Here is a 54,876-nt window from a genome sequence, read left to right on the forward strand (position 1 = left end):
GCGGTCAGGGCGACCAGCAGGGCGGGCGAGCCGGGCGCGGCGGCCACCTGGCGGGGCGCGGCGGTCAGGCCGCGCCTGGCCCAGTAGCCGCAGGCCGCCTCCAGCAGGGCCGGCCCGCCGCCGACCGGCTCCTCCGTGGCGCGGGACGCGGCGGCGGCGAGCACCTCGGCGGCCTCGGGCAGCACCGGCAGTCCGTCGCCGGGCAGCGGCGGCCCGAAGCGGACGGGGCCGTGGCCCTCGGTGGCCGTCCGCGACATCCGTACCTCCGTGGTGGGCGGCATCGCGTACGCCGATGCCGGTGGGCGTGGCCTTCCCGGCGCCGGACGCAGCGGTGCGGGTCGAGTGCGATCGGGGGGCCCAGGGCCCGCCGCCGGGCGTACGGAGCGGTGTGTGGGCTCGGGGTTCTGAGTACCCACCGGGGTGGGGTCCCATGGGGGGTGGGGGGAGTCGTGGGGATCACACTGGCGGGGCGGGGGGCGGGGGTTTACCGGTCGCGGGGTCGGCGGGGCCGCTTTGCGCGTCGCGGGGCGGGCGTGGGCCGGCAGGCGCGAAGCCCACCCGCGGCGAATGGCCCCGGCCACCGCCCCCCTCTCCGGAAGCCCACCCCTCCCTACGGCAGGCGGCGGTGCCGCCGGCCTCCGGGCGCCGAGGGCCGCAGGCCTCCCGGTCCACCGCCGTATCGGGGCCTCCCCGGCCGACGGCCGCGTGCCTTCCCGCTCCGCGTGGCGCGGGGAGGCACGTGGCCCGTCCCTCACGCCTCGCGCGCCGGCCTCTTGCGGCGCAGTCGGTACACCGCGCCGCCCACGGCCGCCGCGATGAACACGCCTCCGGCGGCCAGCGCCGGGACGGAGTCCGTGAAGGCGCCGCCCCCGCCGGCCCGTACGCCCCGCTGGATCACGGCGCCGCCGCAGGGCTTGGCGTGGTGCTCCGGGCAGGGACGGCTGCTGGGCGGTGCCGTGGAGGCGCCGCCGCCGAGCGTCACGGTGAACGTGGCGCTCCACTGCTTGCCCTCCGCGCCGGGCGGCGCCGGGCAGGTGCCGTCGACGGTCCACGCGGAGTCCGGGCCGCCCCCGGTGGGGCCGGCGTCGAGTTCGGCGGCGGACGCGATGCGGGCGGTGCCGCGGTAGGCGGACCCGGTGACGTCGTCGTCGTTGCCGGGTACGAGGCGCAGTTCGGCCACCCCGTCCGCGAAGGCGTCCGAGGTGGCTTCTAGGGTCTGCGGGGCGGGGCCCTCACCGGGGTCGCAGGAGACGGAGACCGTGACGCTGCCGCCCGGCTGGACGGTGGCGGGGCTGACCTCCGCGGCCGGGTCCGCCCGGACGACCGCGGTGGGGCCGCCGAGGGCGACGCCGGTCAGGACGGCGACGGACAGGGCGCGGGCGGTGCGGCGCATGGGGCGGGCTCCTTCGAGCGGCGGCTGCGGGGCGCGGTGTCACGCCTCCGCTGCCATCACAGCCCGCGGCACGCCACGCCGCGCGCGGCCGGACCCCATTGGCGGAACGGACACGCCCGAGCGGGTGACGGCCGCCGGGGGTCGCGTCGGCGCCCGCCGCTCACGCGCCCCGGTGACACGACGGTCCGACGTGCGGAAGCCGCCCGCGCTCGGCCGAGCGGACCACCGCCGCGGTCCCAGCGCGGCGACCGTCGCCCGCTACTCGCCGTCCGCGTCCCGCAGCACCTGCTCCCGTACCCGGCCGCAGCAGCGGCTGATCAGGCGGGAGACGTGCATCTGGGAGATGCCCAGCTGCTCGGCGATCCGGCTCTGGGTCATGTCGTCGAAGAACCGCATGTACAGGATGGCCCGCTCGCGTTCCGGCAGGGCGGCCAGGCGCGGCTTGACGGCCTCGCGGTCCACGACCGTGTCCAGCGCCGGGTCGGGCGAGCCGAGGGCGTCGCTCAGGCTGTAACCGTCCGCGCTGCCGGGCAGTTCGGCGTCCAGGGACAGCGCGGTGAAGCTCTCCAGCGCCTCCAGGCCGACCTTGACGTCCTCCTCGCTGAGGTTCGTGTGCTCGGCGAGCTCGGCGATGGTGGGCCTGCGGCCGGAGAGGTTCGCGGACAGGTCCTGGGAGGCGAACCGGACGCGGTTGCGCAGGTCCTGCACCCGGCGCGGCACGTGCAGGGTCCACATGTGGTCGCGGAAGTGCCGCTTGATCTCGCCGGTGATGGTCGGCACCGCGTAGCTCTCGAAGGCGTTGCCGCGCTCGGGGTCGTACCGGTCGACGGCCTTGACCAGGCCGAGGGCGGCGACCTGGCGCAGGTCGTCCATGCTTTCGCCGCGGCTGCGGAACCGCCCGGCGAGGCGTTCGGCCATCGGCAGCCAGGCCTCGACGATCCGGTCCCGGAGGGCGTCGCGCTCGGGCCCGGCGGGGAGCGTGACGAGCGTGCGGAAGTCGTCCGCGGTGTCGGGGGCGTCGTCGTGCGGGTGCTTCGCGCTGACTCGTGTCGCCATGATGCGTCGCAACTCCCTTGCGGGTGCTTTGGGTTGGACGGTCACCGCGGGAGCGCCGACGTGCCGGACGGCGCACCGGGGGGCTGAGCCGCTCCCACGGGCGTGCCTCCTGTCCGAAGCACTGTGACTGTGCGCCTGCCCCCGCCCCCGGACCGCAAACACCGGCTCAGGTTTCCGGGCGGCGCGTGCGGTGACTCGGTCCCGCGGAGAGCCGCTGCCCGAGTCCTGTCCCGCCCCACGCCTTCACACCCGAGCCCTTGCGTCCCACGTCTCACGTCCGGGAGGTCCCCCAATGAGCACCACGGTCTCCGACCACGTCCTGCAGCGCCTGCGCGAGTGGGGCGTGGAGCACGTCTTCGGCTATCCCGGGGACGGCATCAACGGCCTGCTCGCCGCGTGGGGCAGGGCCGAGAACCGGCCCCGGTTCGTGCAGTCCCGGCACGAGGAGATGTCCGCGCTCCAGGCGGTCGGCTATGCGAAGTTCAGCGGGCGGCTCGGGGTGTGCGTGGCGACCTCGGGGCCGGGCGCCATCCACCTGCTCAACGGCCTGTACGACGCGAAGCTCGACCATGTGCCGGTGCTGGCGATCGTCGGGCAGACGCACCGCACCGCGATGGGCGGCTCGTACCAGCAGGAGGTGGACCTGCATTCGCTGTACAAGGACGTCGCCTCGGACTTCGTGGAGACGGTGACGGTCCCGGAGCAGCTGCCGAACGTGCTGGACCGGGCGATCCGGACCGCGTACGCGCGCCGCTGCCCCACGGCGGTCATCATCCCGGGCGACGTGCAGGACCTCGACTACGCGGCGCCGACGCACGAGTTCAAGATGGTGCCCTCCAGCCTGGACAGCAGCGGCTGGACGTCGGTCCCGTCGGAGGAGTCGCTGCGGCGGGCGGCGGACGTCCTCAACGCCGGTGACAAGGTGGCGATCCTGGTCGGCCAGGGCGCGGCCGGGGCGCGGGCCGAGGTGGAGGCGATCGCCGGCCTGCTGGGCGCGGGGGTCGCCAAGGCGCTGCTCGGCAAGGACGCGCTGAGCGACGAACTGCCGTACGTCACCGGCTCCATCGGGCTGCTGGGCACGCGGCCGTCGTACGAGCTGATGCGGGACTGCGACACGCTGCTGACGATCGGTTCGTCGTTCCCGTACACGCAGTTCCTGCCGGAGTTCGGCGCGGCGCGCGGGGTGCAGATCGACATCGACCCGCACATGGTGGGGATGCGGTACCCGTACGAGGTGAATCTCGTCGGGGACGCGAAGGAGACCCTGCAACGGCTGGTCCCGCTGATCGAGTCCGGCCGGGGCCGCGAGTGGTTCGACACGGTGTGCGCGAACGTGACGCGCTGGCGGGACGTCATGGCGCGGCGCGCGGAGCTGTCGGCCGACCCGATCAACCCGGAGTACGTGGCGCACGCCCTTGACCCGCTGCTGCCCTCCGACGCGATCGTCACGTCGGACTCGGGCTCGGTGGCGAACTGGTACGCGCGGCACCTGACCCTGCGGGACGGCATGCGCGGTTCGCTGTCCGGCACGCTCGCCACGATGGGCTGCGGGGTGCCGTACGCGATCGGCGCGAAGTTCGCCCACCCGGACCGGCCGGCGATCGCGCTGGTCGGGGACGGCGCGATGCAGATGAACGGCCTGGCGGAGATGGTGACGGCGGCGAAGTACCGGGATCAGTGGGAGGACCCCCGGCTGGTGGTGGCCGTGTGGAACAACCGCGATCTCAACCAGGTGACCTGGGAGCTGCGGGCCATGGGGGGCGCCCCCTCGTTCGTGCCGTCGCAGGAACTCCCGGACGTGCAGTACGCGGCGTTCGCGCGCTCGCTGGGGCTGACGGGGATCCGGGTGGAGAAGCCGGAGGACGTGACGGCGGGCTGGCGTGCCGCTCTGGAGGCCGACGGTCCGGCCGTGATCGAGTTCCTGACCGATCCGGCGGTGCCGCCGATCCCGCCGCACTCCACCTGGGAGCAGATGGAGGCGACGGCCGCCTCGATTCTGAAGGGCGACGCGGACCGGGGTGCGATGGTGAAGCAGGGCCTCAAGGCGAAGGTGCAGGAGTTCCTGCCGCACCGCGAGAAGAAATAGGCCGCGTGCCGGCCGGTTCGACGTTGACGGGGTCCTGGTCGCCCGGCAGCAGGAAGTCCTCGTACCTGCCCAGGGCCAGCACCACGCCGAGCATCAGGACCGGGATGAACACAGCGAGGATCGCCATGGCGGGTCCTTCCCCGGAGTTTCCGGCGTGGGGGGCCACGGCCGGGTCTCCCTCCCCGTGGGGGGCAAACCCCGGCGGCGTCCGGGGCGGCGGGCGGTCCGCCCCCAGCGGTGTGCGGTCCGAGGCGCGCGGCGAAGCGGACCAGGCGGCTCCGCGGAAGGCAACCGGAAGGTCCCGGTCGCGTTCGGCCGGTTTCGCGCGGGTTCGGACCGGGCTGTGTCGGCTCCCCGGGTTCGGGTACGCGGGGAGCGCCCCCGAAGGACTGGAGGGAGACATGCAGCGAGGCAGCGACCGGTTGAGCCGCCACCGCGACGAGGAGATGAAGCACGAACTGCAGGGCCTGCTCAGGTCCGGACACCCCACGCGCACCGAGGAGTGGCACGACCCCGAGCCGGCCGCCGAGGACGATCCGGAGGTCGCGGCCGGTCCCGTGACGCCGAGCCGCGCACCGAGTTCCCTGGAGTCGGTCCGGCTGGAGCTGGCCCGGACCCTGAGCCGCGGGGCGTTCCCCGCGCACCCGCCCGAGCTGTCCCGGGCCCTGCGCCGCAGCCACGCCCCCGACGCGCTGGTCGAGCAGGTGGAACGGCTGCCGCGCGGCGAACGCTACGGCACCGTGCAGCAGCTCGCCGAGGCGCTGACGGGCAGCGGCCGGCAGGACCGGGCATAGAGACAGGCCGGAACGGGGGTGTGCCGCGCCGCGGCACACCCCGCCGACCGCAGACACAGACCCAGGAGGGGCTCGAGTGATGGCTGAGCTGGTCAGGGACGTGATGACACCGGGCGTGGTCGCCGTCCGCCCGGACGCGTCCGTCGTGGAGGCGGCGCTGCTGATGCGCACGCAGAACATCGGCGACGTGGTGGTGGCCGACGGCCAGCGGGTCGTCGGGATGCTCACCGACCGTGACATCACCGTCCGTGCCGTCGCGGGCGGCAGCGACCCGCAGACGGTGAGCGCGCACGCCGTGTGCACGCCCGATCCGCTGGTCGTCGCCCCGGACGACCCGGTGTCGACGGCGGTCGCGCTGATGCGGGAGCACGCGGTACGGCGGCTGCCGGTGGTGGAGGACGGCATGCCCGTCGGCATGGTCAGCCTCGGCGACCTCGCGGAGAGCGAGGACCCGGACTCGGCGCTGGCCGACATCAGCCGCGCCGAGCCGGACAGCCGGGGCGGCGTGACCCAGTGACGTCGCCGAACGACACGGGGGCCGCCGAGGGCCACCCGCACGCCACGAAAGGAATGTGAGGCATCATGCGTATCGCGTTTCTGACCGCTCCCGAGGGCGTCGAGCAGGTCGAGCTGACCGATCCCTGGCAGGCGGCCGTCGACGCGGGGCACGAGCCGGTGCTCGTGTCGACGCAGTCCGGTGAGATCCAGGCGTTCCACCACCTCGACAAGGCGGACACCTTCCCCGTGCACGAGGTCGTGGGCGAGACGTCCGCGGACTCCTTCGGCGGGCTCGTCCTGCCGGGTGGCGTGGCCAACCCGGACGTCCTGCGCATGGACGACAAGGCCGTGGCGTTCGTACGGGACTTCTTCGAGCAGGGCCGTCCGGTCGCCGCGATCTGCCACGCCCCGTGGACGCTGGTCGAGGCGGACGTGGTACGCGGGCGCGTGCTGACGTCCTGGCCGAGCCTGCGGACCGACATCCGCAACGCGGGCGGCACGTGGGTGGACGAGCAGGTCAAGGTGTGCGACCACGGACCGAACAAGCTGGTCACCAGCCGCAAGCCGGACGATCTGAAGGCGTTCTGCGAGACGTACCTGGACGTGTTCGCCGCCGAGCAGGACGCCTGACGGAGGGCGTTGCGGACGCCGTCACGGACAGCCGGAATTCCGGGGCTCCGAGGATTCTCGGGGCCCCGGTTCGCGTGGTCGGGGGACGGTCGTCCGGTCCGCGTTCCGGTCAGGTGGCCGAGGTGCCCGGGGTCGCGCCCTCGCCGCCCGTGCGTTCCCTGGCGCCCTCGCGCGTACGGCCCGCGGCGACGGGGCGGTTCGGGTTGCGGCGCAGGTACTCGCCCTCCAGTTGCGCCATGCGCTCGTTGTGGGCCCGCAGCGCGTCGTTCGAGCCGTACAGCAGCGTGTCGTGACGCGTGCGGTGAATGGTCTCCAGCTCCTTCATCAGCTGCTGCTCGTCGAGCCGGCTCGGGTCGACTCCGGTCGCGGTGATGTCCCGCTCGTCGTGTTCGTTCATGTGGTCCGGGTACCCGCCCGCTGAGCACTACTCCCGAGCGGCATCCGGAGGGAGCCATGGATCTCGCTTTTCTGCACCCCCTCTACGAACGTCCGGGGCCTTGGGCGTCGGTGTACGTCGACACCTCCCGCCATACGGAGGACACCCCCCACGAGCGGGAACTGACCGCCCGGGCGATGGCCCGGGACCTCGCCGAACAAGGCGCCGACGAGGCGACGTGCCGTGCCGTGCAGAGCGCCATAGAGGATCTGCGGCACTCGTCCGAACCGCACGGCCGCGCCCTGTTCGCCCGGGGCGGCGAGGTCGTCCTCGACCCGCCGCTGGCGCGGGCCCCGCAGCGCGACTGGGCCGAGTGGGCACCCCTGCCGCGGGCCACACCGCTGCTGGAACTCGCCGGCGAGGACCCCGTCTGCATCGTCGCGTACGTCGACCGCAAGGGCGCCGACTTCGAGCTGCGCAGCGGGCTCGGCAGCGAGGACGCGGGCGGCGTCACCGGGCGCCAGTGGCCCCTGCACCGCACCAGCACCGTCGACTGGTCCGAGCGGCACTTCCAGCTCCGGGTGGAGAACACCTGGGAGCACAACGCCGCCGAGATCGCCGACGCGCTCGCCGTGTGCCAGGAGGAGACCCGCGCCGACCTGCTGATCCTCGTCGGGGACGACCGGGAGCGGCGGTCCGTGCACGAGCGGCTGCCGCAGCGGCTGCACGGCCTGGTCGTCGAGGCGCCGCACGGCACCGGCAGCAGGCTGCTCGACGACGACGTCGAGAAGGCCCGCGCCGAGCACGTACGGCTGCGCGCCGCGGCGGAACTGGACCGGTTCCTCGCCGCGCGCACCCCGGACGCCGAGGGGCACGCCGGGGCCGTCGAGGGCGTGCCCGCGCTGGTCGAGGCCGCCCGTGAGCACCGCATCGACGAGCTGCTCATCCGGCCCGACGGGCCCGACGCGCACCGTGAGGTGTGGATCGGCGAGGACCCGGACCAGCTGGCGGTGCGCCGGACCGAGCTGAAGGCGCTCGGCGAACAGCACTCCTGGGCGGCCCGCGCCGACGACGCGCTGATCCGCTCGGCCGTCGCCACGGACGCCTCCGCACTGTCGGTCACGCCCGCGCCGGCGAGGGAGCGGGAGGCACCGGTGGGCGGCCTGGGGGCGCTGCTGCGGTGGGCTTGACGGTCTGCGGGCAGGTCTGCGGAGCGGTCCGGGGCCGGGCTCCGGGCCGGGGCTGCGTGCAGCCCCGGCTCAGGGCCCGGCCCCGCTCCGGTGAGGCGTTCACGACCTCTGCGGCGTCACGGGGAGGTTGCCGACGCCCGGGTGGCGGCACGCCTGGACACCGGACGGGTCTGGGACGTTTTCATGGCGGCGCTCACCGCGCTGGGCCGACCCGTTGACCCGGGAAGGCTGACCGACCGTGCCTGTTTCTCCCGTTTCGACGTCGGGTGCCCGGTCACTGACGGCATGGGCCGGAGGCACAGCTGCTGTACGGGGCGAGCTTCGGAGCCGGGTTCTGCCTCGTCACCGGCGCTGCTCCTCCTCGCGTCCTAGCGGGTGCGTTCCACGCGGCGTTCGTCCCATACCGGGGCCGGGGTCTCCCGGATCCGGCCGTCGCTGCCGAAGACCAGGTAGCGGTCGAAGGAGCGGGCGAACCAGCGGTCGTGCGTGACCGCGAGGACCGTCCCCTCGAATGCCTCCAGGCCCTCCTGGAGCGCCTCCGCCGACTCCAGGTCCAGGTTGTCCGTCGGCTCGTCCAGCAGCAGCGCCGTCGCGCCCTCCAGCTCCAGCAGCAGGATCTGGAACCGGGCCTGCTGCCCGCCCGACAGTCGTTCGAACGTCTGCTCGGCCTGGCCCGTCAGCTCGTAGCGGCGCAGCCGGGACATGGCGGCGCCGCGGTCCTGTGAGTGCTCGCGCCACAGGATGTCCAGGAGCGTGCGGCCCCGGAGCCCGGGGTGTGCGTGCGTCTGCGCGAAGTGGCCGGGGACCACGCGCGCGCCCAGCTTCCACCGGCCCGTGTGCGCCACGTCGTCGCCGGCCAGCAGGCGCAGGAAGTGGGACTTGCCGGAGCCGTTCGAACCGAGGACCGCGACGCGTTCCCCGTAGTGCACCTCCAGGTCGAACGGCTTCATCAGGCCCGTGAGCTCCAGGCCCTCGCAGCTGAGGGCACGCACCCCGGTGCGGCCTCCCTTGAGCCGCATGCGGATGTCCTGCTCGCGCGGCGGCTCCGGCGGCGGGCCCGCCTCCTCGAACTTGCGCAGCCTCGTCTGCGCCGCCTGGTAGCGGGACGCCAGCTCGTGGCTGACGGAGGCGGCCTGGCGGAGGCTCAGCACCAGCTTCTTCAGCTGGGCGTGCTTCTCGTCCCAGCGGCGGCGCAGTTCCTCGAAGCGGGCGAAGCGCTCGCGGCGGGCCTCGTGGTACGTGGCGAATCCGGCGCCGTGCACCCAGGCGTCGGCGCCGGCGGGGCCGGGTTCGAGGGAGACGATGCGCTGCGCCGCGCGGGCGAGCAGTTCCCGGTCGTGGGAGACGAACAGGACGGTCTTGCGGGTTTCCGCGAGGCGTTCCTCCAGCCAGCGCTTGCCGGGGACGTCGAGGTAGTTGTCCGGCTCGTCGAGGAGGAGGACCTCGTCGGTGCCGCGCAGCAGGGCCTCCAGCACGAGACGTTTCTGCTCGCCGCCGGAGAGCGTGCGGACCTGGCGCCACTGCGCCTTGTCGTACGGGATGCCGAGGGCGGCGGTCGTGCACATGTCCCAGACGGTCTCGGCCTCGTAGCCCTGGGCCTCCGCCCAGTCGGCGAGAGCCTGGGCGTAGCGCATCTGGGCGGCCTCGTCGTCGACGGTCATGATGGCGTGCTCGGCGGTGTCGACGGCGCGGGCCGCTTCGCGGATGCGGGGTGGGGCGACGGAGACGAGGAGGTCGCGGACGGTCGTCCCGTCCCGCACGGAGCCGACGAACTGGCGCATGACGCCGAGGCCGCCGCTGGCGGTCACGGTGCCGCCGTGCGGCTTCAGCTCACCGGCGAGCAGCCGGAGCAGGGTGGTCTTGCCGGCCCCGTTGGGCCCGACGAGCGCCACGACGGCCCCGTCCCCCACCCGAAAGGAGACATCACCGAGCAGCGCCCTCCCGTCGGGAAGGCAGTACTCCAGATGCGCGGCTTCGAGATGACCCATGGGGGCGATTGTGTGGGCCGCAGGGGGCAGGGGCAAACACCTTTCTCCCGCTGGGGCCGACTGAGGGGGCCGGCCCGGCCCCGCGCAACCCCCCGGCGGTCACCGCAACTCCCGCGCCACTGAACCGGCGCCCACCCACCGCCGCTCCCGCCCCGCGCCGGCGCCCCGCAGGATTCCGCCCCGCCAGGGTACCCGCCCTCCATGACCCCGGACGTTGACCTCACCGCCCCGAAGCCCGGACACCACGTACTGCGGGACCGGCTCCTCGCGCTGGACTGCCGCCTGTTCGAGGCCGCCGCCGCCCGGCACTGGCCCGGCGCCGAGCCGGTCCTCCCCCGGCTGAGCCTCAGCGCCAACCACGGCGTGCTCTGGTTCGCCGCGGCCGCCGCGCTCGCCGCGTCCCGCACCCCCCGCGCCCGCCGCGCGGCGGCCCGCGGGCTGGCCTCCCTGAGCCTGGCGTCCCTGACGATCAACACCCTCGGCAAGCGCACCGTGCGCCGCCCGCGCCCCGCGCTGGACCCGGTACCGACGGTCCGGCAGCTGAAGCGGCAGCCGATCACCACGTCGTTCCCGTCCGGCCACGCCGCGTCGGCCGCCGCCTTCGCGGCCGGCGTCGCCCTGGAGTCCCCGGCGTGGGGCGCGGCCGTCGCCCCGGTGGCCGCGTCGGTCGCCCTGTCCCGCGTCTACACCGGCGTCCACTTCCCGAGCGACGTCCTCGCCGGTGCCGCCCTCGGCGTGGGCGCCGCGTTCGCCGTACGCGGCATGGTTCCGACCCGCGCCCAGCTGACCCCGTCGGCCCGCCTGCGCGCCGACGCCCCGGCGTTGCCGGAGGGCGACGGTCTGGTGCTCGTCGCCAACACCGCCGCGGGCAGCGCGGACCGGGTCCGCTCGCTGCGCGACGCCCTGCCGCGCGCCGAGATCGTCGAGTGCGAGCCGGCCGACGTGCGGGCCGAGCTGGAGAAGGCGGCCGGCCGCGCCGCGGTGCTCGGCGTGTGCGGCGGCGACGGCACGGTCAACTCCGCCGCCGGGATCGCCCTGCGGCACGGCCTTCCCCTCGCGGTGCTGCCCGGCGGCACCCTCAACCACTTCGCCTACGACCTCGGCGTCGAGGACGCCCGCGACCTGGCCCCCGCCCTGGAGCGCGGCGACGCCGTACGGGTCGACATCGGCCGGTTCACCTCCGGTGCCAAGCAGGGCGTCTTCGTGAACACGTGCAGCCTGGGCGTCTACCCCGAGCTGGTCCGGGAGCGGGACCGGTGGTCGCACCGCATCGGCAGCTGGCCCGCCGGCGTGCTCGCGGCGCTGCGGGTACTGCGCGGCGGGCGGCACCCGCTGGAGGTCGAGGTGCAGGGCCGGACCCGGCCGCTGTGGCTGCTGTTCGCCGGGAACGGCACCTACCACCGCATGGGCCTCGCGCCCGGGCGGCGTCTCGACATGGCGGACGGGCAGCTGGACGTGCGCGTGGTGCACGGCGGCCGCAATCCCGCCGCCCGGCTGCTCGCCGCCGCCCTGGCCGGGCCCCTGACCCGCTCCCCCGCGCACGCCGCCGTCCAGGTGGGCCGCCTGCACCTCGACGGCGTCGCGCCCGGCACGCTCCTCGCCTACGACGGGGAGGTCACCGAGGTCGAGGGGCGCGTGACGCTGGAGAAGCTGCCCGAGGCGCTCGTCGTCTACCGGCCTCTGCACGGGCATCACTGACGAGGCAGCACTGACGGCAGGGCACCGCTGACACACCGTCAGCCCAGAATGTAAAACAGTCATCTCAACATGCGGTTCGCGGCCCTATCGTTGCGGACACCTCGGCGGGAGCGGACATCCCGTCCCGCCGTGCTGTCCGAAGGGGAGCCGTCATGCCGGAAACGCGGGAGACCGCCGTCTACACGCACGGACACCACGAGTCCGTGCTGCGCTCGCACACCTGGCGCACCGCCGCCAACTCGGCGGCGTATCTGCTCGGCTCGCTCCGGCCCCACATGAAGATCCTGGACGTCGGCTGCGGGCCGGGCACGATCACCGCCGACCTGGCGGCGCTGGTCCCCGACGGGCACGTCACGGGCCTCGACCGGGAGCCCGGCATCCTGGAGCAGGCCCGGGCCACCGCCGCCGCGCGGGGGCGGGCGAACACCGAATTCGCCGTCGGGGACGTGCACGCGCTTGCGTACCCGGACGACACGTTCTGCGTCGTCCACGCCCATCAGGTGCTCCAGCACGTCGGCGACCCGGTGGCGGCACTGCGCGAGATGCGGCGGGTGACGAGACCCGGCGGCCACGTCGCCGTACGGGACGCCGACTACGCGGCGATGACCTGGTACCCCGAGGTTCCGGGCCTGGACGACTGGCTGGACCTGTACCGCCGGGTCGCGCGCGCCAACGGCGGGGAGCCGGACGCCGGGCGGCGGCTGCGGTCCTGGGCGCTGCGGGCCGGGTTCACCGACGTCACCGCCACCTCCGGCACCTGGACCTACGCGACGCCCGAGGAGCGCCGGTGGTGGAGCGGACTGTGGGCGGACCGCACCGTGGCCTCCGCGTACGCGGCGCGGGCGGTCGAGGGCGGCCATGCCACCGAGGAGCGGTTGCGGCGCGTCGCGGAATCGTGGCGGGAATGGGGAACGCGGGAGGACGGCTGGTTCGCCGTTCTGCACGGAGAAATCCTTTGCCGGAAACAGGCCTGATTCCCGCTTTTGGGGACACACGGAGAGCAGGAGGTATCACACTATGGTTCCACTTCTGCTCGTCCTGCTTCTGGCAGTGATTCTTTTCGGTGCCGGATTCGCTGTCGAGATCCTCTGGTGGATCGCGATAGCAGTGCTCGTGCTGTGGCTGCTCGGATTCCTGGTGCGTGGCACCACGGCAGCCGGCGGCAGGGGCCGATGGTACCGGTGGTGAGTGTCCCCGGGCGTTAGTCCCGGGGCAGTAGCGGTCCGAGCGGCCCGAGGTCCAGATTCAGGTCCTCGGGCCGCAGCCCGTAGCGCTCCCGCAGTTCCGTCATGCGCTCGTCGAGCAGCATGAGCGTGAGACCGATGCGCTCCTCCTGCTCCTCGCTCAGATCGCCCGTGTCGAAGCGGCGCACCGCCTGCCTCTCCATGAGCTGACGGAGCAGTTCCACGACGGTCAGGACGAGTTTGACCAGGTCCCGCTCCACGGTGTCGGGCTCGAGGTCCAGCCGGTTGCGGCGGGTCGTCACGTCAACTCCTCCCACGGCGACGGAACGTTGTCGTTCACGGAGCTGATCAGGGCGTTCAGGTCGATGCGGACGAGGTCGACGTCCGCGATGCGCAGCGTGATGTCACCCTTGATGACCACCCCGCCGGCCAGCAGCCGGTCGAGGAGGTCGACGAGGGCGATTTCACGGCGTTCTACGACGGTCACGCCTCCTCCTGGACGAACGAATAGGCCGCCCATGGGCCGGTGAGTTCCACACGCATTCCCGGTACGTCATCCTTCGTACGGTCGACCAGTTCCACGAATTCCTCGGACTCGGCGCGCGGCACCAGATAGGCGGCGTTGAGTACATTCCGTCCGGCCGCGCCGGAAAGAACCGCGTTCTGCGGATTGTGCAGCCGGGAATCCTCGGCGTGGGCGGACAGCCTTTCGTGCAGCCGGGTCGCGAACGATTCGGCCCGCTGCCACATCTCCTCGCTCGCCCGGGCACGTTGCCGCCGCTGCATGAGGTAGTCCCGGCCCGACGCCGGGCGCCGCGGGGTCTCCTCCGCCCGCGCCTCCGGCTCCGGTTCGGGCTCGGCGTACACCTTCACGCCCCATTCCACCCGGCCGTCGAGCCGTTCCAGGGTGCGCCGGAACTCCTCCTCGCGCTCCTCCAGCATCACGCGTACGCCGCTGTCGTCGCGGAACACGGTGCCCAGGCGCAGCGGCAGCGGAGTGGTGACCGTGGTGAGCGCGTCGATGACGCCCTGGTGGGCGCGGGCGGTCTCGGTCAGCCAGTCGAGGTCCTCAAGGTGCTGCCGGAGCGGTTCCTCGGCGAAGTCCCGCTCCGGCACGGTGCTGACGACGGCGACCAGGCCGTGGTGCGTCAGCAGCCCCGGGGGCGCCCCGGCGACGCCGACGATCTGCGACTGCAGAGCGGCGCCGAAGGGGCGGCAGACGGCGTAGACGTAGCGCAGTCCGGTCGTCATGGCGCATTCCTCTCCGTCCGGCCGGGCTCAAGGCTTCCCGCCCGGTCATGGCCGGGGTCGTCCGCCCGGCCGGACTCCACGCTTCCGGCCCGTTCGGGGTCCAGGGCGGCGAGGCGTTCGCGCAGCTCCGCGTTCTCGCGGGCGAGTTCGTCACGCCTGGCGCGCGAGGACAGCGCCGGGTCGCTCTCCCACCAGTCGATGCCCATTTCCTTGGCCTTGTCGACGGACGCGACGATGAGCCGCAGCTTCACCGTCAGCAGCTCGATGTCCAACAGGTTGATGCGGATGTCGCCCGCGATGACCACGCCCTTGTCGAGCACCCGCTCAAGGATGTCGGCGAGGTTGGCGCCGGAGTCGCGGCCGTAGGGGTCGGGCAGTCGGCCGGCTGTCGTCATCGACGGCTCCCGTCCTCGGCGTACTCGTCGTCCTCGTACGCCTCCTCGTCGTCGTACTCACCCTCGTACTCGCCCTCGGCGGGCTGCTCCTCGGCCTCTTCGCCCGCCACTTCCCCGGCTTCCTCGGGTGCCTCTTCCTCCTCCAGGTCGCCCTCCGCCCCGGCGGCGTCCGCGGGCTCCTGGTCCTCGTCCTCGTAGGCGTCCTCCGCCGTCTCGTCCTGCCCGGAGGACTCCTCCTCGGCCACCGCGTCCTCGTGGTCGCGTACGACCTCGCCGTCGCGGATCTCGCCGCGCCAGCCGTCCTCGGCCTCGCCCTTGATGGTGATGAAGCGGGCGAAGTTCTTCAGGTCGAGCCGGGTGCGGCGGCCCTGGGCACGCCAGAGGTTGCCGGTCTTCTCGAGCAGCCCGGACGGGTAGTACTCGATCACCAGCATGACCCGCGTGAGGTTGTCGGCGAGCCGGTGGAAGGACACGACACCCTTGGTGGTGCCCTTGGCGCCCTCGGACGACCACGCGATGCGGTCGTCCGGCACCTGCTCGGTGGTCTTCGCCTTCCAGCTGCGGTTGGACCACCAGACCTTGGCCTGCCAGTCGGTGTGCGTGTCGTCGTCCCGGCTCGCGCTCTTGACGCCCTTGGCGAAGGTGCTGAAGTCCTGGTACCGCGTCCACTGGTCGTACGCGGTGCGCAACGGGACCCCGACGTCGATGTGCTCGATGATCACCGTGGGCTTGCTGCCGCCGCGCTTCTTGCCCTTCCCGCCCTTGTCGCCGAGGCCCTTGAACGCGCCGACGACGTTGTCCTTGGCGCGCGCGGCGCCGACTTCCAGCACGGAGCGCAGCGGGCCCTTGCCCTGGGTGACCTTGCGGCCGGTGTCCAGGGCGAGCCGGGCGAAGCCGGGGCTCTTGCCCTCGGCGATGTCGTTCAGCTTGACGGTGGTCTCGCCGAGCTTGCGTCCGACGCCCACCAGCAGCCGCTGCGCCTGGGCGGCCAGGTACTCCTGGAATTCCGCCTTGAGCCGGTCGGCGGCCTCACTGTGGGCGACGCCGACCAGCGGGTTCTTCGAGGCGGCACCGCGTGCCGCCGAGGATGCCGATCCCAGGGTGTCGGTCACCGTTCACCGTCCCCCTTCGTCCGGCGGCCCCGGGCACCTTCGTCGGTGCGCCGCGCGCCGGCCGTCTTCCTGGCGGCGGGCTTGCCGGCCGCCGTGGTCTTCTTCGCCGCCGCCGTCCTGGCGGGGGCCTTCTTCTCGGGCGCGCTGCGCGCGGAGGCCTTCTCGGGCGCCGCCTGGACCGCCTTCCTCTGCCTCACCCGTGGCTTGGCGCGCCGCTCGCTCTCCTCGGCGGCCTCGGCGCGCTCCTCGCGCCCGTCGCGCGCCTGGGAGCCGTCCGCATCGTCGTCCGCCGCGTCGTCGTCCGCCGCGTCCGCGGGCTCGTCGGACGCCTCCGGGTCCTCGTCGTCGCCGCGGCGGCGGCCGGTCACGCCGGCCAGCTGCTCGCGCACCTGGGAGGTGCGGCCGTGCAGCCGGTTCGCGAGCGAGTCCAGCCGCCGCTCGACGACGGCACCGGAGGCCGCCCTGCCGACGCCGCTCAGGTCCTGCCGCAGCTGGTCGCCGACCTCCTTGAACTGCGGGTTGTCCCGCAGCTGACGGGCGACCAGCTCGCCGACCGCCCTTGGGGAGAGGTTCATCCGCTTGCCGGCCACCAGACCACCGACGGCGAGCGCCAGCCTCGCCTTCTTCGACCGCCCGAGGACGTATCCGGCCCCTACCGCGAGGCCGAGTGCCATTCGGTTCATCGTGCCGTCCCGCCTGTCTGCGTGCCCATGCGCTCAGCTGTCTCCAACCGGTCGAGGAGTTCGTCCTCCATGCGGTCGAACTCCTCCTCGGTGATCTCCCCGGCCTCCAGCCGCTCCTCGAGACGGGACAGTTCGGCCCGTACCGTGGCGGGGTCGTAGTAGATCCGCTCGGCCTCGTTGAGCACCTGTCTGACGGCCCAGGCGCTGCCGCGCACCGGGGCGAACGGCAGCAGCAGCACCTCCGTGATCAGGCCCATGACGTCAGCTCGCCCCGGTCCCCGTGCCGCCGGCCGAGGCGCCCGCGGGCTCCGTGGGGCCGGGTTCGACGAAGCTGTACGGCGGCAGCGGGCCGTTCACCCGCACCTCCAGGTGCGGCAGGTCCTCGCGGGCCCGCTCCACGGCGGCCAGGAAGTTCTCCGCCGAGTCCCGGGGCACGAGGAACGACACGTTGGCGAGCCAGCCCGTGGACTCGGGGCCCACGCTCACGGCGTCGGCGTGCGGCTCCAGGGCGCGCTGCAGGGCGGCGGCGTCCGCGGACTCCTTGGCCTTGACGGCGGCGGCGACCGCCTCGCCCAGGCGCAGCTTGTCCTCGTAACTTCCGCCACCGGCCTTGCGGTTGGCCTCCGCGAGGGAGCGGATCTCGGCGTTCTCGGCCATCACGTGGTGCAGGACGGCCTCTTCGACGTGGTTGGCCTTGATGTTGTACTCGACGCAGCCGTCCAGCGCCCGCAGGCGTTCGAGGTAGTGCTCGGTGCGCTCGGCGAGCACGCCGGTGACCGACTCGTCGTCCGGGGCGACGCTGCCGAACCGCATGGGCAGCACACAGCCGGCCGCGCCGGCCTCGCTCAGCACGTTCTGGTGGGCGAGCAGGTCCCTGCGCTTGGGCCGCAGCTCCTCGGGGGCGTCACTCACCAGGGCCGAGAGCTCGCCCGCGGTGAGGATCCGCACCTGGCGGGGCGGGTCGCCGACGCCGTCCATGCCATCGGGAAGCGCGGGGTGCGAGCTCGCCGTGATGCCGTAGACGTACGTGCTCACTCCTGCTCCTCCTTGCTGCTGCGCGTCGCGCTGGTCTTGCGGGCGCGCCGGGGCTCCTCGGACCCGCCTCCCTCACGGGCCTGCTTGAAGGCGCCGGATATGGTCTCGGCGGCGCCGGACAGGGCTCCCTTGGACTTGCCTCGTGCGCCGGACTCGGTGATCTCCCCGACGATGTCGGGCAGTCCCGGGCTCTTGCGGGGCCCGGCCTCCAGGTCGAGCCGGTTGCACGCCTCGGCGAAGCGCAGATAGGTGTCCACACTGGCGACGACGACGCGCACGTCGATCTTCAGGATCTCGATGCCCACCAGGGACACGCGCACGAATGCGTCAATGACGAGCCCCCTGTCCAGAACAAGCTCGAGCACGTCGTAGAGGCCGCTGCTGCCGCCTCCGCCGCCGGACTGCGATGTCGGTACGACTGTCATGTCGACCGTTCCTCCCCTTCCGCTGTTGGGTGCAATGTGGCGCGGGGGCGGCCTACTGGCCGCCGGACCTCCGTGTGTCGGCCCTCCCGCGTTCGTAGCGGCGGACGCGCCGGTAGCCCGTGAGCATGCCGGTGGCATCGAGGTCCACCCGGTAGCTCGCCATCAGGCTCATGGTGTCCGGGACCCGCTGGAGTTCGAGGACCTCGATCTCCAGGGTCCAGCCCTCCTCGGTCTGCTCGAAGGAGGAGACGGACTCGGCGGCCATTCCGGTGAGCTCCGCGAGCTGGTCGCGCGCCTGGCGCAGCACCTCCATGGGGCTCGGCCGGTCGCCCGCCGTGTGGTCGTCCGCGCGCTCGGACGAAGTGTCCGAAGTGTCTGAAGTCTGCGCTTCCTGCGGATTTTGTGAGTCCTGTGATTCTTGCGTGTTTTCTGTGTTCAACATGGCCACCTCTTCACTTCGGGTGGCCGCAGCAGCGTTGGCCAAACCTTCAGGAGCACATGCGGTTCATCCCCGCAACTTGTCGAGCCGGCGCCGCGCCGGTCCCAGGGCGCGACGCCGGCGCATGATCGCCGACCAGGGCCGGGTGCGGGCCTGGTCGGCGGCGTCGGTGATCCTCCAGCGACGGGCGTGCAGTTCGGGGTCGTCCAGCGCGTCCCGGGTGAGGGGGGCCGCCACGGGCGCGCCGGGCCTGGCCCGCACGGCGTAGGGGGCGACCGCGGTCTGCGCGTACCCGTTGCGCTGCACGTCGAGGTAGAGCCGGTCGCCGCGGTCCTTCTTGCGGGCGGCGGTGGTGAGCCGGCCGGGGTGGGCGGCGGCGAGGGTGTCGGCGACGTCGTGGGCGAACTGCCGTACCTCGCCGAAGTCGTGACGGCCGTTGAGGGGCACCACGACGTGCAGGCCGCGCGAACCGGTGGTCATGAGGGCCGACGGCAGGTCGAGTTCGTCCAGCAGGCCGACGAGCAGGACGGCCGCCTCGCGCACCGCGGCGAAGTCGTCGCCGGCCGGGTCGAGGTCGAAGACCATCTGGTCGGGCCGGTCCGGGTGGTCGACGCGGGACAGCCAGCGGTGCGGCGTGACGGCGGCCTGGTCGGCCAGGTAGAGCAGGGTGGCCGTGTCGTCGCACACGGTGTGGCGGACGGTGCCGCCCTCCTTGGCGACCTCGGCGCGGGTGATCCACTCCGGGTAGTGGTCCGGGGTGTGCTTCTGCATGAACACCGGTCCGTCCAGGCCGTCCGGGTGCCGTTCCAGCATCAGGGGGCGACCCCGCAGGTGCGGCAGCAGGTACGGCGCGATCGACCGGTAGTAGGCGACGAGGTCCGCCTTCGTCACGTCCTTCGCCGTGCCGTCGCCGGGGATGAGCACCTTGTCCGGCCGGTGGACCTCGACCGTGCGGCGGCCGGCCCGCACGGTCCGCCGCCCGGTCGCGGGTCCGTCGTCCGCGCTCACCGCACCACCGCCTGCTCCACCAGCAACCGGCCCGCGGCGGCGATGGAGTCGGCGTCGATGCCGGCGGCGTGCAGTTGCTCGTCGGGGGAGGCCGAACCGGGCATGGTGCGCACGGCGAGCCGCACCAGGCGCGGCACGGGCCGTCCGTCGAGGAAGGCGTCCAGGACCGCGTCCCCGAGGCCGCCCTCCGGGTGGTGGTCCTCCACGGTCACCAGGCAGCCGGTGTCCTCGGCGGCGCGGCGCAGGGTGACGTGGTCGACGGGCTTGACCGAGTACAGGTCGATCACCCGGACCTTGATGCCCTCCCGGTCCAGGGCGTCGGCGGCGGCCAGCGCCGCCGGTACGGTGACGCCCGCCGCGACGATGGTCATGCGGTCCTGGTCGGAGGAGCGCAGCACCTTGCTGCCGCCGACCGGGAACGTCTCGTCGGGGCCGTAGATCACCGGGCTCCCGCCGCGCGAGGTGCGCAGGTAGCGCACGCCCTGGAGGCCGGCCATCTCGGCGACGAGCCGGGCGGTCTGGTTGGCGTCGCACGGGTACAGCACGGTCGAGCCGTGCACCGCCCGCATCATCGCCAGGTCCTCCAGGCCCATCTGGCTGGGCCCGTCCTGGCCGATCTCGACGCCCGCGTGCGAGCCGACGAGGTTGATGCCGGACCCGCTGATCGACGCCATGCGCACGAAGTCGTACGCGCGCGTGAGGAACGCCGCGAACGTGGCCGCGTACGGCACCCAGCCGCGCGTGGCGATCCCGACGGCCGTGGCGACCATCTGCTGCTCCGCGATGTAGCACTCGATGTAGCGCTCGGGGTGCTCCTTGGCGAACGCCTCCGCGCGCGTGGAGTCGCCGACCTCGCCGTCGAGGGCGACGATGTCGCCGCGCGCGGTGCCGAGCGCGGCGAGCGCCTCCCCGTACGCGTCACGCGTGGCGACGCCCTCCTTCGCGCCCTTCTCCCAGCGGGGCAGCGCCAGGGCCCCGGTGCTCACGGAGTGCAGCATCCTGGTGGGCGGCGGCTCCTGCACCCGCAGGCGGATGTCGCGGGGGCCGCCGAGTTCGGCGATCGCCTCGTCGGCATTCTTCAGCGGCTTGCCGTGCAGGCCCTCGCGGTCCTCCACGTCGGCGACGCCCTTGCCCTTGAGGGTGCGGGCCAGGATCGCGGTGGGCTGGCCCTTGGTGGACACCGCCTCGCCGTAGGCGCGGTCGATGGCGTCCACGTCGTGCCCGTCGATCTCGACGGTGTGCCAGCCGAACGCCTGGAAGCGGCGGGCGTAGGCGTCCAGGTCGTGACCGTGCCGGGTGGGGCCGCGCTGGCCGAGCCGGTTCACGTCCACGATCGCGATCAGATTGTCGAGGTGCTCGTGCCCGGCGTGCTCGGCGGCCTCCCACACGGAGCCCTCGGCGAGTTCGCTGTCGCCGCACAGCACCCACACGCGGTAGTCCGCGCGGTCCAGCCGCAGGCCCGCCAGGGCGATGCCGACGCCCACCGGCAGGCCCTGGCCGAGCGACCCGGTGGCGGTCTCCACCCACGGCAGCCGCTGCGGCGTGGGATGCCCTTCCAGGCGGCTGCCGAGCGTGCGGTACGTGAGGAGTTCGGCGTCGTCGATGGCGCCGGCCGCCTTGTACGCGGCGTACAGCAGGGGTGAGGCGTGCCCCTTGGACAGGACGAAGCGGTCGTTGCCGGGGTGGGCGGGACGGTCGAAGTCGTAGCGCAGGTGGTGCGCGAGGAGTACGGCCATCAGGTCCGCGGCGGACATCGACGACGTCGGATGCCCGGAGCCCGCGGCGGCCGAGGCGCGGATGCCGTCCACGCGCAACTGCTGGCCGAGCTCGACGAGTTCACGGGTGTTCATGAGTCTCCTTCTGCGGGGTCGCCGGACGTGCCGGGGGTACCGGGGTCGCCGGATGTGCCGTGGGTGCCGGGGACTGCGCCGGCACCCGGGCCGCCGGGCGCGTCGGTGCGCTTGACGGGGCCGGGGGCGACGCCGGGACCCGGGGGCGGCTGATGCGCCGGCGGCCGGGGAGCGGGCCGATTCCTGGCGGGCTCGCCCCCGGGTTGGTTCTTGGCGGGCTCGCCACCGGGCTGGTTCTTGGCGGGCTCACCGCCGGGCTGGTTCTTGGCGGGCTCACCGCCGGGCTGGCTCTTGGCGGGCTCACCGCCGGGCTGGTTCTTGGCAGGCTCACCACCGGGCTGACTCTTGGCGGGCTCACCGCCGGGTTGTGATGTCGCGGGCTCACCGCCGGGTCGGCTCCTGGCGGGCTCGCCGCCCGACGGGGTCGTCATGCCCTCCCCGCCCGTCGGGCCTTTGGCGGCCTCGGCGCCCGAAGACCCCGGCCGCCCCGAACGCCTTTCCCCCGCGCCCGGAATGCCCGCCCCCGACTCGCCCGCCGCCCGGCGCTCCCCTCCCCCCGGCACCCGCGCCAGCTCCGGTGACGCCGTGTCCAGGGGTACCGACCAGGAGCGCACGAGGCCCAACTGGACGGCCTGGCGGGGCAGCACCGCGTCCAGGATCCAGTCCGCGGCGACCCGGATGCGGTTGCCCGGCATCGCGGCGAGGTGGTAGCCGCGGGTCACCGCGCCCGCCGCCGGCCCGGACAGGGCCACGCCGAACGGGTTCGCGGCGGCCTTGACGCCCCCGAGGTCCACGACGAAGCCGAGATCCCGGTGCTGGTAGGCGTGCCGTTCGCCGAGGCCGAGCGAGGCGGCGACGTTCTGGGCGCACACCTTGCCCTGCCGCCAGGCGTGCTGCGCCGTCATCGGCGTGTACTGGCCGGGCTTGTCCAGGTCGGGCACGGCCGCCGCGTCACCGCACGCGAACACCTCGGGCCGCCCCGGCACTTGCAGGTGCGGGTCGACCAGCAGCCGCCCGCGTTCCATCGGCAGCCCGAGTGACTCGGCGAGCGGGTCGGGCCGTACGCCCACGCACCACACCAGGGTGCGCGTGTCCACGAATTCGCCGTCGGTCAGCAGCACCCCGTCGTGCGTGGCCTCCTTGACGGAGGTGCCCATGCGGACGTCGACGCCGCGCTGCCGCAGCACCCGGTCGGCCGTGCGGGACAGTTTCTCGTCCAGCTCGGGCAGCACGCGCTCGGCGACGTCCAGCAGCATCCAGCGGGGCCGCATGCCCTGCCGCAGCGGGTGCTTGCGGACCTGTGCGTCGGTGAACAGCTGTCCGTGCGCGGCGACCTCGGTGCCGGTGTACCCGGCGCCGACCACCACGAAGGTGCACCGGGCGGCGCAGGTCTTCGGGTCGGCGGCGGAGGCGGCCAGTTCGACCTGCCGGGTCACGTGGTCGCGCAGGTACCGCGCCTCGGGCAGGCCGCGGAAGCCGTGCGCGTGCTCCGCGACGCCGGGGATGGGCAGCAGCTTGTTGACGCTGCCGGCGGCGAGCACGAGCCGGTCGAAGGGCAGGGTGCCGTCCTCGCCCTCGGGGCCGGTGTAGTGCACGGTCTGCCCGTCGAGGTCGACGCGGTCGGCCTGCCCGAGCACCAGCCGGACGTGCGGCAGGGTGCCCGAGAGGGACACGGTGACCCGCCGCGGTTCCAGGACCCCGGCGGCGACCTGGGGCAGCAGAGGCAGGTACAGGAAGTAGTCGGTCGGGTTCAGCAGGGTGATGTCGGCGCGGTTCCGGGTCAACCGGGACAGGATGCGGGCCGTACGGTACCCGGCGAAACCGGCTCCGACGATCACGATGCGGGGTCGACTCACGCTTCGCCTCCGGGGCTGTCGCGTACCTCGGGAACTTTCCGCGTCCCCCTGGCCGGTGCGGCCAAACGTCGCCCGCCACCACGACCGGACGCCGCCCGCCACCCCGACCGGCCGGTTTCCCGGACCTCCCCCGGGTACTCGGACGCCCGAACCCCACCCCCCGCGCCGGGCCCCCGGCCCTGGCAGGGGGAGCCCGTCGTCGCGGAGGCGCACCCCATGCCCGAATTCGGCTACTTCCTCTCGTGCGAGCAGTACGGTCCCAGCGAGCTGATCGAGCAGGCCCGGATGGCCGAGCAGGCCGGTTTCCAGGCGCTGTGGATCTCGGACCACTACCACCCCTGGAACGACGAGCAGGGCCAGAGCCCGTTCGTGTGGTCGGTGATCGGCGCGCTGTCGGAGGCGGTGTCCCTGCCGGTCGAGACGGCCGTGACCTGCCCGACCGTGCGGATGCACCCGGCGGTCGTCGCGCAGGCCGCGGCGACGAGCGCGGTGATGACGAACGGCCGGTTCCGGCTGGGCGTCGGCACCGGCGAGGCCCTCAACGAGCACATCCTCGGCGACGCCTGGCCACCCGCGCACGTGCGGCTGGAGATGCTGGAGGAGGCGATCCAGGTGATGCGCCGGCTGTTCACGGGCGAGGAGGTCAACCACCACGGCACGCACTACACCGTGGAGAACGCCCGCCTCTACACGGTGCCCGACGAGCCCGTCCCGGTCGACATCTCCGGATTCGGCCCCGCGGCGACGAAGCTGGCGGCCCGGGTCGGCGACGGCTACATCACGATGATGCCGGACGCGACGATGGTGGAGCAGTACCGCAAGGGCGGAGGCGGCGGCAAGCCCGTCAGCGGCGGCACCAAGGTCTGCTACGACACGGACCGCGACGAGGCCGTACGCACCGTGCACCGCCTGTGGGCGAACGAGCTGCTGCCCGGCGAGCTGGGCCAGGTGCTGCCCTCGCCCAAGCACTTCGAGCAGGCGCAGTCGCTGGTCACCGAGGACATGGTGCGCGACAGCCGGGTGTGCGGCGACGACGTGGACGAGCACGTGGCGCATCTGCGGCAGTTCGCCGACGCGGGCTTCGACCGGATCTACGTCAACCAGATCGGCCCCGACCTGCGCGGCTTCTTCGACTTCTACCGCACGAAGGTGCTGCCGCAACTGCAGCGGGACTCCTGACTTGAAACGGGGGCGAGGATGAAACTGCGCCGACCGGCGGTGTCCGTCTACACGGTGCCGACCGACGCCCCGGAGGCCGACGCCACGCTGACCTGGGACACCACGACCGTGGTCGTCGCCGAGGTGTCGGCGGGCGACGCCACCGGCACGGGCTGGACGTACGGCCCGGCAGCGGTCGGCGACTTCCTGTCCGAGTGCCTGGCCCCGCTCGTCGAGGGCCGCAGCGCCCTGGACGTCCCGGCCGCGCACGAGGCGATGTGCCGGGCCGTGCGCAACGCGGGCCGGCCCGGTATCGCCGCCGCCGCGATCTCGGCGCTGGACATCGCCCTGTGGGACCTCAAGGCCCGGCTGCTGGAACTGCCCCTGGTGCGGCTGCTGGGCGCCTGCCACGAGCGGGTCCCGGTGTACGGCAGCGGCGGCTTCACGACGTACCACGACAAGCATCTGGCGGCCCAGCTGAACGGCTGGGTGCACGGGCAGCACATCCCGCGCGTCAAGATCAAGATCGGTGGCGGCCGGGGGCGGGAGGTGACGCGCGACCTGGCACGGGTGCGCGCAGCACGCCACGTCATCGGCGAGGACGCGCAGCTGTACGTCGACGCCAACGGCGCGTACACCCGCAAGCAGGCGGTCAGGGTGGGCCTGGCGCTCGCCGACCACGGGGTCGGCTGGTTCGAGGAGCCGGTGCCGTCGGACGACCTGACGGGGCTGCGGCTGGTCCGGGACGCGCTGGTGTGCGACGTGACGGCCGGTGAGTACGGCTACGACCTGCCGTACTTCGCGCGCCTGATCACGGCCGGCGCGGTGGACTGCCTCCAGATCGACGCGACGCGCTGCGGCGGGCCGACGGAGTTCCTGCGGGCGGCGGCGCTGGCCCAGGCGCACGGGCTGGAGGTGTCCACGCACTGCGCCCCGCACGTGCACGCCGCCCTCGTCGCCGCGATTCCCAACCTGCGGCACGTCGAGTGGTTCCACGACCACGTCCGCGTCGAGGACATGTTCTTCGACGGCGCCCTGGACCCCACGGGTGGCACGGTCGCCCCGACGGCGGGCCTGGGCCACGGGCTGACCCTGCGGGCGGAGGAGATCGCCGAGTTCCGGGTGGCCTGACGGCCCGCGCGCCTGCCCGCCCTGCCTTCGCGGGTCGGCCGGGCACTGAACCGGGGCGGATCGCCGGGGACCCAGTCCTGCCGGTCGGCCTACCGCCCCCGCCGGCGCAGCGTCCAGCACCCCGGCGCCCAACCGGTTCCGGTTCCGCGACAGCCGGCCCTGGGCGCTCATACCGGCCGCCTCGGCGTCGAAACGGCCCTGGGGCGCCGTAGTCGTGGAGTCGTGGCCGTGCGGCCCGTCTGCAAACGCCCACAAGTTGCCGGGCCCGCCGTGTTCACCCTCGTCCTGCTGGGCGTCGCACGCGGTCCGCGCCAGACAGCGGTCCAGCAGCCCGGGCGCGACGGCGTGGGCGAGCAGCGCCGCCACGGTGGCCCCGCCCACCCAGTACTCCCGGCGCCGCGCGTGCCCCGCGGCGTGCACGATGGCGCGGGCCCCGACCTCCGGCTGATGCACCGGGGCCACGGGGCGCGCCCGGCCGGGCATCCGGCTCAATAACCAGTCGAACTACGGAGTGTTGACGGCCGGAAGCTGCACCACCGTGGTGCGTACGCCGCTGCCCGCGTGCCCCCGGGCGGCGAAGACGACGGCGGCGGCGCGCCCCACGCCGCCGCCTGCTTCGGTCACCACGATGGCCCTGCCCCGCCGTCCGGGCAGCGCCTCGCGGTCGGCGCACCGCCGGTCAGGCCCGGTGGTGCGGCTGTTCGGGTCCGTCGCCGGGGCGGGGCGCCGGGGCGGCGCCGTGACCGCCGGGTGCGGCGGTCGGCGGATACGGCGTGCCGGCCGCGGTCGGCGGGACCGCCGGCGGCACGGAGGGCGGCGGCCCGGACGCGCCCGGGTGGGACGCGGACGGGTGGGAGGCGGACGGCCGCGCGGCGCCGCGCAGCACGTAGGCGACGACGGCCAGGATCGCCGCCGTGATCAGTGCCGCGGCCCAGTCCGGCAGGACGAGCGCGAGGGCGAGGCCCACGGCGAGCGCGACGGCCGCGCCCGCGTACAGGGCGACGGCGCCGGACGCGGCGTAGAGCGCCGCCTTGCGGCGCTGCCTGCGGGTCTGCTCGCGCAGTTCGTCGCGGATGGTCTCCCGCGCGACCTGCGTCAGCTCGTCGACCAGGTGCCTGTCCAAATGCTCGAGACGATCCAAGCGATTCATGGCCGCCGGGTACCCGTACACCCGTACGGTTAACGCCGCCCGCACCCGGCCCCTGCCGGGAGGCCATGGAGGTTGACGGGGATCGTGTGAAACGATCACCGCGCCCGGCCGCCCCCAACTAGGCTCTCCCCATGGACATTCTGGGAGCCACGCTGCGCGTTTGCGTCGACGACCTGGAGACCGCGGTCCCCTTCTACGAACGCCTCGCGGGCGGCACGGCGCTCCGCTTCGAGCGCGGCGGCGTACAGGTGGCGGCGGTCGGCTGCTTTCTGCTGATGAGCGGCCCTCAAGAGGAACTCGACGTGCTGCGCAAGGTGGCGGCGACCATCGCCGTCACGGACGTCGACGAGGCGCGCCAGGTGCTCAGCGACCTGGGCGCCCACATCGTCGCGGGCCCGGTGGCCACACCCGCGGGCCGCAACCTCATCGCCATGCACCCGGACGGCGCGGTCTACGAGTACGCGGACCGCCGCCAGTAGGGACCGGCCGCCCCCTCACCGGGCCGGATCGGGCCGCATCCGGAAGTCGTACCGGGCGGGCAGCGGTGCGCCGTCGCCGATGTCCGCCCACAACCGGCCGATGTCGTCCGCCCCTTCACGCAGGTCGGCGACCTCGAAGCCCGCCTCGAACACGGCGCGGGCCTGTTCGCGCCGCCCCTCGGCGAGCAGCAGCCCCGCCTCGATGAGCCGGAACCGGCCGCGTGCCCGCGTCGCCCGGTCCAGCCGCCGCCACACGGCCCGCGCGTCGGCGGTCCGCCCGGCGGCGAGCAGCGCCTCGATCGCGTCGCGGCCCAGCGCGGCCGTGGCCGCCACCCACCGCTCGTGGACGTCGCCGCCGACCTCGCCCCGTTCCCGGCACAGGTCGTCGAAGGCCTCGGCGTACCGGTCGGCGGCCCGCTCGGGGTTGCCGCCCTCCTGGTCGGCGACGGCGAGGCAGCGCAGCATCGGCCACACCGCGGGCGCGTGCCGCAGCCCGCGTTCCCAGCTGCGCTCGGCCTGCGCCCGGTCGCCGGCGTGCCACTGGACGACGCCGAGGTGGTACTCGGTGTGCGGGGTGGCGGGCGCGGTCTCCAGCATGTCCCGCCAGTGCCGGGCGACGAGCGTCTGCCCGGGCGGCTCGGCCCGGTCGGGCTCGGGCACGGACCCGGCGCGCAGCAGGTGCAGCCAGGGTTCCTGGGCGGCGCCGAGGGTGCTCTCCTCGAAGGGCGTGCCGGGCAGTTTCCAGTCGGCGCGCAGCACTTCGAGGGCTCCCCAGCCGGAGCCGGTGGCGAGCGTCTCGCCGGGCGGGGTGTCGGCGTGGGGCAGCCAGGCGGCGTACGCGGCGTCGACCTCGGCGCGCGGCAGCGCCGCTTCCAGCCGGGTCTCGGCCTCGTTCAGCGCGGAGTGCCACTCCCCCGCGGGCGGCGCGTCGAGCGGCCCGTAGGCCTCCAGCCAGGACACCTCGCTCTCCGCGTCCAGCGGTACGTGTTCCAGCTGGGTGCGGGCGAGTCCGGCCTGGATCTCGCAGTAGCCGCCGGTGCCCGGTTCGGTGAGCCACTCCTGCCAGCGCCGCCCGCCGGGGCCGGTGCCCCAGACGAACAGCTTCCGGCCGCGCAGCACGTCCGTCGAGGTCTGCACCAGCCCGTGCCCGTCCTCGTCGAGGGCGGCGATCCAGCGGCGCCGGCCGTCCGGCACCTCGTAGAAGTAGTCCGCGGCATACGTGCTGTTCCTCGGGTACGTGCGGTCGATGCCGTCGGACACCGGGACCGGCACCTCGCGCAGCCGGCGTTCGTAGCCGAAGTGCCAGGCGGTGTCGGCGGGGGCGAGCACCCGGCGGTCCTCGGGCACGGCGGTGTTGGACCACCAGTACAGGGGCGCGGGCCGCTCGTGGGGGTTGCGGACGCGGACGCCGGCGTACAGGAAGTCGGAGCCGTCGGGCAGCCACAGGTCGACCTGGAAGGGCAGGTCGCGCAGTCGTTCCCACTCCCACAGGCGCAGCATGTCCGTGCCGTCGGGCGCGGGGACGCGGGCGGCGTGCAGGGGCGAGCAGGACAGGGTGGTGTGGCCGGTGGCGCCGATGTTCCATTCGACGCCACCGGAGTACCAGGCGCCGTTGAGGGCGAAGTTCGCGGGCTGGAACACCGGGTTGCGGTAGAGGAGTTCGCGGCCGGTGGGCTTGTGGAAGAGGGAGGCGATCCGGCCGCCGAGGCCGGGCAGCACGGTGGCCCTCAGCCGGTCGTTCTCGAGGACGAGGGCGTCGATGCCGCGTGGTCCACGGGCGCGGTCGTAGCCGTCGCGGAGGGGTTCGGGCAGCAGGCTGCGCAGCGGCTCGTGGCCGACCTGCCGGGCCATGTCGCGCGGCATGCCCTCCTTGTCGCGGTCCTCGATGCGGTGCGTCTCGTCGAGGGGCCGCAGTGGCGGCAGCGGGTTGTCGGGGCCCAGCGGCGCGGCGGGCAGGGTCAGGACCTCGCGTCGGATCGTCGTCACGATCACCATGGAAGCCGCTGGCGGGTGCGCTGAACAGGGGCGCTACAAGTCAGGTTTGTTCGCGGCCGGTCGTCTCACGTGCCGTTGACCGTCTCGGCGGTGATCGCCCAGCGTTCGTGGTCGCGCCAGGCGCCGTCCACGAAGAGCATCTTCGGGGAGAAGCCCTCCAGCCGGAATCCGCAGGCGGTGGCCAGCGCGATCGAGGCGGCGTTGCGGGGCTGGACGTTGATTTCCAGCCGGTGCAGCCCCATCGGGCCGCACGCGTGCCGCACCACCAGGTTCAGCCCCTCCTTCATCAGCCCCCGCCCGGCCGCGTGCGCGAAGGCGCCGTAGCCGAGGGCACCGCTGAGGAAGGCGCCCCGCACGATGTTGTTGACCGTGACGAACCCGGCGATGCCGCCGCCGTCCCGCTCGCACACCAGGAACCCGGCCCGCGTCGGGTCTTCGATCAGCCTCCCCGCGTACGCCCTGTACGCGTCCGCGCTGTCCGGCGGGAACAGCCACGGCCGGTGCAGTTGCCTGCTCTCCCGGACCCGCGCGGTGAACTCGGCGCCGTCCTCGTAGGTGAAGGGGCGGATGCCGACCCGTGGGCCGGTGGCGAGGTGGCGGGAGTCGTCGTGCGGCACCCCGCCACCCTACGGCTCGGCTGCCCCGCCGCTCAGGGGGTCGCGCCGGCCACCGGCAGCCGCAGCACCCCGGTGTCGTCCGGCGCGGCGGCCACCGTCACCGGCTTGATGCCGCGGTTGCCGCCGTAGGCGCCGTCGCTGGCCGCGATCACGAACCGCAGCCGGTGGCCCTTCTCGTAGCGGTGCACGATCCCGGGCAGGGTGACGGTGAAGCTCTCCGTCACGTCGGGCACCCTGACCGGCGCGACCAGCCGGTGCACCAGCGTGCGCGTGCCGTCGGGCGCCACGTCGTACAGCTTGGCGAACAGCACCAGCCGGTCGGCGTGATCACCGGAGTCCTGGGTCCGCGCGGCCCGCGGCGAGACCACCTTCAGCCGGGCCGTGGGGGCGCCCACGACGTCGAGAGCGCGCTTCAGCGGCGCGCTGGACCAGGCCAGATGGGTGCCCCGGGCGTCGTACGGCTTCCGGTCCGGCAGTCCGGTGATCCCGGCCAGTGAGTTCTCCGAGTGGCTGGTCGCCACCGGGGCGTTGGTGTAGGTGCGGGTGCCGCGCGTCACCTCGGCGCGGCTGCCGACGAGTGTGCCGTCGCCGGACAGGTACAGCGTGCGGCTCGGGGCGGGCAGCCGGCCGGCGGTGGCGTAGCTGCGGGCGGGGTCGGTGATCCAGTCGCGGTGGTAGGCGAAGGCGGGGCCGGTGTCGACATCGCGCAGCCGCAGGTACCGGTCGAACCAGCCGAGGATGCGGCGGCCGACGTAGCTGGTCTCCAGGTTGCCCCGGGCGATGTTGAGTTCGCCGGTGGCGGGGTCGGTGAGGCCGCCGCTGTGGCCCCAGGACTGCCAGATCATCTTGGTGGGCGTGCCCTGCGCTGTGAGCGTCCGGTACGTCGCCGTCGCCTCGTTGAGGTTGAACAGCGTGTCCGCCTGCCCCTGGACGAGCAGCGTGGGCGCCTTCACCCGGCTCAGGTACGACACCGGCGACACGCTGCGCGCGTAGGCGAGCATGTCCTTCGTCTCGCCGACCGGGAAGCGCCCCAAGTTGAGGGTGCGGATCGTCTCGCAGGCCGGGGTGACGAAGTGCAGGCAGGCGACCGCGTTGATGCGCGACGGGTCCAGGCTGGGCTCCAGCAGCGGCTGGCCCTCGCCCATGAGGTAGAAGGCGTTGGCCCACTGCCATTTGAAGGCGCCCGGCACGTCCTCGCCGCCCACGGCGTTGTTCGGGACGAGCGAGTACGCCAGGTCGTGCCAGGTGATCATGGGGACGAGGGCGTCGACGCGCCGGTCGACGGCGGCGGTCGCGAGCTGCACGGCGCCGCCGTAGGAGCCGCCGATCATGCCGACGCGCGGGTCGCCGGGCCGGTCCTGGGTGACGAAGTCGGCCCGGGTGCCGTCGTCAGCGGCGCGCCCGCCGCCGAGGAAGTCGACCAGCCGTGAGGCGGCCACGCCGTCGATCGCCGGATCGTCCAGGGAGATGAGGCAGCCGCTGCGGCCGAAGCCGAGCCCGGAATACACCAGGGAGACGTAGCCGCGCTGGGCGAAGGCCTTGCCGATGGCGTCCGTCGAGCCGTCGGACTTGCTGCCGCCGAAGCCGTTCGTGGCGAGGACGGCGGGCGCCGGACGGTCCCGGTCCACCCCGGCGGGCCGGTAGAGGTCGGCGTCGATGGCACAGCTGCGGCCGCCCGCCTGAACGGTGAACCTCAGGGCGGTGACGGAGTACTGACCGCTCGCCCCGGCGGGCGCGGCCTGCGCCAGCGGCGCGGTGAGCGCGACGCCGAGGGCGAACGCGAGGGCGGCACGGAATCTGGGCACACGACGGGACACGGAGACCTCCACGATGAGGCGCGCTGGGGACTGCCCTGCATACCGACCAGTAAGTACTGGCCGCAGCCATGCTGTGACACGTGTCAGGCAAGGTCAATCACCGTTGCGGGGGTTTCGTGACGGAGATTCACGGCGGATGCGCCCGGGGCGTCGGGGCGGACGCGCCAGTACGTCGGTGCGGACGTGCCCGGTGCGAGGGTGCGCGCGCCAGGTACGTCAGGGCAGACGCGGCCGGTGCGGGGGGCGCCGCCGCGCCGGGACGCCCCCGGGTGTCAGCGCAGGGCGGGCTCCTCCAGCGTCAACGCCCCCGCGTCCGCGTCGAGTTCCGCCCTCACCCCGAAGGGAACGGTCAGCGCTCCGTCGCAGTGCCCGAACCCGGCGTTCTCCGCCACGGGCACCCCGAGGCCGCCGAGCCGGTCGGCGAACAGCGCGCGCACCTCGCCGTACGCGCCGCAGTCCACCCACGAGCCGAGCAGCACCCCGCGCACCCCGTCCAGCCATCCCGCGCGCAGAAGCTGCGTCAGACAGCGGTCCAGCCGGTACGTCTCCTCGCCTATGTCCTCCAGGCAGAGCAGCCCGCCGCGCGCCGAGGGCCTCACGTGCGGGATGCCCAGTTCCGCGGCGAGCAGCGACAGGCATCCGCCGAGCGTGACGCCGCGCGCCCGTCCTGGCACCAGGGCGCCGCCGCCGGAGGTGAGGGTGGTGACCGTCTCCGGCGCGAACAGGGTGGCTCTGAGATGTTCCTGCGCCCGCGCGTTCTTCAAGAAGTCGAGGCCCGCCGCCATCGGCCCGTGCAGGGTGACGAGCCCGAGGCGGACCGCGAACGCCTCGTGCAGTGCGGTGATGTCGCTGAAGCCGACGAACACCTTCGGCCCGGCCGCCCGCATCGCCTCCCAGTCGAGCAGGTCGGCCACGCGCTGCGCCCCGTATCCGCCGCGGGCGCACAGCACCGCGTCGACGGACGGATCGCACCAGGCGGCCTGGAGGTCGGCGGCGCGGTCGGCGTCCGTGCCCGCCAGGTACGCGAACGTGCCGTGCCGGTCGAGCACATGGGGTGCCACGACCGGGTCGAGGTCCCAGCCGCGCAGCACGTCGAGTCCGGCCTGGAGCCGCTCCTCGGGCACGGGCCCGCTGGGCGCGACGACGGCCACGCGCGCGCCGGGAGCCAGCCGGGGCGGCCGGAGGAGCGGTTTCACGGGGTCAGCTCCAGCGTCGGCACACCGCTCGCCTTCAGCCCGAACACCTGCGCGTACAGGGAGAGCTCGGCCTCCAGGGCGCGCACCAGGGTGTCCGCGCGCCGGAAGCCGTGCCCCTCCCCCTCGAAGGTGAGGTAGGCGTGCGGCACGCCCCGGCCCCGCATGCGGGCGAGGAACCGCTCGCACTGCACGGGCGGGCAGATCACGTCGTCCAGGCCCTGGAGCAGCAGGAAGGGCGCGGTGACGCGGTCGGCGTGCGTGGCGGGCGACCGCTGTGCGTACCGCTCGGGGACCTCGGCGCAGGGCCCGACCAGCGTCTCCAGGTACCGCGACTCGAAGTCGTGGGTCTCCTCCGTGCCCCAGCAGGTCAGGTCGAGGACGGGATAGAGGATCGTGCCGCAGGCGTAGACGTCGGTGGTGGCCAGGGAGGCGGCCGTGGTCCAGCCGCCGGCGCTGCCGCCGCGGATCGCGAGCCGGGCCCGGTCGGCGGTGCCCTCGTCGGCGAGGGCACGGGCGACGGCGGCGCAGTCCTCGACGTCGACGACGCCCCACTGCTCGCGCAGCCGGTTGCGGTACTCCCGGCCGTGCCCGGTGGAGCCGCCGTAGTTGACCTCGGCGACGCCGATGCCCCGCGAGGTGAAGTAGGCGATCTCCAGGTCGAGCACGAGCGGTGAGCGGCTGGTGGGCCCGCCGTGCGCCCACACGACGTACGGCGGCCGTTCGCCCTCGGGCGCCGCGCAGCCGGGGTGGTGCGGCGGGTAGAGGTGGGCGTGGATCTCCCGGCCGCCGGGGCCGGTGAAGGTGCGGGTCCGCGGCTCCGGGTAGTAGGCGGGGTCGACCGGGTCGTGGTGCTCGGCGCCGATCACGCGGGTGCGGCCGGTGCGGGTGTCGAGCTCGACGACCTCGTACCCGGTGCGCGGGCCCGCGGCGACGGTGACGACGCGCTCGGCGTCGGCCGCGAGCGTGGGCGCGAACTCCGTCCAGGGCCCGGCCGCGTCGCACAGGGCGCCCGTCTCGGGGTCGAGGACGCCGAGCGCGGTGGTGCCCCGGCCGTGCACGACGGCGATCAGGCCGCCCTCCAGCGGCGCGAACCAGCGCAGGCCGAGTTTCCACAGCGGCCCGCCGAACTCCTCCTCGCGCGGGCACAGCGGCGTGCCGTCGCGGTAGAGGTTCCACCAGCCGGTGCGGTCGCTCGCGTACAGCAGCGAGCCGTCGGCTCCCCAGTCGGCCTGCGCGATCGACTCCTCGGGGCCTCCGGCAACGGTGCTCGCCGGCCCGAACGCCCCGTCGGGGCGGACGTCGGCGACGAGCAGTTCGGTGCCGTCCCAGGGCATGCGCGGATGGTCCCAGGCGAGCCAGGCCGCGCGCCGCCCGTCCGGTGAGATCCTCGGGCCGCTGACGAACCGGTGGGCGCCGTCGGTGAGTTCGCGCACGGCCTCCCGGTCCCCTGCCGCCGAGCCGTCCAGCGGCACCGCGGCCAGGACTCGGCGCACGTCGGTGGGTGCCTCGCCGGTGAACTCCTCCAGCACACACCACACTTCGCCGCGCTCCGGGCGGATCAGCGGCTCCGCCCAGCGCAGCCCGCCGCCCACCGCCGACACGGGCGTCAGCGGACGCGGCTCGCCGCCCGGCTCGTACCGGTACAGCCGCTGGTCGGCGAAGTTCACGAACACCACGAGCGGGCCGTCGGCCCCGGGCCGCGCGGCCCACGGGTGGCCGCCGTACTCGATGACGCGGCTGCGCACGTTCCACGGTGCGGGCAGCAGCGACTCCTCCGTGCCGTCGGCGGTCCGGCGCACCAGGGCGCGCCGGCCGCCCTCGGCCGGTCGTGGCGCGGTCCACCACACTTCGTCGCCGACGAAGCCCACGTACTCGGGCCGCCCGTCGTGCTCGGCGGCGAGCGCCGCGTCGACCGGCGAGGGCCACGCACCGTACGGCAGGGTCTGCACGTTCTCCCCCAATTCCCCGCTCCTTGGGATTTCTCTAGGCCGACCGCAGGAAGCGGTCGAGGACACGGACTCCGAAGTGCAGGGCCCCCACCGGGACGCACTCGTCGACGCCGTGGAAGAGGGCCTGGTAGTCGAAGCCCTCGGGCAGCTTCAGCGGCGTGAAGCCGTAGCCGGTGATGCCGAGCCGCGAGAACTGCTTGGCGTCGGTGCCGCCGGACATGCAGAACGGCACCACGTGCCCTTCCGGCGCGAACTCCTCCACGGCGGCCCGCATCCCGGCGAACGTCGGCGAGTCGACCGGCGCCTGGAGCGCCACCTCCCGGTGGTGGAACTCCCAGTCGACGTCCGGCCCGGTGAGCAGGTCGAGCGTGGCCCGGAACTCGTCCTCGGCGCCGGGCAGGAACCGTCCGTCCACATGCGCGACGGCCTCGCCCGGGATCACGTTGACCTTGTAGCCGGCGCTCAGCATGGTCGGGTTGGCGCTGTTGCGGACGGTGGCCTCGACCAGCTTCGCGGCGGGCCCGAGCTTGCCGAGCAGTCCGTCGACGTCGTCCAGGCGGGTCTCTATGCCGTACAGCGCGGCCAGTTCGGTGAGGGCGGCCCGTACGGTCGGGGTCAGCCGCGTCGGCCATTCGTGTTCGCTGATGCGGGCGATCGCCGCCGCGAGCCGCGACACCGCGTTCTCCCCGTTCACCTTGGAGCCGTGTCCGGCGCGCCCGCGCGCGGTCAGCTTCAGCCAGCCCGTGCCGCGCTCACCCGCGGCGATCGGGTAGATCTGGCGGCCGTCGCCGTCGTGGAAGGTGTAAGCCCCGGATTCGCTGACGCCTTCCGTGCAGCCCTCGAACAGGTCGGCGTGCCGGCCGACGAGGTATCCGGCGCCGTCGGCGGCGCTGTCCTCCTCGTCCGCGGTGAACGCGATCACGACGTCCCGCCGGGGGCGCACGCCCTGCCGTTCCCAGGCGCGCACGACGGCGAGGATCATCGCGTCCATGTTCTTCATGTCGACGGCGCCGCGCCCCCACACGACCCCGTCGCGGACCTCCCCGGAGAAGGGGTGGACGCTCCAGTCCTCGGCCTGGGCGGGCACGACGTCCAGGTGACCGTGCAGCAGCAGGGCGTCGGCGGTCGGGTCGGTGCCCTCGACGCGCGCGACGACGTTCGTCCGGCCGGGGGTGCGCTCCAGCAGAAGCGGCTCCAGACCTGCCTCGGCGAGCCGGGCGGCGGCGTACTCGGCGGCGGGGCGCTCACGGCAGTCACCGCCGCCCCGGTTGGTGGTGTCGATGCGGATGAGGTCGGACGTGAACGTCACGACCTCGTCCAGTGCCTGCGGGTCAGCCATACTGCTCCTCCACCGCGGCCGAGACGATCGTCGTGACGGCCTTGAACGTGCGGATGCCCTCGTACATGGTGTCGTGGGTGTAGGCGACCTTCCGCTCGGCGATCCGGGCCACGCCCGGCACGACGGTGGCGGCCATCGCCAGATGTTCCGCGTCGAATTCCAGCGCGATCGTGAACGGTCCCTCGCTGGCTGGCTCGTGACGCACCGCCAGGGACGCCGCCTCCTTGGCGGCGGCGCGGATGTCGGCCGCGGTTCTCGCCGGGGTCCGGCACACGGCCGCGTACCGCGACACGTGGTCTTTGACGGCGACCTTCAGCGCCTGCGGCGCGTACCCGAGCGCGTCCTCGCAGGCCACGTCGTCACCGGTGACGAGGACGACCGGCACCCCGAACTCGGCGACCACGTGCGCGTTGAGCAGCCCCTCGCTCGCCCGGCGGTCGTTCAGCCACACGCCCGTGATGGAGTTGGCGAGGTAGGTGTGGGCGAGGACGCCTTCCATGCCCGCGCCCGCGTGATAGCCGACGAAGGCGATGCCGTCCACGTCGCCGTGCTGCACGCCCTCGACCATGGACAGGGACTTGTGGCGTCCGGTGAGCATCTCGGCGCGCTCGTCGAGCTGTTCCAGCAGGAGGTTGCGCATGGTCCAGTGCGCCTCGTTGATCAGCACCTCGTCGGCGCCGCCGTCCAGGAAGCCCAGCACTGCGGCGTTGACGTCCGAGGTGAACAGCGAACGGCACCGCTCCCACTGCGGGGTCCCCGGCAGCACGTCGGCGGGCCAGGTCACGCCGGTGGCGCCCTCCATGTCGGCGCTGATGAGGATCTTCATGCCGCCTCACGCTACGGGTCACGGCGAATCCCTGCCAGGCCTGTGGAAAACTCTCACCGGCCCAGACCAATGGCGGACCGCGGTGCAGCGGCCACGGCCCGGTGCCGGCAGGTCAGCGGGCTCGGGTCGCCCCGTGGCGGTGGTCGGCGGGGAGTCGCGGGCACTGTGCCGCGGCAGGTCGGCGGGCCGGTTTCACCTGCTGGTGCGGCCGGTCACCAGCCAGCGCGACGGCAGTGCGATGCGGGTGCCGTCGGGGCCGTACTCGGTCGTGGTCAGGGGCAGTTCCCCGTGGGCCAGGACCGTCAGGCCGGCCGAGCCGAGGAACTCCGGCACCGCCTCGCCGGCGACCTCGCCGGGCGCGAGGCCGTGCCGGAAGACGGGCACGAGCTTCGGCGGCGGCCCCTCCGGTCCCTGGACCAGGTCCAGCAGGACGGCCTTGGCGGCCTGGGAGGGCTCGACGAGGAACGCCCGCCCGCGCTCCCCGAGCAGCGCGGCGAGGCCGTCCACCAGGGGCTGCCGGTCGTCGGGCTCGCTCTGGTGCAGAACACCCCGCATGTAGACGTTGACGTCGCCGAACTCGGCGTGCAGCGAGTCCACCTCGGTCTTCTCGGCGGCGTCCACCACCCGGTAGGACGCCAGCCCGGCGGGATCGGCGCGCCGGGCGTGCTCGATGGCCGCGGTGGACAGGTCGACGCCGACGACCCTCGGGAAACGGTCGGCGAGGAAACGGGTCTGGGTGCCGTTGCCGCAGCCGAGGTCCACCATCGGCAGGGCGGGGTCGGACAGGTACGGCTCGAACAGGGCCAGGTGCAGGGCCGAGGTCAGGGCCGGTGCGGCGTCCCAGATCACGGCGCCCTGCTCATCGGGCGCCTCGCTCCAGAAGTTCTCCCAGGCCCGGCGGTACCGACTGGTCACGCTCATGCACAACTCCCCAGGGTGCGACGGCGACCCGACGGAGTGACGGGCCAGTACGGTCTATCGCGCGCCGGTCACCGCTACAAGCACCCGGCGCATTCCCTCACGGTTCCTGCGACGCCGGCACGCGCCGCCGTGAGCCGCTGTGAGCCACCGTGCGCCCCAACCGCCGCCCGCGCTCCGTTCGCCCCTCGGAGGCTCGGAACCCTCCCCGGCGCCACCGACGTGCGAGCCCGCCCTGCCCGGTCCCGCAGGGCCACCTCCTCAGTCCTCGTGCCCCAACTGGAGGTCACGCTCGGTGCGTCCGCCACCGGCCACCTGGAGGACGGTCGCCACCGGCGGATACCCCGCCGCGATGACGGTGTACTCGCCGGACGACAGGTCGACGAACCGGAACGTACCGTCGGGCCCGGTGGTGAGGGTGTCCACCACATTGCCCGCCGCGTCGAGCAGCGTCACGCGCGCGTCCTCGACGGGCCGCCCGGCGCTCGCGCGCACGGTGCCGCGCAGGACGGCCCCGCCGGCCAGTTCGACGTCCTGGCGGGTCTCCCGGGCGGCCTGCACGGTGACGGCCAGCGCGGCCGGACGGAAGGCGGGCGCGCTCGCGGCGAGGGTGTACTCGCCGGCCACCAGCTCGGTGATGACGTAGCCGCCCTCGCGTCCGCTGCGGGTGCTCGCGACGACCTCGCCGTGCACGTTGGTGAGGGTGACGGCCGCGTCCCGCACGGGCGTGCCGTCGGCGGTGACCACGATGCCGGCGAGGCGTCCGGCGCCGCCGAGCACGACGTCGAGTTCGACGGGCCGCTCGCCGACGGTCACGGAGACGGCCTGCGGCTGGTGGCCGCCCGCCGCGGCGATCAGGACGTACGCCCCGGAGCCGGGCACGGCCAGCGCATACCGGCCGTCGTCGCCGCTGGCGCCCCGCCCGACCTGCTGCCCGGAGACGTTGATGAGGGTGAGCGCGGCGCGCGGTACGGCGGTGCCGTCGGGGTGCTGCACGGCGCCGCACACGGGGATGCCGCCGCTGTGGCACGAACGGGCCTGGGGGACGCCGGTGCTGTTCAGCTGTGCGGTCGCGGGGTCGGGGCCCTGGGTGTTGGCCGCTGCGGTGTTCAACAGGGGGGTCTCCTTGAGGAAGAAGGCGATGAGCAGGCCCAGGACGAGCACCGGCACGAGGTAGAGGAAGATCCGGGGCATGGCGTCGGCGTAGGCCCGGATGTAGCCGTCGCGCAGCGCCGGGGGCAGTGCGTGGACGACCTGCGGGGTGATGGACTCGGGGTCGGGCAGGACGACGCCCGCACGCGGGGGGACCCGTTCTCGCAGCGCGTCGGTGAGCCGGTCGGTGAAGAGGGTGCCGAAGACGGCGGCGCCCACGCTCCCGCCGATCTGCCGGAAGTAGTTGTTGGCGCTGGTGGCGGTGCCGAGGTCGGCGGGGCGCACGGAGTTCTGCACGGCGAGGATCAGGACGGGCATCACCATGCCGATGCCGGCGCCGAGGACGAACATCCAGACGCTGTAGTGCAGCCGGGGCGTGTCCACCTCCAGGCGGGACAGCAGCGACATGCCGGCGACGGACAGGGCGCCGCCGAGGATCGGGTAGACGCGGTACTTGCCGGTGTGGCTGATGAGCTGTCCGGACAGGATCGAGGCGACGACGATGCCGCCCGTCATGGGCAGCATCAGCAGCCCGGACTCGGTGGCGGACGCCCCGTCGACCATCTGCAGGAAGGTCGGCAGATAGCTGGCGGCGCCGAACAGCGCGACGCCGACGACGAGGCCGATCAGCCCGGTGATGTTGAAGACGGAGTCCTTGAACAGCCGCAGCGGCATGAGGGGTTCCGCGGCGAAGCGCTCGGCGACGAGGAACAGGACGGTGGCGGCGACGGCGCCCGCGCCGAGGCCGAGGACGACGTTCGAGCCCCACGCGTACTCGGTGCCGCCCCAGCTGGTGAGCAGTACCAGGCAGGTGGAGGCGGCGGCCAGCAGCAGGGTGCCGAGGACGTCGAAGCGGGGTTTGGCCGTGGGTTTCGGCAGTTTCAGGACGACGGCGACGACGGCCATGGTGAGCAGGCCGAAGGGGACGTTGATGTAGAAGCACCAGCGCCAGGAGAGGTGGTCCGTGAAGTAGCCGCCGAGCAGTGGCCCCGCGACGGACGCGAGGCCGAACGCGGCGCCGATCAGGCCCATGTACCGGCCGCGCTGCCGGGCCGGGACGATGTCCGCGATGATCGCCTGCACGCCGATCATGAGGCCGCCCGCGCCGACGCCCTGCACCGCGCGGAAGGCGATCAGCTGGTCCATGGTCTGGGCGCGGCCCGCGAGCGCGGAGCCGGCGACGAAGACGACGATGGCGAACTGGAAGACGCCCTTGCGGCCGAGGAGGTCGCCGAGCTTGCCGTACACCGGCAGGCCGACGGTGGCGGTGAGCAGGTAGGCGGTGATCGTCCAGGACATCCTGTCCAGGCCGTGCAGCTCGCCGACGATCTTCGGGAGCGCGGTGGCGACGATCATCTGCTCCAGGGCGGCCAGGAGCAGCGCCAGCATCAGCGCGACGAAGACCAACCGCACCCGGCGCGGGTTGAATTCGGCCGCGGGCGGCGACGGCGGCGCGGGTGCCCGGGGCGGTGAGACCGCCGGTTCGTCCTGCACCAGAGTGATTCCGCCCACGTACCGCTCCCCTCGTCGCCCTGCCGCACCATTCCCGCGCAAAGCGACAACTGCGAGCAGATACGGCGAGTTACGGCACAAGGGCGGTCAGTGCGGAGATCACTCGAACCGGTGATGGCGCCAACGTCCCTGGGCTGTCGGCACCTTGAGGAGACCGTTCACGCGCGGGGCGACGCCAGGCCGGCGCCGCCCCGCGCATCGCTCTGCTTCCCGGCCTACTTCTCGACCTCGGCGGCGAGGTTGGCGAGCAGCGCGTCGTAGATACGGCCGAGACCCTTCGGTGCGAAGGTCTTCTCGAAGAAGCCGCCGATGCCGCCGGCGCCCGTCCAGGTCGTGGTCACGACGACGCGGGACGTGCCCTCGCCGGCCGGGGTGACCCGCCAGGTGGTGACCATGGAGGAGTTGCGGTCCTTCTCGACGAGCTCGCCGTCGGTGGGCTCGGTGACGTCCAGCAGGCAGTCGCGGACGCGCTTGCTGGTGGCCTGGAGCTTCCAGTGGACGACGGTGCCCTCGCCGTCGCCGCCCTCGCGGACCTCGTATTCGCTGAACTGCCCGGGCAGCAGCTTCTCGCGCGCGCCGCTGTAGTCGGCGAGCGTGTCGAACACGGTCTCCGCGTCCGCCGCGACGATCCGCTCCGTAGTGGCCTCGACCTGCGCCATCGACTTCCTCCAGCACCTGGGTTCTCGGGGTGGGGGCCAGCCAATCACCCCGGTGTCCACCCGCCCAAATCGGGGGCCCTGCGGCGGCCGGAAGCGACCGGGAAACACCTTCGCACGATCAAGGGAACAAGTGTTCTATTCTGTGTCCAGTGCTACCGAGGAGGCCTCATGCGCTGGGAGAACCTCGCCGTCGAGTCCGGCACCACCGAGCACGGCCGCGCCGACGCCGCGCTGTTCGGCGCGGACGCGGTGACCACTCGCACCTTCGACACGCCCGAATTCGCCGGGATCACCTTCCACGAGGTGCGGGCCCGTTCGATCGTCAACCGGGTGCCGGGCGCCTCCCGCATGCCGTTCGAGTGGACGGTCAACCCGTACCGCGGCTGCACGCACGCGTGCGTGTACTGCTTCGCCAGGAAGACGCACAGCTATCTGGACCTCGACACGGGCGTCGGCTTCGACACCCAGATCGTCGTCAAGGTGAACGCGCCGGAGGTGCTGCGCCGCCAGCTGTCCTCGCGGCGCTGGCAGGGCGAGCACATCGCGATGGGCACGAACGTCGACTGCTACCAGCGCGCCGAGGGGCGCTACCGCCTGATGCCGGGGATCATCGGCGCCCTGCGCGACCACGCCAACCCCTTCTCGATCCTCACCAAGGGGACGCTGATCCTGCGCGACCTGGACCTGCTGACGCAGGCCGCCGAGGTCACGGACGTCGGCATCTCCGTGTCGGTGGGCTTCACGGACGGCGAGCTGTGGCGCACCGTCGAGCCGGGCACGCCCCCGCCGGAGCGCCGCCTGGACGTCGTACGCGCCCTGAGCGGGCGCGGCCTCGGCTGCGGTGTCCTGATGGCGCCGGTGATCCCGTTCCTGAGCGACCACCCCGCGCAGCTGCGGGAGACGGTGCGGGCGATCGCGGCGGCGGGCGCCACGTCGGTGACGCCGCTCGCGCTGCATCTGCGGCCCGGCGCGCGCGAATGGTTCATGGCCTGGCTCGGGCAGCACCACCCGCATCTGGTGCGCCGCTACGAGCGGCTGTACGCGGAGGGCGCCTACGCCCCGAAGTGGTACCAGCGCCGGATCACCCGCCAGGTGCACGACCTGGCGCAGGAGTACGGCATCGGGCCCACGCGCGCGGGGATGCCGCGCCGGAGCCGGGAGCCGGAGCCGGGGTCCGAGCCGGGGCCTGAGCCGACGGGACCGGTGTTGACCGAACCGACGCAACTGACGCTCCTTTAGGAGCATCCGAGCGCATCCCCCGACCCGATCGGGTCAACCCTTGGCGGCACGCGTTCCGCGGGGGTCGCTTTCCGGGACGATGCGGCGAGGGCCGTGAACCCCGCGGTCCGACACCCCTCCGCCCTGGGAGGCCCCCACATGAGAAAACGCGCAGCCGTGCTGTGCGGCGCCGCCGCGATCGTGGCCGGGAGCGTGACGGCCGTCCCGGCCGAGGCGGACGCCCCGCGCACCGCGCGATCCGCACCCGCCGCGAAGCTCGCCTGGAAGGACTGCGGCACCGAGAAATACCCGACGCTGCAGTGCGCGTCGCTGAACGTACCGCTCGATCACGCGAAACCGCGGGGACGGCAGATCACCCTGGCGCTGTCGCGGGTCCCGCACACCGCGAAGAGGTACCAGGGCCCGCTGCTGGTCAACCCCGGCGGCCCCGGCGGCAGCGGCCTGACCCTGGCCGGATTCGTCGCGTCCGCGCTGCCCGGGCCGGTCGCCGCCCAGTACGACGTCATCGGCTTCGACCCGCGCGGGGTGGGCGCGAGCAGGCCCGCGCTGGACTGCCGGCCCGGCCACTTCGGCCCGGTCCGCCCGGACTCCGTACCGGTCACCCAAGCCCTGGAGGAGGCCAACGTCACGCGCGCGAAGGCGTTCGCGGAGGCCTGCGGCAAGAAGTACGGGGACCTGCTGCCCCACATCGACACGGTCAGCGCCGTACGGGACATGGACGCGATCCGGGCGGCACTCGGCGCCAGGAGGATCACCTACTTCGGCTACTCGTACGGCAGCTATCTCGGCGCGGTGTACGGCCGGCTGTTCCCGCAGCGCGTGCGGCGGCTGGTGCTGGACTCGGTGGTCGACCCGACGGGCGTCTGGTACGAGGACAACCTCACCCAGGACCACGCCTTCAACAACCGGCACCGCGCCTTCCTGGCGTGGGTCGCCCGGCACGATGGCGCCTACCGGCTCGGCACGGTCCCGGCCGCGGTCGAGTCCAGGTGGTACGCGATGCGGGCCGCGCTCGCCAAGGAGCCGGCCGACGGGAAGGTGGGCGCCGCCGAGCTGGAGGACACCTACGTCCCGGGCGCCTACTACAACGGCTACTGGCCCCACCTCGCGGAGGCGTTCGCGGCGTACGTCAACGACAAGAACGACGACCCGCTGGTCGAGGCCTACGAGAACTTCGGCGCCGTCGACGCCTCCGGGCACAACGGCTACAGCGTCTACACGGCGGTGGAGTGCCGTGACGCCCCCTGGCCGCGCGACTGGCGGCAGTGGCGTGGGGACAACTGGGCGGTGCACGCGAGGGCACCGTTCATGACCTGGAACAACGCCTGGTACAACGCGCCGTGCGCGTTCTGGCCCACGCGCGCGCTGCGGCCGGTGGACATCACCAACGACGAGCTGCCGCCGGCTCTCCTCTTCCAGGCGACGAACGACGCGGCCACCCCGTACCGGGGCGGCGTGACGATGGGCCGCAGGCTCGCCCGGTCGAGCCTGGTGGTCGAGGACGGCGGCGGCAACCACGGCATCACACTGAGCGGCAACGACTGCCTGGACAAGCACCTCACCGCCTATCTGACCGACGGGACCGTGCCACGCGGCGAGGGCGAGGCGGACGCGGTGTGCCCGGCGCTCCCCGACCCGAAGCCGCTGGCGTCGAAGGCGGCACCGGCCCCGTCACGCGGCTCGACGCTGCACGGTCTCCTCGGCTTCCGGCGCTGACGACCGACCGGGACGAGCCGCCGGGGGCGGGGTTGTCAGTGCCGTACGCAATCATGGCCGTATGAGCGAGCTGACGAGAATCCCCGCCCCCGACGGCGTCGCCCCCGCCGCGCACTACACGCACGTCGTCATGGGCACCGGCCGTTTCGTGGCGGTCTCGGGCCAGCTCCCGCTGGACGCCCGGGGCGAGCTGGTCGGCGCGGGCGACCCGGCCGCCCAGGCCCGCCAGGTGTTCGCCAACCTCGCCCGCTGCCTGGCCGCGGCGGGCGCGACCTTCGACGACGTCGTGAAACTCACCTACTTCGTCACGGACATGGCCCACATGCCGGCCGTCCGCGCGGCCCGCGCCACCCACATACCCGACCACCGCCTCCCGGCCGCGTCCGCGGTCCAGGTCACCGCCCTGGCCCACCCGGCCTGCCTGCTGGAAGTCGAGGCGTACGCGGTGCTGCCCGGGTGACGGCGCCGACGATCCGCGAGATGACCCGCGCCGACTGCGAGGGCGTGGCCGAAGTCCGCGTGCGCGGCTGGCAGTCGGCCTACCGGGGTCTCATGCCCCAGCCGTACCTCGACGCACTCGACGTGGCGGAGGACGCGGCGCGCCGCCGCGCACTCCTCGCGCGGGGCGACGCGAGGGTGGTGGACCTGGTCGCGGAGCTCGACGGCGAGATCACCGGCTGGGCGGCGCACGGCCCGTACCGGGACGGGGACGGCACCGCGCGGGACGCCGAGCTCTACGCGCTCTACGTGCGGCCGGACCGGATCGGGCAGGGGATCGGGCGGGCGCTGCTCGCCGAGTCCGTTCGCCGCTGTGCCGGGCGCGGCCGCATGCTCCTCCGGGTGCTGCGGGACAACGCCCGTGCCCGGCGGTTCTACGAACGGGCGGGCTTTCGTGCCGACGGGGCCGAGGAGGCCTTCGAGGCGGCCGGGGTCGCGGTGCCCGAGGTGCGGTACGTGAAGGTACTCCCCCGCTGACCGCCCACCGCCCGCACACCCGTCAGCGCTGGTGCGGGATGCGGCGCAGGGCTCGGGCCGCCGCCTCTGCCAGGGGTGGGTGGGCCAGGGATTCGGTCAGGACGCGTCTGGCCCGGGGGTCGGCCAGGGTGCCCAGGCCCTCCACGCAGGCCAGGGCCACGCGGCGGTAGGGGTCGTGGGGGTGCAGGCGGCGTTCCAGGGTGGTGATCAGGGCCGGGACGGCCTCGGGGGCGCGCAGTTCGACCAGGAGGCGGACGGGGTGCAGGGCGTAGGCGACGCGCAGTTCGTTGGTGGCGAGCGCGGCGGCGGCGCGGGCGGTGCGTGGGTCGCCGAGGCGGGCGAGGGCGTACGCGGCGGCGGCACAGCGCGGCGGGTCACGGTGGTTGAGCAGCAGGATCAGGGGTTCGAAGGCGCGGCGGTCCCCGGTGAGGCCGAGCCGGACGGCAGCCAGTTCGCGGGCCCACAGCGGCCGGCCGGGCTGGGTCAGTACCGTGGCCAGTTCGTCCGGGTCCTCGGTCGCGGCCAGGTGCCGGAAGGCCTCCGTCGCCCCGGACTCGGCCCGTAAGCGCTCCGTGAGTGATCGCAACTCTTCGTCCATGCCCCGAGGGTAGGGCCGTCGGCGGCTCGGGACGTACATCACAAACACGAGGACTGGCGCGCTCGTTACCCGGAAGTTAAGCTCAGACGAGCGAGTTACCCCCTCGCGTTCTTTCCTTTCGACGGTTTGGTGACGCAGCCGTCGGGAGAGCAGTCGGTTCGGTACTGACGTACCCGTGCGACTCGGCCCCGGGACAGGGCCGGTCGGACCACCGTTCGACGGGCATGTGCATCGCCCGGCCGACGGCACCGGGCGTGTGCGCCTGCAGCCCGGCAACACCCGCACTCCTTCACGCACCCGGTGCGCCCTTTGCGGCGCGCCGGGTCGTGCTCCCAGTCGTCACCCTCATTCCTGGAGTCCCGCGATGGCCACTCCCCTGTCCGACACCCCTCTGTCCCCTCTGCGGACCATCGCCGTCGTCGGCCTCGGCACCATGGGCACCGGCATCGCCGAGGTCCTCGCCAAGGCCGGCCGGACGGTCCTCGGCATCGACATCAGCGAGGCCCAGGCCGCCAAGTGCGTCGCCGCCCTGGAGGCCTCCACCGCCCGCGCGGTGCGGCGCGGGCGGCTCACCGAGCAGGACCGCGCGGGCCTCCTCGCCCGGGTCCGCACCTCCACCGACCTGCGCGCGGCGGCCGACGCCGACCTGGTGATCGAGGTGGCGCCGGAGTCGTACGAGATCAAGCAGCAGATCTTCCGGGAGCTGGACGGGATCGTGCGCCCCGAGGCCCTCCTGGCGACCGGCACCAACGCCCTGTCCGTCACGCGGCTGGCCGCCGACTCCGCCCGTCCCGAGCGGGTGCTCGGCATGCACTTCTTCAACCCGGCGCCCGCCATGAAGCTGGTCGAGATCGTCTCGTCCGTGCTGACCGCGCCCGCCGCCGTCACCGCCGTCACCCACCTCGCCCTGGACCTGGGCAAGGAGCCCGTCGCGGTCGGCGACCGGCCCGGATTCGTCGCCGACGGCCTGCTGTTCGGCTACCTCAACCAGGCCGCCGCGATGTACGAGGCGAACTACGCCTCCCGCGAGGACATCGACGCCGCGATGCGGTTGGGCTGCGGTCTGCCGATGGGCCCGCTGGCGCTGCTCGACCTGATCGGCATCGACACCGCCCGCACGGTCCTGGAGGCCATGTACACCGAGTCCCGCGACCGGCTGCACGCCCCCGCCCCGATCCTGAGGCAGCTCAGCGCGGCGGGCCTGACGGGCCGCAAGGCGGGCCGGGGCTTCTACACGTACGAGGCGCCGGGCAGCGCCACCGTGGTGCCGGACGCGCTGACCCCGCGCGAGGGCGGCACCGCGATCCCCGGCCGGCCGGTGCGCTCGGTCGGTGTCGCTGGCTCCGGCACCATGGCCTCCGGCATCGCCGAGGTGTTCGCCAAGGCCGGCTACGAGGTGGTGCTCGCCGCCCGCAGCCAGGAGAAGGCGCGGGCCGCGAAGGCCCGCGTCGGCACGTCCCTGGCCCGCTCCGTCGACAAGGGCCGGACGACCGCCGAGAGCGCCGCTGAGGCGCTGGAGCGGATCACGCCGACCGGCAGCTACGACGACTTCGCCGACGTGGACCTCGCCGTGGAGGCGGTCGCGGAGGACCTGGAGGTCAAGCAGCAGCTGTTCGCCGCGCTGGACAAGGTGTGCAAGCCGGGCGCGGTCCTGGCGACGACGACCTCGTCGCTGCCGGTCGTCGCCTGTGCCCGCGCCACCTCGCGTCCGCAGGACGTGATCGGGATGCACTTCTTCAACCCGGCGCCGGCGATGAAGCTGGTCGAGGTGGTCCGCACGGTGCTGACCGCCGACGACGTCCACGCCACGGTCCGGGAGGTCTGCGTCAAGATCGGGAAGCACGCGGTGGACTGCGGGGACCGGGCCGGGTTCATCGTCAACGCGCTGCTTTTCCCGTATCTGAACAACGCGGTCAAGATGGTGCAGGAGCACTACGCGTCACTGGACGACATTGACGCGGCGATGAAGCTCGGCGGGGGCTACCCGATGGGCCCGTTCGAGCTGCTGGACGTCGTCGGCCTGGATGTGTCGCTGGCCATCGAGAAGGTCCTGCACCGCGAGTTCCGCGACCCGGGGCTCGCCCCGGCGCCGCTTCTGGAGCACCTGGTGGCCGCGGGCTGCCTCGGCCGCAAGACGGGCCGTGGCTTCCGCGAATATGCCCGCCGCTGAACGGCCCGGCGACTGGTTCCGGCCAGGTGAGGACTGGGGCGGGCTGCTGGACCCCGCCGTGTCCGCCCCGCCCCCGAGGGGCGGGGGAAACCCCGTGCACGCGCATGGAGCTGCGCACATGGAGTACGTTCGGGGCATGTCCCAGCCCGCCAAGTCCTCACGTACACCAGCCACGCCCGACGTGCCGGAAAGCGCCGCCGGCAGCCGCGCCGCCGCCCAGCGGCTCAAGATGCGCCGGGAACTGGCGGCCGCGGCCATGGAGCTGTTCGCGACCAAGGGGTACGAGGCGACCACCGTCGACGAGATCGCGGCCCAGGCCGGGGTCGCGCGCCGTACCTTCTTCCGCCACTTCCGGTCCAAGGAAGAGGCCATCTTCCCCGACCACGACGACACCCTGGTGCGCGCGGAGGCGGTGCTCAACGCGGCGCCCGCGCACGAGCATCCGCTCGACACGGTGTGCCGCGGCATCAAGGAAGTCATGAAGATGTACGCGGCGCGGCCGGAGATCTCGGTCGCCCGCTACAAGCTGACGCGCGAGGTGCCCACCCTGCGCGAGGCGGAGATCGCGTCGGTGGCCCGCTACGAGCGCCTGTTCACCCGCTATCTCCTCGGCCACTTCGACGAGCACGCGCACGACGACGACGCCAACGACGACCCGCTGCTGGCCGAGGTCGCCGCGTCCGCGGTCGTCACCGCCCACAACCACGTCCTGCGGCGCTGGCTGCGGGCGGGCGGCCAGGGCGACGTGGAGGCCCAGCTCGACCACGCCTTCGCGATCGTCCGCAAGACGTTCGGTTCGGGCATCGGGGCGGGTCGCACCGGAGCGCCCCGGCAGTCGCCGGCCACCGCCTCCGCGCGGGACGAGGTGCTGGTGACGGTCGCGCGGACCGACGCGCCGCTGGACGAGGTCATGCGGACCATCGAGGAGGCTCTCAAGACCCGCTGAGCCTCTTCACCCGCTGTGACGACGGCCACCCGAACGGGTGGCCGTTTTGGCGTATCCGGGGAGAGTTTGGCCCGTCTCGGCGAGCCTTTTCGATCGATCATCGCTCATTTGTTACGTAAAGATTTCATCTGAGAGCAGTTTCTGGCACTCAGTGCCTTGTCAGCTGACACGCGGTGTCATACGTTGAAGCAGTTCCGGGCGGCTGTCCCAGCAGGCCCACCGCCCGCACGCCCGGACGCCTGCGTCACAGGCACCCTCCCGCGCCACCAAGCGCTGCCGAAGCACCATCCCGCCGAACCGACGGCACCTCACCACCCTCAGCAGCACCGACGTAACCCACAGCGCCCCTCCCTCAGGGCGCTCACCGCCGGAGGCAACACCGTGACCGTGAAGGACATCCTCGACGCGATCCAGTCGCCCGACTCCACGCCGGCCGACTTCGCCGCCCTGCCGCTCCCCGAGTCGTACCGCGCGATCACCGTGCACAAGGACGAGACGGAGATGTTCGCGGGCATGCCCACCCGCGACAAGGACCCGCGCAAGTCGATCCACCTCGACGACGTGCCGGTTCCCGAACTGGGCCCGGGCGAGGCCCTGGTGGCCGTGATGGCCTCCTCGGTCAACTACAACTCGGTGTGGACCTCGATCTTCGAGCCGCTGTCCACCTTCGGCTTCCTGGAGCGCTACGGCCGCACCAACGAGCTGGCCAAGCGCCACGACCTGCCGTACCACATCATCGGCTCCGACCTCGCGGGCGTCGTGCTGCGCACCGGCCCCGGCGTCAACGCCTGGCAGCCGGGCGACGAGGTCGTCGCGCACTGCCTGTCGGTCGAGCTGGAGTCCAGCGACGGCCACAACGACACGATGCTCGACCCCGAGCAGCGCATCTGGGGCTTCGAGACCAACTTCGGCGGCCTCGCCGAGATCGCTCTGGTGAAGTCCAACCAGCTGATGCCCAAGCCCGACCACCTCAGCTGGGAGGAGGCCGCCGCTCCCGGTCTGGTCAACTCCACCGCCTACCGGCAGCTCGTCTCCGCCAACGGCGCGCAGATGAAGCAGGGCGACAACGTCCTGATCTGGGGCGCGAGCGGCGGCCTCGGCAGCTACGCCACGCAGTTCGCGCTGGCCGGCGGCGCCACCCCGATCTGCGTCGTCTCCAGCGAGCAGAAGGCCGAGATCTGCCGGAAGATGGGCGCCGAGCTGATCATCGACCGCTCCGCCGAGGACTACAAGTTCTGGCAGGACGAGCACACCCAGGACCCCAGGGAGTGGAAGCGGTTCGGCAAGCGCATCCGTGAGCTGACCGGCGGCGAGGACGTCGACATCGTCTTCGAGCACCCCGGCAGGGAGACGTTCGGCGCCTCCGTGTACGTCACCCGCAAGGGCGGCACCATCGTCACCTGCGCCTCCACCTCCGGCTACCTGCACCAGTACGACAACCGCTACCTGTGGATGTCCCTGAAGCGCATCATCGGCTCGCACTTCGCCAACTACCGCGAGGCCTGGGAGGCCAACCGGCTCATCGCGAAGGGCAAGATCCACCCGACGCTCTCCAAGGTCTACTCCCTGGAGGACACCGGGCAGGCCGCCTACGACGTGCACCGCAACCTCCACCAGGGCAAGGTCGGCGTGCTGTGCCTGGCCCCCGAGGAGGGCCTCGGCGTGCGCGACGCGGAGATGCGCGCCCGGCACATCGACGCCATCAACCGCTTCCGGAACGTCTGAGGGCCGGTTGGCATGACAGAGCGTCAGAAGGACCGTCCGTGGCTCATGCGGACGTACGCGGGGCACTCGACCGCGGAGGCGTCCAACGAGCTGTACCGGCGCAACCTCGCCAAGGGCCAGACCGGTCTGTCGGTCGCGTTCGACCTGCCGACGCAGACCGGCTACGACTCCGACCACATCCTCGCCCGCGGCGAGGTCGGCCGGGTCGGCGTGCCGGTGGCCCACCTCGGTGACATGCGCCGCCTGTTCCAGGACATCCCGCTGGAGCGGATGAACACCTCGATGACGATCAATGCCACGGCCATGTGGCTCCTGGCGCTCTACCAGGTCGTCGCCGAGGAGCAGGGCGCGGACATCACGCAGCTCCAGGGGACGACGCAGAACGACATCGTGAAGGAGTACCTGTCGCGGGGGACGCACGTCTTCCCGCCGGGCCCCTCCCTCCGTCTGACGACGGACATGATCGCGTACACGGTCTCCCACATGCCGAAGTGGAACCCGATCAACATCTGCAGTTACCACCTGCAGGAGGCGGGCGCCACGCCGGTGCAGGAGATCGCGTACGCGATGTCCACCGCGATCGCCGTGCTGGACGCCGTGCGCGACAGCGGCCAGGTGCCGCAGGAGCGGATGGGCGACGTCGTCGGCCGCATCTCGTTCTTCGTGAACGCGGGCGTCCGCTTCGTCGAGGAGATGTGCAAGATGCGCGCCTTCGGCCGCATCTGGGACAGGATCACACGCGAGCGCTACGGCATCGAGAACCCCAAGCACCGCCGCTTCCGGTACGGCGTCCAGGTCAACTCCCTCGGCCTGACCGAGGCGCAGCCGGAGAACAACGTCCAGCGGATCGTGCTGGAGATGCTGGCCGTGACCCTCTCCAAGGACGCACGCGCGCGTGCCGTGCAACTGCCGGCCTGGAACGAGGCCCTCGGCCTGCCGCGCCCCTGGGACCAGCAGTGGTCGCTGCGCATCCAGCAGGTCCTCGCGTACGAGAGCGACCTGCTGGAGTACGACGACATCTTCGAGGGCTCGAAGGTGATCGAGGCGAAGGTCGGCGAGCTGGTCGAGGCGGCGTTCGCCGAGATCGAGCACATCCAGGAGATGGGCGGCGCGATGGCCGCCGTCGAGTCGGGCTACCTCAAGTCGCAGCTGGTGGCCTCGCACGCCGACCGCCGGGCCCGGATCGAGTCCGGCGAGGAGAAGATCGTCGGCGTCAACATCTTCGAGGGCACCGAGCCGAACCCGCTGACCTCCGATCTGGACACCGCGATCCAGACGGTGGACCCGGCGGTCGAGGCCCGTGTCGTCGCCTCGCTCCGGCACTGGCGCGACACCCGCTACCAGCCGCCGTTCAACCACCCGCGCCCCTGCAAGGCGCTGGAGCGGCTGAAGGAGGCCGCGCGGGGCACCGCCAACCTCATGGAGGCCACCCTGGAGTGCGCCCGCGCGGGCGTCACGACCGGCGAGTGGGCCGGGGCGCTGCGCGAGGTGTTCGGCGAGTTCCGCGCCCCGACCGGCGTGTCGTCGGCGCCGGTGGCCATGCCCGCCGAGGAGGGCTCCAAGATGGCCGGGGTGCGCCGCAAGGTGGAGCTGACGGCCCGGGACCTCGGCGTCGGCAAGCTGCGCTTCCTGGTCGGCAAGCCGGGCCTGGACGGGCACTCCAACGGGGCCGAGCAGATCGCGGTGCGGGCCCGCGACGCCGGGTTCGAGGTGGTCTACCAGGGCATCCGGCTCACCCCGGAGCAGATCGTGGACGCGGCTCTCGCGGAGGACGTGCACGCGGTCGGCCTGTCGATCCTGTCCGGTTCGCACGCGCAACTCGTGCCGGACGTGCTGGAACGCCTCCATGTGGCCGGTGCCACAGATATACCGGTGATCGCCGGTGGCATCATCCCGAACGGTGACGCCGAACAGCTGCGGGCCGCCGGAGTGGCCGCGGTCTTCACGCCGAAGGACTTCGACATCACCGGCATCATCGGCCGCATCGTCGACGAGATCCGCACAGCGAACAAGCTCGACCCCCTGGAGGTCCCCGCATGACCACGGTCAACCGCCTTCGCCCCCGGCGTTCCTGCCTGGCCGTACCGGGCTCGAACCCGCGCTTCCTGGAGAAGGCCCAGGGCCTCCCGGCCGACCAGGTCTTCCTCGACCTGGAGGACGCCTGCGCGCCGCTCGCCAAGCCCGAGGCGCGGCACACCATCGTCAAGTTCCTCAACGAGGGTGACTGGACGGGCAAGACGAGGGTGGTGCGCGTCAACGACTGGACGACCGAGTGGACGTACCGGGATGTCGTCACGGTGGTTGAGGGTGCCGGCCCGAATCTTGACTGCATCATGCTGCCGAAGGTGCAGGACGCCCAGCAGATCGTGGCGCTCGACCTGCTGCTGACGCAGATCGAGAAGACCATGGGCTTCGAGGTCGGCCGCATCGGCATTGAGGCGCAGATCGAGAACGCCCAGGGCCTCAACAACGTCAATGAGATCGCTCAAGCCAGTCCACGCATCGAGACGATCATCTTCGGCCCGGCCGACTTCATGGCGTCGATCAACATGAAGTCGCTGGTGGTCGGCGAGCAGCCGCCCGGCTACCCGGCGGACGCCTACCACTACATCCTGATGAAGATCCTGATGGCGGCCCGCGCCAACAACCTCCAGGCGATCGACGGCCCCTACCTCCAGATCCGCAACGTGGACGGCTACCGCGAGGTCGCCCGCCGCGCCGCCGCGCTCGGCTTCGACGGCAAGTGGGTGCTGCACCCGGGCCAGGTCGAGGCGTCCAACGAGATCTTCTCGCCGTCGCAGGAGGACTACGACCACGCCGAACTGATCCTGGACGCGTACGAGTACTACACGTCCGAGGCGGGCGGCAAGAAGGGCTCCGCGATGCTCGGCGACGAGATGATCGACGAGGCCAGCCGCAAGATGGCGCTGGTCGTCGCGGGCAAGGGACGCGCCGCCGGCATGCGGCGCACCAGCACGTTCGAGATCCCGGAGGCGTGACGGCCATGCAGTTCGGACGCACCTACGAGGAGTTCGAGGTCGGGGCGGTCTACAAGCACTGGCCCGGGAAGACGGTCACGGAGTACGACGACCACCTCTTCTGTCTCCTCACCATGAACCACCACCCGCTCCACATGGACTCCCACTACGCGGAGCGGACGACGGACTTCGGCAAGAACGTCGTCGTCGGGAACTACATCTACTCGCTGCTGCTCGGCATGTCCGTGCCGGACATCTCCGGCAAGGCGATCGCCAACCTGGAGATCGAGTCGCTCAAGCACGTGGCGCCGACCTTCCACGGCGACACGATCTACGGCGAGACCACGGTGCTCGACAAGTGGCCGTCGAAGTCCAAGAGCGACCGCGGCATCGTGCACGTCGAGACCAGGGGCCACAAGCAGGACGGCACGCTCGTCTGCGTGTTCCGCCGCAAGGTGATGGTGCCGACCGAGACGTACATCAAGGAGCGCGGCGGCGAGCAGCCGGGCCGCCCGGAGCCGAAGCAGCAGGAGAAGTAAGCCATGGCCCGTCTCGCCCAGACCGCCGGCCTGACCGACGTCCAGCAGGAGATCCTCGCCACCGTCCGCGACTTCGTGGACAAGGAGATCCTCCCCGTCGCGACCGGGCTGGAGCACCGCGACGAGTACCCGCAGCAGATCGTCGACGGGCTCAAGGAGCTCGGCCTGTTCGGTCTGATGATCCCCGAGGAGTACGGGGGGCTGGGCGAGTCGCTGCTGACGTACGCGCTGTGCGTGGAGGAGATCGCGCGCGGCTGGATGTCGGTGTCCGGCATCATCAACACCCACTTCATCGTGGCCTACATGCTCAAGCAGCACGGCACGCAGGAGCAGAAGGAGTACTTCCTGCCCCGTATGGCGGCAGGCGACATCCGCGGCGCGTTCTCCATGTCGGAGCCCGCGCTGGGCTCCGACGTGTCGGCCATCACCTCCAAGGCGGTCAGGGACGGCGACGAGTACGTCCTGTCCGGCCAGAAGATGTGGCTCACGAACGGCGGAACCTCGTCCCTGGTGGCCGTCCTGGTCCGCAGTGACGAAGGACACCCCGAGGGCACCGCGCCCCACAAGTCGATGACGACCTTCCTCGTGGAGAAGGAACCCGGCTACGGCGAGGTCCGCCCCGGGCTGACCATCCCGGGCAAGATCGACAAGATGGGGTACAAGGGGGTCGACACCACCGAGCTCATCATGGATGGCCTGCGGATTCCCGCCGACCGGGTGCTCGGCGGGGTCACCGGCCGGGGCTTCTACCAGATGATGGACGGCGTCGAGGTCGGCCGCGTGAACGTCGCGGCGCGTGGCTGCGGCGTCGCACAGCGTGCCTTCGAACTGGGCGTGTCGTACGCCCAGCAGCGCCACACCTTCGGCAAACCGATCGCCCAGCACCAGGCGATCCAGTTCAAGCTCGCGGAGATGGCTACCAAGGTGGAGGCCGCTCATGCGATGATGGTGAACGCCGCACGCAAAAAGGACTCGGGTGAACGAAACGACCTTGAGGCAGGGATGGCGAAGTACCTCGCCTCCGAGTACTGCAAAGAGGTCGTGGAGGACGCCTTCCGTATCCACGGTGGATACGGCTTCTCCAAGGAGTACGAGATCGAGCGTCTCTACCGCGAGGCGCCGATGCTGCTCATCGGTGAAGGTAC

54 protein-coding genes (2 of these 54 only partly in view) are annotated in these 54,876 nt (G+C 72.9%); 22 read left to right on the plus strand and 32 right to left on the minus strand.

Features of this window, described 5'->3' with window-relative positions:
* From AB0M97_RS01500 to AB0M97_RS01510, 3 genes are all read right to left on the minus strand, one after another.
* Positions 1-257: the 5' portion of an aminotransferase class I/II-fold pyridoxal phosphate-dependent enzyme gene (locus AB0M97_RS01500; RefSeq protein WP_365958625.1), read on the minus strand. Its footprint begins 991 nt before the window's first position; only the first 257 of its 1,248 coding nucleotides appear in the window; it begins with the start codon at positions 255-257; the stop codon falls past the left edge of the window.
* Between the two features lie 494 nt (positions 258-751).
* Positions 752-1,393: a hypothetical protein gene (locus AB0M97_RS01505; RefSeq protein WP_365958626.1), complete on the minus strand. Its 642-nt coding sequence runs from the start codon at positions 1,391-1,393 to the stop codon at positions 752-754.
* A gap of 258 nt (positions 1,394-1,651) precedes the next feature.
* Positions 1,652-2,449 carry an RNA polymerase sigma factor SigF gene (locus tag AB0M97_RS01510; protein ID WP_365958627.1) on the minus strand — a complete coding sequence of 266 codons (798 nt, stop codon included), beginning with the start codon at positions 2,447-2,449 and terminating at the stop codon, positions 1,652-1,654.
* Between the two features lie 292 nt (positions 2,450-2,741).
* Between AB0M97_RS01510 and AB0M97_RS01515 the strand changes: the two genes are divergently transcribed.
* Positions 2,742-4,535: a thiamine pyrophosphate-requiring protein gene (locus AB0M97_RS01515; protein ID WP_365958628.1), complete on the plus strand. Its 1,794-nt coding sequence runs from the start codon at positions 2,742-2,744 to the stop codon at positions 4,533-4,535.
* Here AB0M97_RS01515 and AB0M97_RS01520 read toward each other — a convergent pair.
* The gene (locus tag AB0M97_RS01520; protein ID WP_365958629.1) at positions 4,489-4,662 is read right to left on the minus strand and encodes a hypothetical protein; all 174 of its coding nucleotides are present in this window, start codon (positions 4,660-4,662) and stop codon (positions 4,489-4,491) included. The two genes, AB0M97_RS01515 and AB0M97_RS01520, sit on opposite strands and share 47 nt — an antisense overlap.
* Before the next feature lie 274 nt (positions 4,663-4,936).
* Between AB0M97_RS01520 and AB0M97_RS01525 the strand changes: the two genes are divergently transcribed.
* From AB0M97_RS01525 to AB0M97_RS01535, 3 genes are all read left to right on the plus strand, one after another.
* Positions 4,937-5,329, plus strand: a complete 393-nt coding sequence (locus AB0M97_RS01525; protein WP_365958630.1) for a DUF2795 domain-containing protein — start codon at positions 4,937-4,939, stop codon at positions 5,327-5,329.
* Positions 5,330-5,408: 79 nt separating this feature from the next.
* Complete coding sequence (locus AB0M97_RS01530) at positions 5,409-5,846, plus strand: CBS domain-containing protein (RefSeq protein WP_365958631.1); 438 nt, start codon at positions 5,409-5,411, stop codon at positions 5,844-5,846.
* 65 nt (positions 5,847-5,911) lie between these two features.
* Positions 5,912-6,457: a type 1 glutamine amidotransferase domain-containing protein gene (locus tag AB0M97_RS01535; RefSeq protein WP_365958632.1), complete on the plus strand. Its 546-nt coding sequence runs from the start codon at positions 5,912-5,914 to the stop codon at positions 6,455-6,457.
* 109 nt (positions 6,458-6,566) lie between these two features.
* Here the strand turns inward: AB0M97_RS01535 and AB0M97_RS01540 are convergent, their stop codons facing one another.
* Complete coding sequence (locus AB0M97_RS01540; RefSeq protein ID WP_365958633.1) at positions 6,567-6,854, minus strand: DUF6158 family protein; 288 nt, start codon at positions 6,852-6,854, stop codon at positions 6,567-6,569.
* 56 nt (positions 6,855-6,910) lie between these two features.
* Between AB0M97_RS01540 and AB0M97_RS01545 the strand changes: the two genes are divergently transcribed.
* Positions 6,911-8,023: a Vms1/Ankzf1 family peptidyl-tRNA hydrolase gene (locus AB0M97_RS01545; protein ID WP_365958635.1), complete on the plus strand. Its 1,113-nt coding sequence runs from the start codon at positions 6,911-6,913 to the stop codon at positions 8,021-8,023.
* A gap of 368 nt (positions 8,024-8,391) precedes the next feature.
* Here the strand turns inward: AB0M97_RS01545 and AB0M97_RS01550 are convergent, their stop codons facing one another.
* The gene (locus AB0M97_RS01550) at positions 8,392-10,011 is read right to left on the minus strand and encodes an ATP-binding cassette domain-containing protein (protein ID WP_365958636.1); all 1,620 of its coding nucleotides are present in this window, start codon (positions 10,009-10,011) and stop codon (positions 8,392-8,394) included.
* Positions 10,012-10,212: 201 nt separating this feature from the next.
* On the opposite strand from AB0M97_RS01550, the gene AB0M97_RS01555 reads away from it, so the two are divergent.
* The 3 genes from AB0M97_RS01555 to AB0M97_RS01565 all read left to right on the plus strand — a co-directional run bounded on the left by AB0M97_RS01555 (position 10,213) and on the right by AB0M97_RS01565 (position 12,897).
* Positions 10,213-11,709, plus strand: coding sequence for a phosphatase PAP2 family protein (locus AB0M97_RS01555; protein WP_365958637.1), 1,497 nt, complete (start codon positions 10,213-10,215; stop codon positions 11,707-11,709).
* A gap of 152 nt (positions 11,710-11,861) precedes the next feature.
* Positions 11,862-12,683, plus strand: coding sequence for a methyltransferase domain-containing protein (locus AB0M97_RS01560; protein ID WP_365958638.1), 822 nt, complete (start codon positions 11,862-11,864; stop codon positions 12,681-12,683).
* 43 nt (positions 12,684-12,726) lie between these two features.
* Positions 12,727-12,897 carry a hydrophobic protein gene (locus AB0M97_RS01565; RefSeq protein ID WP_279549710.1) on the plus strand — a complete coding sequence of 57 codons (171 nt, stop codon included), beginning with the start codon at positions 12,727-12,729 and terminating at the stop codon, positions 12,895-12,897.
* A gap of 13 nt (positions 12,898-12,910) precedes the next feature.
* Here AB0M97_RS01565 and AB0M97_RS01570 read toward each other — a convergent pair whose 3' ends face one another.
* The 13 genes from AB0M97_RS01570 to AB0M97_RS01630 all read right to left on the minus strand — a co-directional run bounded on the left by AB0M97_RS01570 (position 12,911) and on the right by AB0M97_RS01630 (position 22,947).
* The gene (locus tag AB0M97_RS01570) at positions 12,911-13,195 is read right to left on the minus strand and encodes a gas vesicle protein K (protein WP_365958639.1); all 285 of its coding nucleotides are present in this window, start codon (positions 13,193-13,195) and stop codon (positions 12,911-12,913) included.
* Positions 13,192-13,380 carry a gas vesicle protein gene (locus AB0M97_RS01575; RefSeq protein ID WP_365958640.1) on the minus strand — a complete coding sequence of 63 codons (189 nt, stop codon included), beginning with the start codon at positions 13,378-13,380 and terminating at the stop codon, positions 13,192-13,194. Before AB0M97_RS01575 ends, AB0M97_RS01570 begins: the two co-directional genes overlap by 4 nt.
* Entirely contained in the window at positions 13,377-14,144 is a 768-nt protein-coding gene (locus tag AB0M97_RS01580) for a GvpL/GvpF family gas vesicle protein (protein ID WP_365958641.1), read from the minus strand. Before AB0M97_RS01580 ends, AB0M97_RS01575 begins: the two co-directional genes overlap by 4 nt.
* Complete coding sequence (locus AB0M97_RS01585; RefSeq protein WP_365958642.1) at positions 14,141-14,539, minus strand: gas vesicle protein; 399 nt, start codon at positions 14,537-14,539, stop codon at positions 14,141-14,143. Before AB0M97_RS01585 ends, AB0M97_RS01580 begins: the two co-directional genes overlap by 4 nt.
* Positions 14,536-15,651, minus strand: coding sequence for an SRPBCC family protein (locus AB0M97_RS01590; RefSeq protein WP_365958643.1), 1,116 nt, complete (start codon positions 15,649-15,651; stop codon positions 14,536-14,538). Before AB0M97_RS01590 ends, AB0M97_RS01585 begins: the two co-directional genes overlap by 4 nt.
* Positions 15,648-16,325 (minus strand): DNA primase, encoded by a 678-nt coding sequence (locus AB0M97_RS01595; RefSeq protein ID WP_365958644.1) that lies wholly within the window; start codon positions 16,323-16,325, stop codon positions 15,648-15,650. The genes AB0M97_RS01590 and AB0M97_RS01595 overlap by 4 nt, the downstream gene beginning before the upstream one ends.
* 5 nt (positions 16,326-16,330) lie before the next feature.
* Entirely contained in the window at positions 16,331-16,591 is a 261-nt protein-coding gene (locus tag AB0M97_RS01600; protein ID WP_365958645.1) for a gas vesicle protein GvpG, read from the minus strand.
* A 4-nt stretch (positions 16,592-16,595) separates the two neighbouring features.
* Positions 16,596-17,369, minus strand: a complete 774-nt coding sequence (locus tag AB0M97_RS01605; RefSeq protein ID WP_365958646.1) for a GvpL/GvpF family gas vesicle protein — start codon at positions 17,367-17,369, stop codon at positions 16,596-16,598.
* Positions 17,366-17,794, minus strand: a complete 429-nt coding sequence (locus tag AB0M97_RS01610) for a gas vesicle structural protein GvpA (protein ID WP_365958647.1) — start codon at positions 17,792-17,794, stop codon at positions 17,366-17,368. Before AB0M97_RS01610 ends, AB0M97_RS01605 begins: the two co-directional genes overlap by 4 nt.
* Positions 17,795-17,846: 52 nt before the next feature.
* Entirely contained in the window at positions 17,847-18,236 is a 390-nt protein-coding gene (locus AB0M97_RS01615) for a gas vesicle protein (RefSeq protein WP_365958648.1), read from the minus strand.
* A gap of 63 nt (positions 18,237-18,299) precedes the next feature.
* Positions 18,300-19,241 carry a non-homologous end-joining DNA ligase gene (gene ligD, locus AB0M97_RS01620; protein WP_365958649.1) on the minus strand — a complete coding sequence of 314 codons (942 nt, stop codon included), beginning with the start codon at positions 19,239-19,241 and terminating at the stop codon, positions 18,300-18,302.
* Positions 19,238-21,091, minus strand: coding sequence for a transketolase (locus AB0M97_RS01625; RefSeq protein WP_365958650.1), 1,854 nt, complete (start codon positions 21,089-21,091; stop codon positions 19,238-19,240). The genes ligD and AB0M97_RS01625 overlap by 4 nt, the downstream gene beginning before the upstream one ends.
* A complete protein-coding gene (locus AB0M97_RS01630) occupies positions 21,088-22,947 on the minus strand; it encodes an FAD-dependent oxidoreductase (protein WP_365958651.1) in 1,860 nt (619 codons plus the stop codon). The genes AB0M97_RS01625 and AB0M97_RS01630 overlap by 4 nt, the downstream gene beginning before the upstream one ends.
* A gap of 216 nt (positions 22,948-23,163) precedes the next feature.
* Between AB0M97_RS01630 and AB0M97_RS01635 the strand changes: the two genes are divergently transcribed.
* Both AB0M97_RS01635 and AB0M97_RS01640 read left to right on the plus strand, forming a co-directional pair.
* Complete coding sequence (locus AB0M97_RS01635; protein ID WP_365958652.1) at positions 23,164-24,126, plus strand: LLM class F420-dependent oxidoreductase; 963 nt, start codon at positions 23,164-23,166, stop codon at positions 24,124-24,126.
* A gap of 18 nt (positions 24,127-24,144) precedes the next feature.
* Complete coding sequence (locus AB0M97_RS01640) at positions 24,145-25,236, plus strand: enolase C-terminal domain-like protein (RefSeq protein ID WP_365958653.1); 1,092 nt, start codon at positions 24,145-24,147, stop codon at positions 25,234-25,236.
* Positions 25,237-25,740: 504 nt separating this feature from the next.
* Here AB0M97_RS01640 and AB0M97_RS01645 read toward each other — a convergent pair.
* Both AB0M97_RS01645 and AB0M97_RS01650 read right to left on the minus strand, forming a co-directional pair.
* The gene (locus tag AB0M97_RS01645; protein WP_365958654.1) at positions 25,741-25,863 is read right to left on the minus strand and encodes a hypothetical protein; all 123 of its coding nucleotides are present in this window, start codon (positions 25,861-25,863) and stop codon (positions 25,741-25,743) included.
* 52 nt (positions 25,864-25,915) lie between these two features.
* Positions 25,916-26,386, minus strand: a complete 471-nt coding sequence (locus tag AB0M97_RS01650; RefSeq protein WP_365958655.1) for a phage holin family protein — start codon at positions 26,384-26,386, stop codon at positions 25,916-25,918.
* A gap of 131 nt (positions 26,387-26,517) precedes the next feature.
* Here AB0M97_RS01650 and AB0M97_RS01655 point away from each other — a divergent pair, with 131 nt between their 5' ends.
* Complete coding sequence (locus AB0M97_RS01655) at positions 26,518-26,865, plus strand: VOC family protein (RefSeq protein WP_365958656.1); 348 nt, start codon at positions 26,518-26,520, stop codon at positions 26,863-26,865.
* A 15-nt stretch (positions 26,866-26,880) separates the two neighbouring features.
* On the opposite strand, the gene AB0M97_RS01660 is transcribed toward AB0M97_RS01655, so the two are convergent.
* The 10 genes from AB0M97_RS01660 to AB0M97_RS01705 form a co-directional block, all read right to left on the minus strand.
* Complete coding sequence (locus AB0M97_RS01660) at positions 26,881-28,860, minus strand: DUF5107 domain-containing protein (RefSeq protein WP_365958657.1); 1,980 nt, start codon at positions 28,858-28,860, stop codon at positions 26,881-26,883.
* Between the two features lie 65 nt (positions 28,861-28,925).
* Positions 28,926-29,477 carry a GNAT family protein gene (locus AB0M97_RS01665; protein ID WP_365958659.1) on the minus strand — a complete coding sequence of 184 codons (552 nt, stop codon included), beginning with the start codon at positions 29,475-29,477 and terminating at the stop codon, positions 28,926-28,928.
* Between the two features lie 32 nt (positions 29,478-29,509).
* Complete coding sequence (locus AB0M97_RS01670) at positions 29,510-31,294, minus strand: CocE/NonD family hydrolase (protein WP_365958660.1); 1,785 nt, start codon at positions 31,292-31,294, stop codon at positions 29,510-29,512.
* A gap of 272 nt (positions 31,295-31,566) precedes the next feature.
* A complete protein-coding gene (locus AB0M97_RS01675; RefSeq protein WP_365958661.1) occupies positions 31,567-32,490 on the minus strand; it encodes an LD-carboxypeptidase in 924 nt (307 codons plus the stop codon).
* The gene (locus AB0M97_RS01680) at positions 32,487-34,451 is read right to left on the minus strand and encodes a prolyl oligopeptidase family serine peptidase (RefSeq protein ID WP_365958662.1); all 1,965 of its coding nucleotides are present in this window, start codon (positions 34,449-34,451) and stop codon (positions 32,487-32,489) included. The genes AB0M97_RS01675 and AB0M97_RS01680 overlap by 4 nt, the downstream gene beginning before the upstream one ends.
* Before the next feature lie 22 nt (positions 34,452-34,473).
* Entirely contained in the window at positions 34,474-35,778 is a 1,305-nt protein-coding gene (locus AB0M97_RS01685; RefSeq protein WP_365958663.1) for a M20/M25/M40 family metallo-hydrolase, read from the minus strand.
* On the minus strand, positions 35,771-36,604 hold the full coding sequence (locus AB0M97_RS01690; protein WP_365958664.1) for a M55 family metallopeptidase: 834 nt from the start codon (positions 36,602-36,604) through the stop codon (positions 35,771-35,773). The genes AB0M97_RS01685 and AB0M97_RS01690 overlap by 8 nt, the downstream gene beginning before the upstream one ends.
* A gap of 192 nt (positions 36,605-36,796) precedes the next feature.
* On the minus strand, positions 36,797-37,525 hold the full coding sequence (locus AB0M97_RS01695) for a class I SAM-dependent methyltransferase (protein ID WP_365958665.1): 729 nt from the start codon (positions 37,523-37,525) through the stop codon (positions 36,797-36,799).
* A 258-nt stretch (positions 37,526-37,783) separates the two neighbouring features.
* On the minus strand, positions 37,784-40,186 hold the full coding sequence (locus AB0M97_RS01700; protein WP_365958666.1) for an MFS transporter: 2,403 nt from the start codon (positions 40,184-40,186) through the stop codon (positions 37,784-37,786).
* 215 nt (positions 40,187-40,401) lie between these two features.
* The gene (locus AB0M97_RS01705) at positions 40,402-40,845 is read right to left on the minus strand and encodes an SRPBCC family protein (protein ID WP_365958667.1); all 444 of its coding nucleotides are present in this window, start codon (positions 40,843-40,845) and stop codon (positions 40,402-40,404) included.
* Positions 40,846-41,013: 168 nt separating this feature from the next.
* On the opposite strand from AB0M97_RS01705, the gene AB0M97_RS01710 reads away from it, so the two are divergent.
* The 4 genes from AB0M97_RS01710 to AB0M97_RS01725 all read left to right on the plus strand — a co-directional run bounded on the left by AB0M97_RS01710 (position 41,014) and on the right by AB0M97_RS01725 (position 44,775).
* A complete protein-coding gene (locus AB0M97_RS01710; protein WP_365958668.1) occupies positions 41,014-42,084 on the plus strand; it encodes an Rv2578c family radical SAM protein in 1,071 nt (356 codons plus the stop codon).
* A gap of 138 nt (positions 42,085-42,222) precedes the next feature.
* Entirely contained in the window at positions 42,223-43,800 is a 1,578-nt protein-coding gene (locus AB0M97_RS01715) for an alpha/beta hydrolase (RefSeq protein WP_365958669.1), read from the plus strand.
* 61 nt (positions 43,801-43,861) lie between these two features.
* Positions 43,862-44,260, plus strand: coding sequence for a RidA family protein (locus tag AB0M97_RS01720; protein ID WP_365958671.1), 399 nt, complete (start codon positions 43,862-43,864; stop codon positions 44,258-44,260).
* 20 nt (positions 44,261-44,280) lie between these two features.
* Positions 44,281-44,775, plus strand: a complete 495-nt coding sequence (locus AB0M97_RS01725; protein WP_365958672.1) for a GNAT family N-acetyltransferase — start codon at positions 44,281-44,283, stop codon at positions 44,773-44,775.
* A gap of 22 nt (positions 44,776-44,797) precedes the next feature.
* Here AB0M97_RS01725 and AB0M97_RS01730 read toward each other — a convergent pair whose 3' ends face one another.
* On the minus strand, positions 44,798-45,373 hold the full coding sequence (locus AB0M97_RS01730; RefSeq protein WP_365958673.1) for an adenylosuccinate lyase: 576 nt from the start codon (positions 45,371-45,373) through the stop codon (positions 44,798-44,800).
* A 364-nt stretch (positions 45,374-45,737) separates the two neighbouring features.
* Between AB0M97_RS01730 and AB0M97_RS01735 the strand changes: the two genes are divergently transcribed.
* From AB0M97_RS01735 to AB0M97_RS01765, 7 genes are all read left to right on the plus strand, one after another.
* Positions 45,738-47,543, plus strand: coding sequence for a 3-hydroxybutyryl-CoA dehydrogenase (locus AB0M97_RS01735; RefSeq protein WP_365958674.1), 1,806 nt, complete (start codon positions 45,738-45,740; stop codon positions 47,541-47,543).
* A 136-nt stretch (positions 47,544-47,679) separates the two neighbouring features.
* Positions 47,680-48,489, plus strand: coding sequence for a TetR family transcriptional regulator (locus AB0M97_RS01740; RefSeq protein WP_365958704.1), 810 nt, complete (start codon positions 47,680-47,682; stop codon positions 48,487-48,489).
* Positions 48,490-48,876: 387 nt separating this feature from the next.
* On the plus strand, positions 48,877-50,214 hold the full coding sequence (gene ccrA / locus AB0M97_RS01745) for a crotonyl-CoA carboxylase/reductase (RefSeq protein WP_365958705.1): 1,338 nt from the start codon (positions 48,877-48,879) through the stop codon (positions 50,212-50,214).
* A 12-nt stretch (positions 50,215-50,226) separates the two neighbouring features.
* On the plus strand, positions 50,227-52,254 hold the full coding sequence (locus tag AB0M97_RS01750; RefSeq protein WP_365958675.1) for a protein meaA: 2,028 nt from the start codon (positions 50,227-50,229) through the stop codon (positions 52,252-52,254).
* Entirely contained in the window at positions 52,251-53,213 is a 963-nt protein-coding gene (locus AB0M97_RS01755) for a CoA ester lyase (RefSeq protein ID WP_365958676.1), read from the plus strand. Before AB0M97_RS01750 ends, AB0M97_RS01755 begins: the two co-directional genes overlap by 4 nt.
* A 5-nt stretch (positions 53,214-53,218) precedes the next feature.
* Positions 53,219-53,731, plus strand: a complete 513-nt coding sequence (locus AB0M97_RS01760) for a MaoC family dehydratase (protein ID WP_365958677.1) — start codon at positions 53,219-53,221, stop codon at positions 53,729-53,731.
* 3 nt (positions 53,732-53,734) lie between these two features.
* Positions 53,735-54,876 carry the 5' portion of an acyl-CoA dehydrogenase family protein gene (locus AB0M97_RS01765; RefSeq protein WP_365958678.1) on the plus strand. The gene runs 64 nt beyond the window's last position, so 1,142 of the gene's 1,206 nt are visible here — the first part of the coding sequence; the start codon lies at positions 53,735-53,737; its stop codon lies beyond the right edge, outside the window.

The sequence above is a fragment of the Streptomyces sp. NPDC051207 genome, from assembly GCF_040682395.1.
In the GTDB taxonomy this organism is placed as follows: domain Bacteria; phylum Actinomycetota; class Actinomycetes; order Streptomycetales; family Streptomycetaceae; genus Streptomyces.

What these genes read in the sequence shown, in the direction of transcription:
- AB0M97_RS01720 (WP_365958671.1), top strand. Translation starts at nt 43,862, where the DNA reads ATGAGCGAGCTGACGAGAATCCCCGCCCCCGACGGCGTCGCCCCCGCC.
- AB0M97_RS01555 (WP_365958637.1), top strand. Translation starts at nt 10,213, where the DNA reads ATGACCCCGGACGTTGACCTCACCGCCCCGAAGCCCGGACACCACGTA.
- AB0M97_RS01685 (WP_365958663.1), bottom strand. Translation starts at nt 35,778, where the DNA reads ATGGCTGACCCGCAGGCACTGGACGAGGTCGTGACGTTCACGTCCGAC.
- AB0M97_RS01515 (WP_365958628.1), top strand. Translation starts at nt 2,742, where the DNA reads ATGAGCACCACGGTCTCCGACCACGTCCTGCAGCGCCTGCGCGAGTGG.
- AB0M97_RS01545 (WP_365958635.1), top strand. Translation starts at nt 6,911, where the DNA reads ATGGATCTCGCTTTTCTGCACCCCCTCTACGAACGTCCGGGGCCTTGG.
- AB0M97_RS01550 (WP_365958636.1), bottom strand. Translation starts at nt 10,011, where the DNA reads ATGGGTCATCTCGAAGCCGCGCATCTGGAGTACTGCCTTCCCGACGGG.
- AB0M97_RS01595 (WP_365958644.1), bottom strand. Translation starts at nt 16,325, where the DNA reads ATGGCACTCGGCCTCGCGGTAGGGGCCGGATACGTCCTCGGGCGGTCG.
- AB0M97_RS01740 (WP_365958704.1), top strand. Translation starts at nt 47,680, where the DNA reads ATGTCCCAGCCCGCCAAGTCCTCACGTACACCAGCCACGCCCGACGTG.
- AB0M97_RS01710 (WP_365958668.1), top strand. Translation starts at nt 41,014, where the DNA reads ATGCGCTGGGAGAACCTCGCCGTCGAGTCCGGCACCACCGAGCACGGC.
- AB0M97_RS01580 (WP_365958641.1), bottom strand. Translation starts at nt 14,144, where the DNA reads ATGACGACCGGACTGCGCTACGTCTACGCCGTCTGCCGCCCCTTCGGC.
- AB0M97_RS01695 (WP_365958665.1), bottom strand. Translation starts at nt 37,525, where the DNA reads ATGAGCGTGACCAGTCGGTACCGCCGGGCCTGGGAGAACTTCTGGAGC.
- AB0M97_RS01755 (WP_365958676.1), top strand. Translation starts at nt 52,251, where the DNA reads ATGACCACGGTCAACCGCCTTCGCCCCCGGCGTTCCTGCCTGGCCGTA.
- AB0M97_RS01615 (WP_365958648.1), bottom strand. Translation starts at nt 18,236, where the DNA reads ATGTTGAACACAGAAAACACGCAAGAATCACAGGACTCACAAAATCCG.
- AB0M97_RS01690 (WP_365958664.1), bottom strand. Translation starts at nt 36,604, where the DNA reads ATGAAGATCCTCATCAGCGCCGACATGGAGGGCGCCACCGGCGTGACC.
- AB0M97_RS01730 (WP_365958673.1), bottom strand. Translation starts at nt 45,373, where the DNA reads ATGGACGAAGAGTTGCGATCACTCACGGAGCGCTTACGGGCCGAGTCC.
- AB0M97_RS01505 (WP_365958626.1), bottom strand. Translation starts at nt 1,393, where the DNA reads ATGCGCCGCACCGCCCGCGCCCTGTCCGTCGCCGTCCTGACCGGCGTC.
- AB0M97_RS01585 (WP_365958642.1), bottom strand. Translation starts at nt 14,539, where the DNA reads ATGACGACAGCCGGCCGACTGCCCGACCCCTACGGCCGCGACTCCGGC.
- AB0M97_RS01565 (WP_279549710.1), top strand. Translation starts at nt 12,727, where the DNA reads ATGGTTCCACTTCTGCTCGTCCTGCTTCTGGCAGTGATTCTTTTCGGT.
- AB0M97_RS01650 (WP_365958655.1), bottom strand. Translation starts at nt 26,386, where the DNA reads ATGAATCGCTTGGATCGTCTCGAGCATTTGGACAGGCACCTGGTCGAC.
- AB0M97_RS01625 (WP_365958650.1), bottom strand. Translation starts at nt 21,091, where the DNA reads ATGAACACCCGTGAACTCGTCGAGCTCGGCCAGCAGTTGCGCGTGGAC.
- AB0M97_RS01750 (WP_365958675.1), top strand. Translation starts at nt 50,227, where the DNA reads ATGACAGAGCGTCAGAAGGACCGTCCGTGGCTCATGCGGACGTACGCG.
- AB0M97_RS01525 (WP_365958630.1), top strand. Translation starts at nt 4,937, where the DNA reads ATGCAGCGAGGCAGCGACCGGTTGAGCCGCCACCGCGACGAGGAGATG.
- AB0M97_RS01540 (WP_365958633.1), bottom strand. Translation starts at nt 6,854, where the DNA reads ATGAACGAACACGACGAGCGGGACATCACCGCGACCGGAGTCGACCCG.
- AB0M97_RS01520 (WP_365958629.1), bottom strand. Translation starts at nt 4,662, where the DNA reads ATGGCGATCCTCGCTGTGTTCATCCCGGTCCTGATGCTCGGCGTGGTG.
- AB0M97_RS01560 (WP_365958638.1), top strand. Translation starts at nt 11,862, where the DNA reads ATGCCGGAAACGCGGGAGACCGCCGTCTACACGCACGGACACCACGAG.
- AB0M97_RS01725 (WP_365958672.1), top strand. Translation starts at nt 44,281, where the DNA reads ATGACCCGCGCCGACTGCGAGGGCGTGGCCGAAGTCCGCGTGCGCGGC.
- AB0M97_RS01610 (WP_365958647.1), bottom strand. Translation starts at nt 17,794, where the DNA reads ATGACAGTCGTACCGACATCGCAGTCCGGCGGCGGAGGCGGCAGCAGC.
- AB0M97_RS01715 (WP_365958669.1), top strand. Translation starts at nt 42,223, where the DNA reads ATGAGAAAACGCGCAGCCGTGCTGTGCGGCGCCGCCGCGATCGTGGCC.
- AB0M97_RS01600 (WP_365958645.1), bottom strand. Translation starts at nt 16,591, where the DNA reads ATGGGCCTGATCACGGAGGTGCTGCTGCTGCCGTTCGCCCCGGTGCGC.
- AB0M97_RS01510 (WP_365958627.1), bottom strand. Translation starts at nt 2,449, where the DNA reads ATGGCGACACGAGTCAGCGCGAAGCACCCGCACGACGACGCCCCCGAC.
- AB0M97_RS01640 (WP_365958653.1), top strand. Translation starts at nt 24,145, where the DNA reads ATGAAACTGCGCCGACCGGCGGTGTCCGTCTACACGGTGCCGACCGAC.
- AB0M97_RS01635 (WP_365958652.1), top strand. Translation starts at nt 23,164, where the DNA reads ATGCCCGAATTCGGCTACTTCCTCTCGTGCGAGCAGTACGGTCCCAGC.
- AB0M97_RS01535 (WP_365958632.1), top strand. Translation starts at nt 5,912, where the DNA reads ATGCGTATCGCGTTTCTGACCGCTCCCGAGGGCGTCGAGCAGGTCGAG.
- AB0M97_RS01760 (WP_365958677.1), top strand. Translation starts at nt 53,219, where the DNA reads ATGCAGTTCGGACGCACCTACGAGGAGTTCGAGGTCGGGGCGGTCTAC.
- AB0M97_RS01735 (WP_365958674.1), top strand. Translation starts at nt 45,738, where the DNA reads ATGGCCACTCCCCTGTCCGACACCCCTCTGTCCCCTCTGCGGACCATC.
- AB0M97_RS01705 (WP_365958667.1), bottom strand. Translation starts at nt 40,845, where the DNA reads ATGGCGCAGGTCGAGGCCACTACGGAGCGGATCGTCGCGGCGGACGCG.
- AB0M97_RS01530 (WP_365958631.1), top strand. Translation starts at nt 5,409, where the DNA reads ATGGCTGAGCTGGTCAGGGACGTGATGACACCGGGCGTGGTCGCCGTC.
- AB0M97_RS01660 (WP_365958657.1), bottom strand. Translation starts at nt 28,860, where the DNA reads ATGGTGATCGTGACGACGATCCGACGCGAGGTCCTGACCCTGCCCGCC.
- AB0M97_RS01655 (WP_365958656.1), top strand. Translation starts at nt 26,518, where the DNA reads ATGGACATTCTGGGAGCCACGCTGCGCGTTTGCGTCGACGACCTGGAG.